Raw genomic sequence first — 56,000 nt, forward strand, 5'->3', positions numbered from 1 at the left:
GCAGAATGGTTGGGAAAACGGCGAAATCCAGCGGGCGCAGCGCGTAGATCGCCACCAGCAGAACTACAATCGACAGAGCAATACTGAAAGTGAACAACACATCCAGCAGGAACGGCGGGATAGGCAGCATGACCATGCCGAGCATGACCAGCAGCAACAGTGGGATGCCCAGATTGCCCTGCTTCAACCCCGAAAGGTTACTGCGCGCATCATTGAGCACTTGCGAGCGATTTATTGCCACATCCCTACCCCAGCCAATTCAATCTTTTGACGCTTAGCACGCCTTTGGGGAGGGTTTTGCAAGAAGCTGTCCAACTTTCCCAGGTTGCAGCAAAACCTCTCCGGACGCGCCGCAACAACAGAGAAAATTACTCGTCGCGGCGTAAATCCGGCGGGATAGGCAGCTCTGGCAGCGGCGCCGGGCGTTTGCCTTTGCCGGCCTGGTACTGACGCAACTGGTAGACGTAGGCGAGCACCTGCGCGATGGCCAGGTACAGACCAGCGGGGATTTCCTGATCCAGCTCAGTGGAATAGAACACCGCCCGCGCCAGCGCCGGCGACTCCAGCACCATGACCTTGTGCTCATTGGCGATTTCACGAATCTTCAAGGCCGTAAAATCACCGCCCTTGGCCAGCAAGACCGGCGCACTACCCTTGGCTGGGTCATATTTCAGGGCCACGGCAAAGTGCGTCGGGTTGGTGATCACCACATCGGCGTCCGGTACCGCCTGCATCATGCGTCGCTCGGCCATCTCGCGCTGCAACTGACGAATACGCTGCTTGACCTCGGGCTTGCCCTCGCTGTCCTTGTATTCGTCGCGCACTTCCTGCTTGGTCATCATCAGTTTCTGCTTGCTGCTCCAGAGCTGAAACGGCACATCCACCGCAGCAATCAGAATCAATCCGCAGGACATCCACAACGCACTCCAGCCCACCACCTTCGCCGAGTGCAAAATAGCCGCTTCTATCGGCTCATGAACAATCGCCAACAGATCGCCCTGCCAGGCCGCCAGCACGGCAATGCCTACCAACAGGATCAGGGTAAATTTGGCCAAGGCCTTGAGCAGTTCCACCAGTGCATCAGTGGAGAACATGCGCTTGAGCCCTGACAAAGGATTCATGCGGCTGAGCTTAGGCGCCATTGCCTCGGCCGAAAACAGCCAGCCACCGAGGGAAATCGGCCCAACAATCGACACGATCAACAGCAGCACAAACAGCGGAAACAACGCTTCCAGGGCAATCTGCCCGGACGCGGCGAGCCACAATGCCATGCTGCGCTCGTCCATGATCACCTCGCGCGACAGGGAAAAATTGCCACGCATGATGTCCAGCATGGCGTTGCCCATACTGCCGCCGAAGGCCAGCATGCCGCCGAAGCCACCGAGGGTCACCGCCAGGGTATTGAGCTCTTTGGAACGGGCAATCTGGCCCTTCTCACGGGATTCGCGCAGGCGTTTCTCCGTGGGTTCCTCGCTCTTATCGGCGCCGCTTTCCGATTCAGCCATCAGCTCGCCCCGGCCATTTCACGCAGGAACTGCAAGGCCTCGGTGGCGAACACCTGATACTGCGCGAGGATATCGGCCATACCGATCCAGACGATCACCAGGCCCAGCACCAGGGTCAACGGAAAACCGATAGAGAAAATGTTCAGCTGCGGCGCGGCGCGGGTCATGACCCCAAATGCCAGGTTGACCACCAGCAGCGCAGTAACTGCCGGCAACACCAGCAACAGGGCTGCGCCCATCACCCAGCTCAGCTTGTTGGCAATTTCCCAGTAATTTTCCACCAGAAAACCGCTACCCACCGGCAGGGTGAAGAAACTTTCAGTCAGCACCTCGAACACCACCAGATGGGCATTCATGGCGAGGAACAGCAAGGTGACCAGGATCATGAACACCTGCCCGATCACCGGCACCGATATGCCGTTGGCCGGGTCGATCATGGAGGCAAAGCCAAGGCCCATCTGCATGGCAACGATTTGCCCGGCAATCACGAAAACCTGAAAAAACAGCTGCAGGACAAAGCCCAGCATCATGCCAATCAGAATTTCCTGTGCGATCCAGAGAAAGGCCTGCAGGTTGATCGCATCAATCACCGGCATCGGTGGCAGAGTCGGCATGATCACCACGCAGATGGCCAGCGACAGATACAGACGCACCCGCGCCGACACCAGCTGGGTGCCGATGATTGGCATAAACATCAGCAGCGCAGCAATACGAAACAGTGGCAGCAGAAAACTGCCTACCCACGCGCCGATCTGCTCGTTGCTTAACTCGAGCATGTCAGCCGATCAGCAACGGAATGTTCATGATCAGGTTCTCGGTGTACTCCATCAGCTCGCGCACCAGCCAGGGCCCGGCGAAGATCAACACCAGAAGAATTACCAATAAGCGCGGCAGAAAGCTCAGGGTCTGTTCGTTGATCTGAGTTGCTGCCTGGAACATTGCCACCAGCAATCCGACCACCAGACTCGGCACCACCAGGATGCCGACGATCATCGCGGTCAGCCACAAGGCTCCGCGTACCAGATCAACCGCCACTTCAGGGGTCATGGCTAAGTGCCTCCGAAACTGGCAGCCAGGGTGCCCATGATCAGCGCCCAGCCATCAATCAGTACAAACAGCATGATCTTGAACGGCAGCGAGATGATCAACGGCGACAGCATCATCATGCCCATCGCCATCAGAATACTGGCCACCACCATGTCGATGATCAGAAAAGGGATAAAGATCATGAAACCGATCTGGAAGGCGGTTTTCAGCTCTGAGGTCACGAAGGCCGGAATCAGAATGGTCAGCGGTGTGGCTTCCGGGCTGACGATATCGGTGCGCTTGGACAGGCGTACAAACAGCTCCAGGTCGCTCTCGCGGGTCTGCGCCAACATGAAGTTCTTGATCGGCACTTCCGCCTTGAGAATCGCTTCCTGCGCCGGCAGTTGCTCGTTCAGGTAAGGCTGCAAGGCGTCGCGGTTAATCTGATCGAACACCGGCGCCATGATGAACATGGTCAAAAACAGCGCCAGGCCCACCAGAATCTGGTTGGATGGCGTTTGCTGCAGACCCAGAGCCTGCCGCAGGATCGAGAAGACGATGATGATCCGGGTAAAGCTGGTCATCAGCATGACGAACGCTGGAATAAAGCTCAGCGCGGTCATGATCAGCAGGATCTGCAGGCTGACCGAATACTCCTGCTGACCACCGGCATCGGTGCTCAAGGTAATGGCCGGGATCGACAGCGGGTTACTGCCCGACTGAATCAAAGTACTGGCAGTTGGCGGATCAGCGGCGAACGCCAGCGAAGCCCCCAGGCTGAAAAACACAACCAGCAACAAACGCAGCATCAGGATTTGTCCTTCTGATCCTTGCCCAACAGCTCCATCAGGCGCTGGGCAAACTCGCCCGTGGCCGGCTCCGCATCGGGTAGATGCACAGGTTCCTTGAGTACATGCAAGGCGCTGATGGTGCCGGGCGTCAGCCCCAACAGCACCTGTTCGCCGCCCACCTGTACCAGCACCAGGCGATCCCGTGGACCCAGCGGCTGAGTGGCCAAAACTTTGATCACCTGCCCGCCACGCGGCACGATCTGCTGCACCCGACGCATCAACCAGGCCAACAGGAAGATCAAGCCGATAACCAGCAGCAGCCCCAGCAGCAATTGCACCACCTGCCCACCCATACCACTGCTGGCCAGCGGTGCAGCAGTCTGCGCAGCAGGCTCGGCGGCCCAGGCAACAACGGGTAGGAACAGGCCCAGCAACAGGGATTTATGCATGGTCAGCGCAGCTTCTTGATACGTTCGCTGGGGCTGATCACGTCAGTCAGGCGGATGCCGAACTTTTCGTTCACCACCACCACTTCACCGTGTGCGATCAGTGTGCCGTTAACCAGCACATCCAGCGGCTCACCCGCCAGACGATCCAGTTCGATAACCGACCCCTGGTTGAGCTGCAACAGGTTGCGGATGGTGATATCGGTATTGCCCACTTCCATGGAAATCGACACCGGAATATCCAGAATCACATCCAGGTTCGGGCCGTCCATATTCACCGGCAGGTTGACCTTGGGGGTGCTGTTGAACTCCTCCATCGGCGCACGTGGAGCCGCTGGCACAGGGTCGCTGGCGGCAAGCATGGCATCGATATCATCCTGGCCGGCGTCGCCCGCTTCGGACAATGCCGCCGCCCACTCATCGGCAAGCGCCTGCTCCTCGGGGGAAGTGGCTTCGTTTTCGTTTTCGTCTGCCATCGTTTTTCCTCGGCTGGCGTTGAATGGGGTTTAACGGTTAGCGCTGGCGCTCGATCGGCTCAAGCACCTGCAAAGCCAGATTGCCTTTGTGTGCGCCTAATTTGACCTTGAACGCCGGCACGCCATTGGCACACAGCACCACGTTTTCCGGCAGCTCCACCGGAATCACGTCACCGGGCTGCATATGCAGAATGTCGCGCAGCTTGAGCTGACGACGGGCGACAGTTGCCCCCAGCGGCACGCTGACGCCCAGAATGTCTTCACGCAGGGCCTTGATCCAGCGCTCGTCCTGGTCATCCACATCGGACTGGAAGCCGGCATCGAGCATCTCGCGGATTGGCTCAATCATCGAATACGGCATGGTGATATGCAGATCGCCACCACCGCCATCGAGTTCGATGTGGAAAGTCGAGACCACGATCACTTCGCTGGGGCTGACGATGTTGGCTAGAGCCGGGTTCACTTCCGAGTTGACGTACTCGAAGTTGATATCCATCACCGCATGCCAGGCTTCCTTGAGGTCGATAAACGCCTGATCAAGCACCATGCGCACCACGCGCAGTTCGGTTGGGGTGAACTCACGCCCTTCGATCTTGGCATGACGGCCATCACCGCCAAAGAAGTTGTCCACCAGCTTGAACACCAGTTTGGCATCCAGGATGAACAGCCCGGTGCCACGCAGCGGCTTCATCTTCACCAAGTTGAGGCTGGTGGGCACATACAGCGAATGCACGTATTCGCCGAACTTCATCACCTGCACCCCCCCCACCGCGACATCGGCAGAGCGGCGCAGCAGGTTGAACATGCTGATGCGGGTGTAACGGGCGAACCGCTCGTTGATCATTTCCAGCGTCGGCATGCGCCCACGGACAATGCGGTCCTGGCTGGTCAGGTCATATTGTTTGACGCTTCCCGGTTCGGCTTCGTCCTCGGTTTCCACCAAGCCGTCATCGACGCCATGCAGCAGGGCATCGATTTCATCCTGGGAAAGCAGGTCTTGCACAGCCATATACGGCTCCTGGTTACTGCAACACGAGGTTGGTGAACAACACTTGCTCGACCGTAACTTTACCGGTCTCCTTCTGCGCCAGTTCCTGCACGCTGGCGGTTGCCTGCTGACGCAGCATTTCCTTGCCGACCGGAGTGATCAGCGAGGCAAAATCCTGGCTGGAAAACAGCATGACCAGGCGATTACGCAGTACCGGCATATGCACTTTGAGGGCATCCAGAGCGGCCTGATCGCGGGTCATCAGGGCCACGCTGACCTGCATGTAACGGGCCCGGCCCTGATGATTGAAATTCACCACAAAAGCCGGGGCAAGCTCTTCGTAGATCGCTGCCTGCTTGACTGGCACCGCCGGTTCGGCTGCCGCAGCTGCCTTGGCTTCCTCGGCAGCACCATCATTCTTTTTGCTCAGAAAGAACCAGGTTCCGCCAACGGAAAGGCCCACAGCCAGCAACACAGCAATAACGATGATGATGATCAGCTTCATTTTGCCGGCTGGTTTCGCCTCGGCGCCCGCCGCTGCGGGTGCTGCTTCTTTCTTAGCCATGCCAATAATCCGTCGTTATTCGGAGTTTTATCCGTTTTCAAAGGGTTAAGAGCAAGTGTTATGCCAGTCTATCAACAAACCTGCTCAATCTCGGTGGCCTACCCCGCAGGGCGATACGGCCAAGGCACACGCCAGCAGCGGGCCCAAACAAAATCGCCCGGCTCCCACAATCGGGGAGCCGGGCGAAATGCAGTTTAGATCAGTGAGCCTGGCAACTACAGCGGCAAGCGCTCTAGGCGTAATAATCCACCAGGCCACGGGCACTGACCGTGCTTGTACGAGCGGGCTCAACACCCCCCGGATGCAGTTCCTCATCAGCGCCCAACAGCTCGCTGGAAGCACCGCCACGGCCACGCCCGCCATCACCTTCCTGGCCTTGCCAGCCGCGACTGAGCGATTGGTCAGAGACATTGACGTCCAACTGGTTCATGCCCTGCTGGGCAAACAGCTCACGCAGGCGATGCATCTGCGAATCCAGCGCCTCACGCACCCCGGCATGGGGACTGGCAAAGGTCACCTGGCTTTGCTCCTGATTGACGCTGATACGCACTTCCAGACGTCCTAGCTCAGCCGGATCCAGTTGAATCTCGGCAGATTTTAGGTTCTGGCTGGACATCACCATGACCCGATCCACCACGGCTTCACTCCAGCCGCCCTGATGCATCGGTACTGGCTGCCCGACCACCACCGGCGCCCGAGCCGACAACGGTGTCTGTTGACCAATAGCCTGGCTCAGCGCATTGAGCTTGCTGACAAAGTTTTCCGGTGTGGTGTTTGCCGTACCCTCTTTCAACGCCTCAAGGCCCTTGCCTGTCAGCGCCTCCAGCTGCAACTCGGGCAGTTCGAGGGCGTCACCCTCTACCGGCACCTCATCCTGCACAACCTGACTGGCCAGCAGACTCTGGCTGATACTTTGCGCCTGCGCCGAAGGTGTTGCTGCCTGGTCGGCCTGCAGCTTGTCCTTCGCCCCCATTTCCAGGGCCATGCGCACGGCCGGCAACTGGTTGAGCGCGTCCAGTTCAGGATCAAAACTGGCGTCGGTCATGCTCGCCGGACCGGAGCTGGTCAGGCTGGTCGTGGCCACGGGTAACGCGTCGCTGACGGTTGTCAGCTCTTCGCTGTCCTCGGGGGGCAACTCACCGGTAATGCCCAACAGCAATAGCGGATCAAGCACGGCACCCTCGACTGCCGGATCACTCGGCAAAGGCTTGCCGCTATCGGCAATCTCGCTCTGTCCGGCGGTGGCAACTGCCTGCGTGTCTTCGTCTTTCTTTTCCGCAGGTTTGCTGTCGCGCGCAGGCTTGGCGGAAGCCTCGCTACGCTCGGAAGCCTTGGCCTGACGCGCCTTGGCATACTCCTGAGAGAAGCTGGAAGCCTCATTTCTGCTGGGCTCTGCGGGTTTGGCCGGCGCTTTTGCTGCAGCAGCCCGGGTCTTAACTTCAGGGGCCGATTTGAGCAGCAGATCGGGGGCAACGGACATGGATACTCTCCGCTCTGGGTTGGTCGTACGGAGAGTTTTGCAAGGGACGGGCCAACTTGTTGGCCACAGGATAAACAGCAGAGCAATGCAGCAAAATCAGGCTCAGCGCAGCAAGACTAATGCCGATAACGCTGGCGCTCGGACTTGAGCAGGATGCGTACGATGGCAAATTCCCGTTCGATCTGCTCGACCAGATCGGGTGCCAGCTCAAGCTGCTCACGCCGCCCGACCTCTTCCAGCTGTTTGCACAGCCCCGCCAGCATCAGCGCGCCCATGTTGCTGCAACTGCCTTTGAAGCTGTGCGCAGACAACCGCAGGTTCTGTGCATCGGCAGCCTGCTCAGCTTGGCGCAGCACCAGCAGACGCTCTTCAGAGTCAGCCAGAAAAGTGTCCAGCAACACCGGATACTCATCTTCCATGACATCCTGCAACGCCGCCAATACGGCACTATCAAGGTGAATATCGGACAACGGCTCGCTCCCCTCGCGTGTTGCCCCGGATTATGCCCCAGGCAACCAGGAAAACTCCACGCGCACCCCCGGTTCGCCGTCGCCCCAGCTGCAACGTTCACTCAGTTGCCTGACCAGGGCCAGCCCGCGACCACTCAGGCTGTGGCTGTTGCAGGGCTCAGCCGGCACATGCTGCGCATCGAACCCTGAACCGCTGTCCTCCACACGGATAATCAAACGCCCACCGGCGCCTTCCGGTAGCAATTGCAGGTGAAAACGCACAAAACCGTCGGTCAACGCGGCCAGACGCACGCCGCGCTGACGGTAATACTCGGCAAACCCTTCGGCATCGGCCTTTAGCGCCGAGTCTAGGCCCAGCACACCGTGTTCCAGAGCATTGGAATAGAGCTCGGCCAGCACACTGAACAGCGCGCCACCTTGCGGGCGCAGACCTTGCACCTCCAGGAGCAGCTGCAGCAGAAACGGCAGCGGGTTGAAGTGGCGAAGGGTTTCCCCGCGAAACTCGAAACTGGCGGACCAATCCAGCGAATGGCTCTGGCCATTGTCGGCAAAGGCCAGTGGCGGCCGGCTCAGTTGACCATCGGCGACCAGACTGACTTCCAGCAGGCTGACATCATCCTGCTGCTCCCCACTGAAACGCAGTAACGCCTGCTGAATCTCGGCAAACAACGCCTGGGGTTCACGGTTGGCGGCAAACACCTCAAGCAGCCGCCCTTCACCAAACAGCTCGCCCTGTTTGTTACAGGCTTCCAGCACACCATCGGAGAGGAGGATTACCCGATCCCCGGGCGCCAATGGGTAGACCTCGTACTTATCGTTGAAGGCGCCGGGCTCCAGAACGCCCAGGGGCAGGTGCCGCGATACCAGCGGCAAGCGCTGGCCGTTGGCGTGGAGCAGGTAACCGTCAGGCAGACCACCGTTCCACACCTCGACCACCTGACGCTGAAAGCTGATATTCAGCACGCTGGCGCAGCAGAACACTCCGCGCGGCAGGATGCGCTTGAGCTTGGCATTGATCTCGCGCAGCACCTCGGCCAGGGAATAGCCCTTGGCGGTCATGCCATAAAACACTTCAGCCAGCGGCATCGCACCAATCGCGGCGGGCAGACCATGCCCGGTGAAATCACCGAGCAGCACATGCATGCCACCAGAAGGTTTAAAAGCCGCCAGCAGCAGGTCGCCATTGAAGACCGCATAGGGTGATTGCAGGTAGCGGATATTCGGTGCATCCAGGCAGCCGGAATGCGCCACCTTGTCGAACACGGCTTTGGCTACACGCTGTTCATTGAGCAGGTGCTCGTTGTGCCGGGAGATCAGGTCGCGCTGCTGCAGCACGGTTTCCTGCAGGCGCCGCAGGCGATCCATGGCCTTGATCTTGGCTTCGAGAATGACCCGGTTATAGGGTTTGGCGAGAAAGTCGTCGCCGCCGGCCTCCAGGCACCGCACCAAGGCTTCGCCTTCGGTCAGCGAGGTGAGGAAAATAATCGGCACCAGCTCTTCGCCGGCCGCCTGCTTGATCCGTCGCGCGGCTTCAAAACCGTCCATGACCGGCATCAGGGCATCCATCAGCACCAGCTGCGGGCGCTCCTGCTCAAACAGCGCCACGGCCTCCAGGCCATTACTAGCCGTCAGCACGCGATGCCCCTGACGGCTGACAATGGTCGACAGCAACATGCGGTCAGCCGCGTTGTCCTCGGCAATCAGGATGGACAAGCGCTCGGACATGACACGTGCTCCGTGTCAGGCGATCTTGAACAGCTGCTCGAAATTCGAGATGGCGAGAATCTTGCGCACATCCGGGTTGCAGTTGAGCAAGCGGATCTGCGCACTGTCACCACCCGCGTGGTCACGCAGCAGCAACAGCATGCCGAGCGCCGAACTGTCCAGGTAGGTGGTGTCTTTGAGGTCTACAACGTAGCGTTGTGGGGTGCTGTTGACGCGCTCGTAGGCATTGCGAAATTCCTGATGAGCACCGAAGTCAAAGCGTCCCTGAATCAGAATGGTCAGCTCTTGCCCATCAGATGAGGGCAGCGAGGTGATGGCCATGAATTACTCCTATCAACGAAAAGACCGGGCCGCACGTTCAGGTGGGCCAGACTGCAGGTTATGCATGATCAAGATGTAGCATCGCTACGCCCAGGCGGCAACTGTTTAGGGTGAGCTGATGTTGCCATTCATGCGCCGCGACCTGACGGCAATTCGGCCTAGTACTGCGAATTGCGTGCACTCAGGCGTTGCGACAGCTCATCAAGCAGTTTCTGCTCGCGCTTGTCTTCGGCCATGCGGGCTTCGTCCTGGTAGCGCTTGACCAGTTTGCGCAGCCCCTCCAGACGGGCATAACGCTGCTGCCACACGTCACGCACCTTGTGCATATTGGCGCGGTGCCAGTCCACGCTATTGCGCTGCTGACCAATCGCTGTTTCCAGTTGCGAAAGAAAGCGCTGGTAGTTCATCAGCCACTGCCCGGAAACGCCGCGCTGGCCCTCGCTGATCCACTGCTGCTGATAATCGCCGCGATAGCGCTCCAGATCGCCCAGCTGCACTTCAGCCTGACGCAACAGGCCTTGGGCGTGGCCGAGCTGCAAGGCAGCTTCGCGCTCGGCCCGCTCGGCCATGTCCACCACCGGTGCCAGCCGTGCGGCGCGGCTTTGTGCCATGGATTAGGCCCCTGCTGCCGCGGGGTTGAAGGTGGCCGCCAGCTGGGTGCGACTGCTTTCCAGGCTCTCGTTATCTTGCAGGCTCTGGCGCAGGTACTTGACCATGGCGGGCTGGCGGGCAATTGCCAGATCAGTGTCGGCATCGCCACCAGCAACATAAGCGCCCACACTGATCAGATCGCGACTCTGCTGGTAACGCGACCACAACTGCTTGAAGCGCTGCGACAGGCGCAGGTGCTCTTCGCTGACCACTTGCGGCATCACCCGACTGATCGACGCTTCGATATCAATGGCCGGGTAATGCCCCTCCTCCGCCAGGCGGCGGGACAACACGATATGCCCGTCGAGCACGCCACGGGCGGCATCGGCAATCGGATCCTGCTGATCATCGCCTTCGCTGAGTACGGTATAGAACGCGGTAATCGAACCGCCACCCTCTTCGGCATTGCCGGCACGCTCCACCAGCTTCGGCAGGCGGGCAAACACTGACGGCGGATAGCCTTTGGTGGCAGGTGGCTCGCCAATGGCCAGAGCGATTTCGCGCTGGGCCTGGGCAAAACGGGTCAGCGAGTCCATCAACAGCAGCACGTTCTTGCCCTTGTCGCGGAAATACTCGGCAATCCGCGTGCAATACATCGCCGCGCGTAAACGCATCAGCGGCGCATCGTCGGCTGGCGAGGCTACCACTACTGAGCGCTTGAGCCCCTCGTGACCGAGGATCTCATCAATAAACTCTTTTACCTCACGGCCCCGCTCACCTATCAGCCCGACCACGATGATGTCGGCCTCGGTAAAGCGCGTCATCATGCCCAGCAATACCGATTTACCCACACCGGTACCGGCAAACAGGCCGAGGCGCTGGCCACGGCCGACAGTGAGCAAGCCGTTGATCGAACGGATGCCGACATCCAGCGGTTCGCTGATCGGGTGGCGATTGAGCGGGTTGATCGTCGGGCCATCCATCGGCACCCAGTCCTCGGCCTTCATGCCACCCTTGCCGTCGAGGGCGCGACCGGTGCCATCGAGCACTCGGCCAAGCATCGACATGCCCATCGGCAATCGTCCGGTATCCGGCAATGGCACCACGCGGGCACCGGGAGCGATACCGGCCAGACTGCCGACCGGCATCAGAAAGATCTTGCCATTGGCAAAGCCCATAACCTCGGCTTCAACCTGCACGGGATGGTAGCTGTCGTCGTTGATCACCAGACAACGGCTGCCCAGGGCAGCACGCAGGCCCTCGGCCTCCAGCGTAAGCCCCACCATGCGCAGCAGGCGCCCTTCCACCAGGGGTTGAGTGGGCAACTGCACGGCATCGGCATAACCGCCCAAACGCTTGGCGAAACTCACCCGTTCAAGGCGCATCGACGTTCGCCTGCTTGTCTATCGGCGCGGTATCCAGGTCGATATGCAGATCCGCTTCCTGCGGATGCGCGGCCTGTTCACGCTGCTGCTCGAACAGTTGCTTGAGGGCCTGATTGAGGCGGGTTTCCACGGTGGCATCAATGCGGCTGAGTTCACTTTCCACCCGGCAGCCTCCGGGCAGCAGCGAAGCATCTTCGAGAATGCGCCAGTTTTCTTCGTGGCGTTCACGCAAGGCCTTGATCATCTCGAAATCTTGCGGATTGACGTGAATGCGGATGTTACTGGTGCCCATGGGCAGCAGTTTGAGCGCTTCGCTCAAGACCTGACGGATCTGGCTGGAATCGCTGACCAGCTCGCGCTGAATCACCTGGCGCACCATCTGCCCGAGCAGCGTCACCATCGCCTCTTCCAGTTGCTGATCCTGCGCAGCGATGGGCTCGAACAGCTGCGCCATCAGTTGCTCAAGGCCGACCATTTTCGCCGCCAGGGCCATGTCGGACTCCTGCTTGGCTTTCAGCTGACCGGCATGGAAGCCGTCTTTCTCACCCGTGGCAAAACCTTCGTTGTAGGCATCCTGGCGAATGGCTTCCAGCTCATCCAGCGTCAAGGGTTTGACGTCTTCCAGTGCCACTTCTTCGCTTTCGGCCGGCACCTGCTCGCTGACCTCGACCACCGACTCGGCCGCCTGCTCCTCTTCACTGGGCTCAGGCGTTTCCACTTCCGGGTCAAAGCTGGGTAGCGCCCATAGGTCAACGCTCTTGAGATCCTTGGCGCGAATCAGCTCGCTGGGCGGCTCTTTGCTGGACATTGTTTAGACCATTTCCTCGCCACCCTTACCGCCCAGGACAATCTCCCCGGCTTCGGCCATGCGGCGGGCAATGGTAAGGATTTCCTTCTGCGCAGTTTCCACGTCGCTGACACGTACCGGGCCTTTGGCTTCAAGGTCATCACGCAGCAGCTCGGCAGCGCGTTTGGACATGTTCTTGAAGACTTTTTCCTTGATCGCCTCGTCCGCGCCCTTGAGCGCCAGCACCAGCACGTCCGAGGACACTTCACGCAGCAACGCCTGAATGCCACGGTCGTCGACATCGGCCAGGTTGTCGAAGACGAACATCAGGTCTTCGATCTGACTGGAAAGGTCTTCGTCGACTTCGCGGATCGAATCCATCAATTGACCCTCAACCGAACTGTCGAGGAAGTTCATGATGTCCGCCGCACGCTTCACCCCACCCAACGCAGCACGGGATGTGTTGGCACTGCCAGAGAACTGCCGTTCAAGAATATCGTTGAGCTCTTTCAGCGCTGCAGGCTGCACGGTTTCCAGCGAGGACACCCGCAAGACGATATCCAGACGCACCTTATGGTCGAAGTGGCCCAGCACTTCACCGGCCTGATCAGGGTCAAGATAGGCCACCACGATGGCCTGAATCTGCGGGTGCTCATAGCGGATCACATCCGCCACGGCGCGCGGCTCCATCCACTTCAGGCTGTCAAGGCCGCTGGTGCTGCCGCCCAGCAGAATGCGGTCGATCAGGTTGCCCGCCTTGTCCTCGCCCAAGGCTGCGGTGAGCATCTTACGGATATAACCATCGGCGCCGACGCCCAAGCTGGTCTGATCACCGACGATCTCGACGAACTCGCCCATTACCTGCTCAACCTGCTCGCGCTGGATATTGCGCATACCGGCCATGGCCACGCCAACGCGCTGCACTTCCTTCGGCCCCAGGTGGCGCAGCACCTGGGCAGCGTCGGTTTCACCCAGCGACAGCAGCAGAATCGCGGCCTTGTCGACCTTGCTCAACTTAGTGGCGGTTCGATTCTCACTCATCGGCGTTAATCCACTCTTTGACGACCTGGGCTACGCGGCCCGGGTCTTCGGCAACCAGGCTCTTGATCGCGTTCAGTTGTGCATCATACCCCTCACTCGGGCTGGGCAGGAGGATGCTTTGCGGGCCGCCCAGGCTGACCCGATCTTCGGCCAACTCGCCACCTAGCGCGCCCATTTCGCCCAGTTCAACGTCGCCATCGCGACCATCGCCCTGCGCCTTGCCGCCATTGGTGATGTTGTTGAGCACTGGACGCAGCACGCCGAACACCAGAATCAGGATAAACAGCACACCGAGCACTTGCTTGACGATGTCCCAGAACCACGGCTGGGTGTAGAACGGAATATCGATCAGCTCCTCGCCCAGTTCGGCGGAGAACGGCGTATTGATCACGCTGACGCTGTCGCCACGGCTGGCATCGAACCCCACTGAGTCCTGCACCAGGCGAGTAAAGCGTGCCAGGTCATCACTGCTCCATGGCACCCGGGTGGTTTCGCCCGTGGCTGCATCGACCTTGACCTGATCATCCACCACCACGGCCACCGACAGACGACGCAAGCGCCCCTGCTGCTGCTTGGTGTAGCTGATCGAACGATCCAGTTCGAAGTTGCGTGTGGACTGCTCGCGCTTGTCTGCCGGGTATGGCGCCAACATCGGCAGGCCGGTGGCCGGGTCGATGATCTGCGCACCATTGGCATCCAGCAGTGGTTGCCCGGCCGCAATCGGCCCCGGCACCGCAGCCGCACCCGCGCCGGCCTGCTGTGGCGCCGCGCCGGCAGCCGGAGGCTGGTTACTCAGCGCACCCGGAACACCCTGTGGCGGCTGACTGCTGGTTCGTTGCTCGTTGACTGACTGCTCACTGCGCAGCGCTGGTTGGTCCGGGTTGAACATTTCCGAGGTGGACTCCACCGCACTGAAGTCCACATCCGCCGACACTTCGGCCTTGTAGCGACCCGAGCCGAGCACCGGCTGCAGGATGTTATGCACGCGCTGGGTGAACAGGCTTTCCATGCGGCGGCTGTAGTCGAATTGCTTGCCGGCCATCGTCAGCTCGGACATTTCCTGAATATCCGAGAGCAGGTTGCCCTTCTGGTCGACCACGGTAACTTGCGACTTGTCCATTTCCGGCACGCTGCTGGCGACCAGATTGACAATGGCCATCACCTGACTGGGCTCCAGGCCACGACCGGAATACAGCTCGACCAGCACCGAGGCGCTGGGCTTGCGCTCATCACGCACGAACACCGAACTCTTCGGGATGGCCAGGTGTACGCGGGCAGCCTTGACGTTGTTCAGACTGGAAACCGTGCGGGCCAACTCGCCTTCCAGACCACGGCGATAGCGGGTGGCCTCCATAAACTGGCTGGTACCCAGCCCCTGTTCCTTGTCGAGGATTTCAAAACCGACGCTATTGTCCTTCGGCGCAACGCCAGCTGCCGCCAGACGCATACGCGCGCGAGCCAGGTCGTCAGATTTGACCAGCAAGGCGCCGGAATTCGGCTCCACGGTGTATTTGATATCAGCGGCAGACAGCGTCTCCATTACCTGGGACGCGTCCATGCCATCGAGGCTGCCGTACAGCGGGCGGTAATCCGGCTGCTGCGACCACAGCACCACGGCAAAACCGATCGCCACACTGGCCGCCAGGCCAACCAGCAGACCGATCTGCCGCAACATCGACATATCGGAGAGGTTTTCCAGAAAGGTCAGGCCGAACAACGGTTTTTTCGGCTCATCGCCACCGGTGGTGGCAGGTACGTTTGCAGCGACGGCTTCAGCCATGATTCAGCCCTACCCTTAAACCGGCATCTGCATAATGTCTTGATAGGCCTGAACCAGCTTGTTGCGCACCTGGGTCATGGCCTGAAAGGAAACGCTGGCTTTCTGCGAAGCGATCATCACGTCCGTCAAATCTACGCCACTGGTGCCCATTTCAAAGGCTGTGGCCAGCTTATTGGAGGCTTGCTGGGTTTCGTTGACCTTGCCCACCGCCTGCCCGAGCATCTCGGAAAAGCTCGGCGCGCCGGGTTCAGGCGTGCTGGCGACAGGCTTCTGACGCGCCATAGCATCGGCCTGCATGGAACGCATCTCCAGCATCAAGCGATTGAATTCAACACCCTGGCTCATCACTACCTCCACTGGCCGCGGTTTTTTGACGCTTCGCGGCGTTTGCAGAGGTATTGCAACAAGGGTGCCAGATTTCCGGAGTGTTCTTCAGCGCCTACTGGCGTGCTTGCGAGCGAATATACAGGGCCTCAACTTTTTCCCGCGCCCAGGGCGTCTTGCGCAGAAAGGTCAGGCTGGACTTGATACTCGGGTCGCTCTTGAAACAGCGAATATCGATACGCTGCGCCAGGCCATCCCAGCCATAGCGTGCCACCAGAGCATTGAGAATGGCTTCAAGGGTTACGCCGTGCAGCGGATTGTTCGGTGATTGAGTCATGCAGAACCTGTTTGAGGGGCAATTCGAGTGGCAACACCCGCCACCTTAGCCAAGCGCGCCACGGAGGCAAAGCGCAAAAGGATCGCGGGGATTTTTACGGTGCCATAAAAAAGCCGGCCCAACACCTAAGGTGTGGGCCGGCGAAGCACTATCGGGTCACACGCACACAACCGCGGAAAGCTCCGCGAGGCAACTGAGCGACCAGTCAATTGCCCTACATCAGCGGTACTCAGACCGACTGGTATTCTTTCTCAGCTTCGTCGAAACGCTTGATCATGCTGGCGGACGGACCATTGCCGACCTTGCTGAAGACCAGGATGGCGACGGTGGCGAAGATAAAGCCTGGGATGATTTCATACAGCCCCAGGTGACCCAGGAAGTTCTTCCACAGGATCACGGTCAGGGCACCGACCAGCATGCCCGCCAATGCGCCGTTACGCGTCATCTGCTTCCAGACCAGGGACAGGATCACCACCGGACCGAAGGCAGCACCAAAGCCTGCCCAGGCGTAGGACACCAGACCCAGTACACGGTTTTCCGGATTGGCGGCCAGCATGATGGCGACGACCGCGATCAGCAGCACCATGCCACGACCGACCCAGACCAGCTCAGTCTGCGAGGCACCCTTGCGCAGGAAGGCCTTGTAGAAGTCTTCGGTCAGGGCACTGGAGCACACCAGCAACTGGCAGCTCAGGGTACTCATCACCGCAGCCAGAATGGCGGACAGCAGAATGCCGGCAATCCACGGGTTGAACAGCAGTTTGGCCAGCTCGATAAATACGCGCTCCGGGTTCTCGGTTACCGGGCCAGCGAGGTCCGGGTTGGCAGAGAAGTACGCGATACCGAAGAAGCCCACAGCCACTGCACCGCCCAGGGTCAGGATCATCCAGGTCATGGAGATGCGACGGGCTGCCGGGATCGACTTCACCGAGTCAGCCGCCATGAAGCGCGCCAGGATGTGCGGCTGGCCGAAGTAGCCCAGGCCCCAGGCCATCAGCGAGATCACACCAACAAAGGTGGCACCTTTGAGCATGTCGAAGCTGGTGGCATCTTTCAGTTCGATCGCCGCAAAGGTCGCATCGGCACCGCCAGTGGCAATCAGCACCACAATCGGGGTTAGGATCAAGGCGAAGATCATCAGCGTGGCCTGCACGGTGTCAGTCCAGCTCACCGCCAGGAAGCCACCGATAAAGGTGTAGGCGATGGTCGCGGCAGCACCGGCCCACAGCGCCGTCTCGTAGGACATGCCGAAGGTGCTTTCAAACAGACGGGCACCGGCGACAACGCCCGAAGCGCAGTAGATGGTGAAGAACACCAGAATCACCAGCGCCGAGAAGATGCGCAGCACGCGGCTGCTGTCTTCAAAACGGTGAGTGAAGTAATCCGGTAGGGTCAGCGCGTTGCCGTTGTGCTCGGTCTGCACACGCAGACGACCAGCCACGAACAACCAGTTGAGGTAGGCACCAACGATCAGACCAATGGCAATCCAGCCTTCGGACAGACCCGACAGGTACACGGCGCCAGGCAGGCCCATCAGCAGCCAACCACTCATGTCTGAGGCACCGGCCGACAGCGCGGTGACGAAACTGCCCAGGCTGCGGCCGCCCAGGATGTAGTCGGAAAGGTTCTTGGTGCGCATGTAGGCGAACAGGCCGATCAGCACCATGAGCGCGATGTACACCACGAAGGTGACAAGCATCGGAGTATTTGCAGTCATTGGGGGGCTCCCCTCTTGATTGTTGTTATTTCGGCAACAGGGGGTAGCCCCATTGCCCACGTGGCAGTCCACACCCGCGGTAACGGGCGTCTGTAGCGGCAAATCGGTTCAGGCAACGGACAGCGGCAACTGCAAACCCCATGCAGCGCTCACCACCGCCCAACCGCTTGCCTCTGTCGAGGCAACTGAAGCCCCAATACAACAACGGGCGCATGCCATATGAGACAGTCGCCCGTAAAAATCCATTTAGGCACCGGCCAGCGATATTCATACCGCTAGCTGACGTCACCCACTCCACCACAGACACGCCGAAACGGGTCAAGCACACCCCGTTAAAGCCCTTGAATAAACACTGTCTGTATATAGGTGTAGCCCAACTGCACCAGCCTGCAGTGACATCCGCCCCGCAGAAAACTGTGCATGGCATAAGCAAGGAACGGAATTTAGTGGCAGAGGCATGGCCGCTTCTTACAAAAAACTCTGGAGTTTTTACGAAAACCTCCAGGCCCGGGAACTTCCCACAAACGATTGTTTTATGCCGATGTCGCGAAAGCTGGCAGCGCCACCCATCGCCGGCACTGATAACCATCACATGGCGACCTAGACTGCATGCAGGGCAGCCAGGAGGTGTGTGTTGCTGAGCGAAGCATCCGATTACTCAATCTACCGGCGTGTCGTCTCGCAGTTGATGCAGGGCGAAGAGCAATTGCCCAGCCTGCCGACCATCACCCTGGATATCCGCCGTGCCCTGGGTGACCCGACTATCTCGTTAAATGCCCTGGTGCGTTTGATCAGCCGCGACCCGGCCCTCAGTGCCCTGCTGATGAAACATGCCTCCAGCGCGCTGTATCGCCACACCCTGGCGCCCAAGACGCTGCACGAAGTAGTCGGCCTGCTCGGCATGCTGGAAGTCGATCGAATCACCATGGTGCACAGCATCAGAAGCCTGTTCACCCTGCACAGCGCCGCGCACAAACGCCTGTTTGTCGAGACCTGGGAGCGCCTGGTGATCAAGGCCAGCACCTGTGCCATGCTTGCCCGTCTGCTCGGCCATGTCACGGCTGAACATGCACTGCTGGCCAGCCTGCTCAGTGAAGTGGGCAATCTGGTCGTGCTGTCAGCCTTCAAGAACGACAGCCAGGCACCCTCAAGTGCGTTGTACGACAAGCTGTGCCGCGAATACGGCAAATCGCTGGGAGTGATCGTGCTGAAAAAGTGGTCGGTGGATAGCCACTACATCGAAGTAATCCGCGACGCCGGCAACTGGCAACGCAGCCCAGGGCGTAGCCTGCAGTTGCTGGATTTGGTCAATCTAGCGCTCTACCACGCCACCAAGCAGCACAGCCCAAGCGCCGAACTGCCGCCGCTGGAAGAGCTGGCGGCCTATCAGAAATTATTGCCACCGCAAAATTTCATCAGTGAGAACGGCGAGCTTGAGGTGGTCGTCTGCCATCATGATGAAATCCAGGCGATTGCCCAGACCCTGCGCTAGCTAACGATCCAGCACCTGACCCCGCTGCGGTGCCAGGCGCGCCAGCAACCGATTCTGGGCTGTAATGGCCACGCCCTCAGCGGTCATGGCCTTCTGCAGGTTCTCCACCAATGCATTGAAGTCACTGGGTGTCAGCCCCAGCCCCTTATGGCTTTCCTCCAGGCTGTCACCGGTATAGGTGCACGGGCCTCCGGCGTCCACGCAGAAATGCTCGACCAGCTTGTCACGCAACCGCTCGATATCGATGTTCTCGAAGTGCCGCACAATGCGCGGGTCTCCGGCAACGTTGAGCAGCATCCCCTCGACAATCCGGGTAATCCCCGCCAGTTCGCCCAGCTCACGGTACAGGCTGTCGTCTTTGACCGACGGCTGGGCACAGGCCGTCAAGGTCAGAACAGCAGCCAACAACAGACTACGCATACTTAAAAACTCCCCTGCACAGACAGGTAGACGCCATCCTGATGCTCCAGCGTGGCGATTTCGCCAAGCCGGGCATAAGCCAGCACCACGGCCAGGTGCTTGTTGGGAAAGTAGCCGAGAAACAGATCCGCCCAGTCACTTTCCCCGGCAAAATTCAGGTTGTCCGGTTTTTCGCGGTACTCCACGCCCAACGCCCAACGCGGGTTGAACAGCACGGCGACGGAGCCCTCTTTGAGCACGGAATGGCGGTCACGGCGATCGCCACCAAAGCCCAGCAAGCCCAGTTCATTGGCCCGGCTATAGCGAATGCCACCATTGAGCAGCAGGTTGTAGCCAAAAGCGCCACCCAGGATCAGCCGGCTGGCGGTGATATAGCCTTCGGTGTCTTCGCTGCGCTGCGCGCCCACCAGACTGGGGATCAGAAAATCCTTCTGCCGCTTGTGCTGGAGGCCCAGCGACACCTGCGGCAGCTGGTCATAAATCAGGTCACCGAACAGGCGCATCTTGAGGCCGAAGATGTCCTGGCTCAGGCTGTTCTCCGGCAGGTTCAGGCCGCGCGCCAGGTTGCCCAGATCAAACCGCTGGCGGGCGTAGGACAGCTCGACGCGGTTATCAAAGGCAACGCCAACGCCGGCCACATCCAGACGGTAGTCACCGGTTTCCACCCGCGTGGCAAACACATCCGCGCCCCACTCTCCGCGCTCGCCATAGCCTGACAGCACCGCCCAGGGCGTGATGCCACCACCGGCAGCGCCCTCAATACTGCTGGCACCACCGGTGGCCAGCAGTCGACCATCAGCCCAGGCCAGCTGGCTCAGCAGACCAAGAAACAGCACAACACAAGAAAAACGTTTATTCATGCTCAATGCACCAGGCTTGAGGTGGCGTGCGCGTGTTGCGCCATCCAGGTTTCAAAGGCTTTGGCCGCCAGGGGCCGACTGATCAGGTAACCCTGGGCGATGTCGCACTGCCAACGCCCGAGCAGTTGCAGGCTGCGCTCGAACTCGACCCCTTCGGCCACCACCTTGAGCCCCAGGCTATGGCTCATTTCGATGGTCGAGCGAACGATCACCGCGTCTTCGCAGGCATCGTCGAGATCACGGATAAACGACTGGTCGATCTTCAGCTCCTGCACCGGCATGCGCTTGAGCTGCGCCAGGGACGAATAGCCCGTGCCAAAGTCATCCACCGACAGACTGACACCACACTCGCGCAACCCATGCAGCACTTGCAGGGCCACCTCGGGATTGAGCATCACCCCGCTTTCGGTGATTTCAAAAATCAGCTGTTGCGCAGGCACCTGGTAAGTTTCCAGCAACTGGCGGACGCGAGCCGGCAGCTGCGGGTCAAGCAGATCCTCAGTCGAGATATTCAACGACACCTGCACACGCAACCCGCGGCCAGTCCACTCACGCAACTGACGGATGACTTCTTCGATCACCCAGGCAGTCAGCAACTGGATACTGCCGGTACGTTCGGCCATCGGGATGAATTCGCCGGGCGAGACCATCCCCAGCGCCGGATGCTGCCAACGCAGCAGGGCCTCAGCTTGCCGCACCAGGCCGGCGGCGATATCCAGTTTCGGTTGATAGTGCAACCGCAGTTCGCCCTTGCTGGCGGCATGGCGCAGGTCACGGATCAGCCGGATCTGTCGTTGCTGGGCATCATCACGGCCACGCTGATACACCTGCAGATGGCTGGCCAGCCCAGCGGCATCCTGCATGGCAATCGCCGCGCGGCGCAGCAGGTCCTCTGGGGCGTTGCCATCGACCGGATAACTGGCTATGCCGATACGGCAATCCAGGGTGACGTCATGACTGCCAACGCGCAGGGGCTTGAGCAATAACTGCTGCACCTTGTCGGCGATGCCTACCGCGCTGTCGCTATCGGTGTTTTCCAGCAACAGCAGAAACTCGTCGCCAATGATCCGCGCCACGCTGTCGCCGGGGCGCAGAGTCGCCTGCAGACGCCGGCTCATCTGCTGCAGGGCCAGATCGCCGCCTTCCGGCCCGAGGCTTTCATTGACTGCACGAAAGTTGCCAATCCCCAGGTAGAGCAGCGCCGTGCTGCGCTGCGCAGTTATCGCACTGCCCAGCCGTTCCAGGGCCAGGGTACGGTTGGGTAAACCCGTCAGGGGGTCATGCAAGGCATTGTGCGCAAGCTGCCGCTCACGCTCGGCAATTCCGTGTTGCATGGCCTTGAACGCCTTGGCCAACTGCCCCAGCTCATCGCTGCGCTGCAGATCCAGCTCCGCCTCGTAATCCCCCTGACGCACCCGCTCGGCGACCCCGGCCAACTGCTGCACAGGTTGGGAAACCGTACGCGCCAGCAATAGCGCACCAGCCAGCGAGGCCGTCAGGGCCGCCAGCGCAATCAACAGAATCTTCTGATCCAGCGGGGCAAACGCCAGCTGCGCCTGACTGAGGGATTTATGCAGCAATACTCGCACCTCAAAGCCATCCCCCACGGCCAGCACCAGATTCTGGTTGAGGTACTGCTGGCTGCCCAGTACACGAATGGCATCACCGTTCATCCCCCCTACGGCAACACGCAGCTGCTCGCGCTCGGCCGGCATCAGGGTGCTGATCCAGATATCCGCGGCACCCTCTTGAGTCGCCAGCAGCGTCAGATCCAGGTGGGTCAACTCACGCAGTTCAGCCGCAAATGCAGTGTCCACCTGAAAGCCCATCATTACCCGGGCAATCGGCAATGGCGCGGTCACGGTGGCTTGCACCAGCAGGTAGATCTTGTCGGCAATCGGCATCAGGAAGATCTGCACGCCTTCGCGCTGACGCTGCACCACCTGGGCACTCAGGCGTTTGGCTGTCTGCTCACTGACCTGCTGATCGGTACTGACTTCCAGACGACCATCCAGGCTCAGCATCATCACCACGCTGGCATTAATCCGTGCACCATGATTGGCCAGCGCCGAGCGAATGGTTTCCGCGTCGCCACTGGCCACCGCATCCTTAAAGCCAAAATCCGCCGCCAGCACCTGCACCGCGTCGTGCAACTGGCTGCCGCGCATCTCCAGCAAGCGCTGAAACACCAGACTGCCGACTTCCAGTTGCTCATTAGCCTGACTGCGTACCGCTGCGTTAGTAGCCGCCTGGACTGCCACATACAGCGCCCCCACCACGACCAGAAGCAGCAGCACCAGTACGCCGGCAATACGCGCCTGAAAACTATTGCGCAGCATCACGAGCTTTCTTGAAGGCCTCACCAAAGGCGCTGGTCGGCGCACGAGGTGCTAGCGGATTGGCGGGAGCCTGCATGGCCAGGGTGAAACGTTGCTGACTGCCTGCCGCACTCACCTGCACCTCCCCCGCAGCCTGCGGCAACATATCGGGCGCCTGCGGGTGCCAGAGGCTGACGCTGTAGCTGCCAGCGGGCAACTGATCAATATTCAGCCGCCCCTGCTCATCACTAACGGCAAACCAGGGATCATCCGTGACATAGACATAGCCCACCATCCAGTCATGGATATTGCAGCCGAGCACCACCACACCCGGTTTGTCGAAGATCACCGGTTCACTCGGCGTACCCTGATAGAGGCGCAGCTCGAAGCGCTTGGCCAGCGAAAAGGAATAGACGTGATGGCGAATATTGTCGCTATTGGGGAACGACACCGCGGTGCCGGTACGCACCGCCAGCACATTCGGGGCGAACTGCTGTGAGCGCTGGTCCATGATGGACTGACCTGCAGCTGCGGACGTGCCCGTCGTACCGCGCAGAGTAAGCACGGCATTGGCCAATGGCTGCCCCTGACTGTCCACCAGCTCAGCCGCGAGATTGGCCGCCTGCAACGACAACGCACTCAGCAACCCGCCTAACAGCAGCGGCCAACGCAATAACGGATGCTTACTCATCAAGACTACTCGCACGTTCAGGGCACACTTGAATATGAACAGCATCCTTGCCCTTGCACAGCTTTATCTGTGTCCAGTTCAGCTTAGCCGGCCCTCCGCAAAAGAGCACGCTTCTCCAGCGATCTGAGTCATGCAAGGGTATTTAGAGAGTCAGCGCAGCAACCTAGTTAGCGCCGCGCAAACGCTTGGGCGTCAACCCGAGGTAGCGCCGCATCGCCGTGGTCAACGCGCTCTGGCTGGAAAAGCCACATTCCTCGGCTATCCGGATCAGCGGCAAGCCACTTTCGCGCAGCAACCGCGCCGCGCGATCAAGCCGGGTTTTCAGCAGATACTGGTGCGGCGTCAGGCCGACAGCGTCTTTGAACTGGGCGTGAAAATGACTGGGGCTCAGGCAAGCCACCTGAGCCAATTCGGCAACACTGATGCGCCGCACCAGGTGCTCGACGATATAACTGTCGAGCCGCTCCAGATTCAGCGGCCCCAACGTCCGTGCCTGCGGCTCGCCAAACAGACGCAGGTGCAACGCCCGCAGCAGCACCCCGCCCAGCGCCCGCGCCAGCAGCGGATCGGAGCCGTACCGCTCGAGTTCGGCGCCGGCATAGCTCAGCAGGTTCTGAAAGTCAGCATCCAGCTGCGGGTAGCGCGGCGTCTCGAACAGGCCCGTCAGCAGCTGCAGGTCTTCACTGGAGATGCCCTGCTCGTCGAGATCGATGATCAGCATGCGGTTGTCACCGATACCGGCGAACTGGTGATCAGCATCCCCCGGCACCAGGCAGGCACGCATGCGGCACACTTCACCACCGCGGCCATTCACTTCGAACTCGGCACGCCCAGCCAGCGACAGCACCAGTTGATGATGGTCGTGGGTGTGTTCGTGGGCCTGGTCATCAAGACGCATCAAACGCGCGTTGAACATGAAAAGTGCAACCCTGAAAAACAGAGGTGCAACTTTAACCCTTTGCCCGGTAAAACTGCAGCCCGCACGACAAATGGGCAGCAGTCGCACCAACAACTCACCACAGCCTTAGAAACGCCCAATTACAGGGCACAGAGTTGCTCGCTGACACATGCGAAACACCTGAAAACGGGCCTTTAACATCGCCTGGCAAGGGATTTGCTCGAGCACAGTACCGTTTGGTTTAAGGGAAAACCGCTTATGGTCCTCAGCATTGCTCTCGCCCTGGCATTGGCGCTGTTACTCACCGGCCATTTCCTCAGCCAACTCGCCGAAAAACGCCACCAGCAGCATCTCAACGAGCTGCAGGCTGCGTTGCTGCAACGCAGCATCGACCTGCTGCAGAGCCTGCAGAAACACCGAGGACTAGGCGCTCAACAGGACCTCCCCAGCACCAGCCAGCGCAATGCCCTGGCCCGCCAGCTCGACCAGCTCTGGCTGAACTGGCCCGGCCCCAGCCTGGGGCTTGCACCACTGCAGCAGGACTGGCCACGCCTGCGGCGCAACCCGGCGGACTTTGCCGCGCACTGCCAGGTTATCGATGGCTTGCTGGCGGTGATCGCAACACTCGAAGCCCGCCTGTACCAGGCTGGCAACCAACACATAGAGGGCATCGCCCAGGCCTGCCATGGCCTGGAAAACCTTGCCCGCCTGCGCGGTCTGAGCGTGCGGGCGGCCAACTACAGTCAATGCCCGCCAAACCTGAAGCAGCAGATTCAGCAGCTCTGCCAGGAGCTGGAACAATCGCCCGTCGGCACGTCTTTACAACAGGTACTGCAGCGCCTGGAGCACGAACTGATCGACAGCCGCGGAATACGCCTGGCACCGCACGAATGCTTTGCCCTGCTCACACCGCTGATCGACGAGTATGCCCAGCACTTGCGCGCGCCACTGCGGGCGACGTTCGCTGCACAGGCTCCCGCGCAGCAGCCCTAACAGCTATGCTGGCAGCCTCGACATTCGCCAGGAGCTCACCATGCTTGCCCTCCGCCTGACAGTGGTATTCAGCCTTGCACTGCTCGCTGCCTGTGCACAAACGCCCAGCAGCGTGACCCTGGAGCAGAAACAGCAAAGCAAATGCCCGCTGTCGCTGCAGGTCGGCCAGCAATTCAACCTGCGCCTGCCAAGCAACCCCACCACGGGTTTCCGCTGGCTGCTGCGCGACTCCGCACCACAAGTACTGAAAAGCCTCGGCCCCGAGGTCTACAGCAACCCGGAAGACGCTGGCCTGGTCGGCAGTGCCGGGGTTTCCACCTGGCGTTTCGAGGTCGCGCAGGCCGGCGAAGGCCAATTGATCCTGACCTACGAACGCCCCTGGGAAGTCGGTGTAGTTCCGGCACAGCGCTTCAACTGCACAATCAAAGCTCGCTAGCAGGCCGTTGAAAAACCTAGGCGAGGCAGCCAGAGCCTGTTTTTAACGCAGCGATGGCAACGTAGGTAGCTTTTCAACAGCCTGCTGCCACTGGCGCGAAATGCTGACCTAAGTGGCATCCATGGCGTGGTCAGTTAATCGGCGACGCGCCATAGTGCTGGCTTTTCGAGCATCAAGGACAAGGCCATGCGTTATCTGCTGCTGGGTTTGCTGGGCGCTGCCGTATTTCTCTATGCACGGCTCAGCGGCCTGAATGAACTGGGCCTGCTCAACAAGGGCATCCCGGTCATCGCCCTGTTGCTGTGGCTGCGAACAGCCCCCAATGGCGTGTACCGACGCTGGATCAGCCTCGGCCTGCTCGCCTCACTGGCGGGCGACATTCTGCTCGACTGGCCGGGCGATCTGTTTGTTTTCGGCCTCGGCGCCTTCCTTCTCGCCCACCTGGCTTACCTGCGCGCCTACCTGAGCGACTGCAAGCAACCGGCCTGGTTGGCCCTGCTGCTGGCCCTGGTCACGGGCGGGACGATGTTCGCTATCCTCGCCAGCGCCAAGCTGGGTCCACTGCTGATCCCCGTAGCCTGTTACGCCTTGGCCATCAGCGCCATGCTCTGGCGCGCCCTCGCCCGCCTTGGTCAACCTGGGCTGCCCAGCACCTCAACACGCCTGGCCGCCGCAGGTGCCGCGCTGTTTGTGCTGTCCGATAGCCTGATCGGTATCAACCGCTTTGTCGTGCCCTTCGAGGCGGCCCCCCTGGCGATCATGCTCAGCTACTGGCTGGGGCAATGGGCGATTGCGGCGTCGGCCTTCAAACAGGTCCGCTAAGCCATCGCCACGCAGATTTGCGACCAATAACGGCAATCAAGGTTTGGCTATACCGCGCACTTGGCTAAAATGCCCGGCTTTATTGACCAGTGCGCAGCCATCGTGAGCAAACAGCCCGACCGTCTTTTCGCCCAACCCCTGGCCCAGGTGCCGGACTTCGTGTTCAACGAAGATGTGGTGCGGGTTTTCCCCGACATGATCAAACGCTCGGTGCCGGGTTACCCGACCATTGTCGAGAACATCGGCGTACTGGCCGGTCAGTTCGCCCAGCCACATAGCGTGCTGTATGACCTCGGCAGCTCCCTGGGCGCGGTGACCCAGGCGCTGCGTCGGCATGTGCAGATCGACGATTGCCGGGTGATTGCCGTGGACAACTCCAGCGCCATGGTTGAGCGCTGCCGCGAATACCTGCACGCGCAGGACTCGATGTTTCAGGAGCTGCTGCCCGTAGAGGTGATTGAGGCCGACATTCTCAGCCTCGAGTTTCAGCCTACTTCGCTGGTGGCGCTGAACTTCACCCTGCAATTTATCCGCCCCGAACAGCGTCTAGACCTGCTCACGCGGATTCGTCAGGCCCTGCTGCCCGGCGGCGCGCTGATCCTCTCGGAAAAACTGCAATTCGAAGATGCCGAACAGCACGCCCTGCTCGGCGATCTGCATATCGCCTTCAAGCGGGCCAATGGCTACAGCGAGCTGGAAATCGCCCAGAAACGCAGTGCCATCGAGAAAGTCATGCTCCCAGACAGCCTGGAGCAGCACCGCGAACGCTTACTGGCTGCGGGCTTCAGCCAGGTCGTGCCGTGGTTCCAGTGCCTTAATTTCGCCTCGATGATTGCCCTGCCATGATCAGCCGCCTCGACCTCGACGCCCTGCAAGCCACCCTTGCCGGCACCCCACTGCAAGACTGGGCAGCCGACCTGCCTGGGCAGATCGACGCCAAACTGGCCATCGGCCATGGCGACCTGCCGCGCTGGTATGGCGCGGTACAGGCCCTGCCGGAGCTGAACGTCGAACAGCTGGAACTGCTGCACAGCTTCAGCTTCGACGGTGCCTGCGATGAAGCAACCCGTAGCGCGCTGAAAACCGCCCTACAGGGCCTGATCCCCTGGCGCAAAGGGCCATTTCACCTGTTTGGTGTGCATGTCGACACCGAATGGCGCTCGGACTGGAAGTGGCACCGCGTCGCCCCCTACCTCGACCTCAAGGGCAAACGGGTACTGGATGTCGGCTGCGGTAACGGTTACTACATGTGGCGCATGCTCGGCGCCGGCGCGGACAGCGTGATCGGCATCGACCCCAACTGGCTGTTTCTCTGCCAGTTTCTGGCGATGAAGAACTACCTGCCCGACCTGCCCGCCTGGCACCTGCCGCTGGCATTCGAGGAACTGCCGAGCAAGCTGCAAGGCTTCGACACGGTGTTTTCCATGGGTGTGCTGTATCACCGTCGCTCGCCCATCGATCACTTGATCGACCTCAAGGATTGCTTGGTCAAGGATGGCGAACTGGTGCTGGAAACCCTGGTGGTGGAAGGCGACGCGCAGCAAGTGCTGGTACCCGAAGACCGCTATGCGCAGATGCGTAACGTCTGGTTCCTGCCCTCAGTGCCGGCGTTGGAGCTGTGGCTTCGCCGCGCCGGTTTTGTTGATGTGCGCTGCGTAGATGTCAGCACCACCAGCGTGGACGAACAGCGTTCAACCGACTGGATGCGCTTCCAGTCGCTACCGGAATTCCTCGACCCGACCGACCATAGCCGCACCGTGGAAGGCCTGCCGGCGCCAAACCGCGCGGTGCTGATCGCACGCAAACCGTAACGGGTGGATGGCTGCAGCCATCCACCCGGCATCATCAACCGCGATTGGCGGCCGCGACGATCAGCGCCTTCATCTCCGCCACCGCCTGCTTGAAACCGACGAACAGCGCATGTGCCACCAGGGCGTGGCCAATATTCAGCTCATTGATCCCGGCGATCGCCGCCACCGGCTCGACGTTGTGGTAGTGCAGGCCATGGCCGGCATTCACGATCAACCCGTGTTGCAAGCCACAGGCTACGCCGTCGCGAATCCGCGCCAGCTCGTGCGCCGCCTCTTCCGGGGTATGGGCGTCGGCATAACGGCCGGTGTGCAGCTCGATAGCCGGGGCGCCGACGCGCTTGGACGCCTCGATCTGCTGTGGGTCCGGATCGATAAACAGCGACACTTCACAACCGATCTTGCTCAGACGCTCGACCGCTGCGCGAATCCGCGCTTCCTGCCCGGCCACATCCAGACCACCCTCGGTGGTCAGCTCCTGACGGGTTTCCGGCACCAGGCAGACGTGCTCAGGGCGAATGCTTTCGGCGAAGGCGAGCATTTCCTCGGTCACGCCCATTTCGAAGTTCATGCGTGTCTGCATGACCTCCTTGAGCAGGCGCACATCACGCTCCTGGATATGCCGACGGTCTTCACGCAGGTGCACGGTAATGCCATCGGCACCGGCCTCCTCAGCGTCCAGCGCGGCCTTGACCGGATCGGGATAGCGAGTTCCACGGGCCTGGCGCAGGGTGGCCACATGGTCGATGTTCACACCCAGCAGAATACGATTGGCATCAGTCACGGCTTGGCTCCTTGAGCGTCATAAACAGTTCGCGGCTGACCAGTGGTCGACCACCTAAATGGGGGGCCAGGGCCTGGCGCATCAGGCGCTTGGCGGCCGCCAGGGCACCCGGCGCGGTCCAATCGGCCTCGGCCATGGCCAATAGTTCTGCGCCCTGAAACACGCCGGGCTGTACATGCCCGACCGGCACCAGGCCAGTTTCAGTGTGCAAACGGTACAGGCCAGTCGCAATGATGGGCAGGCCCTCAGAGTCCAGATCCAGGGCGAAACCATAGCCCAGCTCATCCAACAAACGCCATTCAAACGAGCGCAGCAACGGCTCCAGCGCACGCCCTTCGGCCAGCGCCAAAACTGTCATGGCGTAGTGCTGAAAAATCGCCGGATGCGGGTCTTCGGCAGGCAGCAAGCGGATCAACAGCTCATTGAGGTAAAGGCCGCTGAACAGCGCCTCGCCCACCAGCAGATTGGGAATACCGGCAGGCTCCAGGCGGCCAACATTTTTCAGCTCACCGCGCCCGCGAAATTCGGCTTCCAGGGGAATAAAAGGCCGCGCCAGGCTACCCGCCTTGCCCCGGGCACCGCGCAATACTGCGCGCAGTCGGCCTTGCGGAGTAAGAAAATCCACCAGCGCGCTGCTTTCACGGTAAGCACGGCTGTGCAACACATAAGCGGGCTGACTGAGGGCGAGCATGGGTCTTACTCGAAGGAGCGGGTGCACAAGGCGCCCGCAGACGGATCAGATATCGTCGTAACCCAGGGAACGCAGGGCGCGTTCGTCATCGGACCAGCCGCCCTTGACCTTGACCCAGAGGTTGAGCATGACCTTGGAGTCGAACATCACCTCCATGTCCTTGCGCGCCTCCTGACCGATGCGTTTGATCCGCTCGCCCTTGTCACCAATGATGATCTTCTTCTGCCCGTCACGCTCGACCAGAATCAGCGCGTGGATATGCAGGATGCGCCCGTCACGCTTGAATTCTTCGATCTCCACAGTGATCTGGTACGGCAACTCGGCACCGAGCTGACGCATGATCTTCTCGCGCACCAGTTCGGCAGCGAAGAAACGACTGGAGCGGTCGGTGACCTGATCTTCCGGGAAGAAGTGCACCCCCTCCGGTAAACGTTCGCCCACCAGTTTTTCCAAGGTGTCGAGGTTATGCCCCTGCTGGGCGGATACTGGCACGATTTCGGCCTTCGGCAGCTGCTGAGCCAGCCACTCCAGGTGCGGCATCAGCTCGGCCTTGTCTTCCAGGCGATCAGTCTTGTTGATCGCCAGAATCACCGGGCCTTCGACATATTGAACACGCTCAAGCACCATCTGGTCTTCATCCGTCCAGCGGGTGCGATCGACCACGAAAATCACCACGTCGACGTCTTTCAGCGCCGACGAGGCGTTCTTGTTCATGTAACGGTTGAGTGCTTTCTCGTTGTTCTTGTGCAGACCAGGGGTGTCGACATAGATCGCCTGCACCTCACCCTCGGTCTTGATTCCGAGCATGTTGTGCCGTGTGGTTTGCGGTTTGCGCGAGGTGATCGCGAGCTTCTGGCCAAGAATGTGGTTGAGCAACGTCGACTTGCCCACGTTGGGCCGGCCAACGATGGCGACATAGCCACAGCGTGTAACAGGTGAATCAGTCATTGCCATTCTCCACACCCAGAGCAATCAGCGCGGCCGCAGCGGCCACCTGCTCGGCAATACGCCGGCTGGCACCCTGCCCCAGGGTTTTATCATTGAGTAGGGTCACCTGGCATTCCACGACAAATGTCCGGCAATGCGGTTCACCCTGAATATCCACCACTTCATAGCGCGGCAGCTCACAACCACGCGATTGCAGAAACTCCTGCAGGCGGGTTTTCGGATCCTTATTGGTGTCGACCAAGGTCAGGCTGTCCAGTTCGTTGGTCAACCAGGCCAGCACGCGCTCGCGAGCCGCCTCCATGCCCGAATCCAGATAAATCGCCCCGATCAGGGCTTCCAGGGCGTCAGCAAGAATCGACTCACGGCGAAAACCACCGCTTTTCAGCTCACCGGAGCCCAGACGCAGGTATTCACCCAAGTCAAAGCCGCGAGCCAGTACAGCAAGGGTTTCGCCTTTTACCAAGCGCGCACGCAAACGTGACAGCTGGCCTTCGCGCGCCTGGGGAAAGCGCTCGAATAGCGCTTCGCCGGCAACGAAGTTGAGGATGGCATCACCGAGAAACTCCAGGCGCTCATTATTGCGCCCGGCAAAACTGCGGTGGGTCAGTGCCAGGATCATCAACTCCTGGTCCTTGAAGGTATAACCGAGCTGACGCTCAAGGCGGGCTAACGAAGCACTCACGGCATGCGCACACGAAATTCTTTGTCGAAGCGCACGACCAGATCGATGTTCTGGATCAATGGCTCCCGTTTCTCGTACTTCAGGTGAGCCTTGAACTCATTGTTTTCCACTTTAATCTTCAAGGCATCCTGAAGGTTCAGATCACGAATGCTGTTGACCTGCATGCCTTTGCTGACATGGCCATAGAACTCATTGATGCTGCGAATGTTGGCAGCCTTGTCGGTTTCAACCGAAGTAATCAATTTTTCCATCGACATATAGTCGAAGTAATGTGGCAACACCTTGAAAGCCGCACTGGCAAAAAACGCAACCAAGGCCAAAACCATCAGCCAACTTAAAATCGACATCCCTTTTTGCGAATGCGCAGATTTCATACTTGTCCCCAAATTCGAGTTATGTAGAAGCCGTTACGGCTGCAGGCAAGACTATATATAGCCTGCGACGCTGTATTTAACAGCGTCGCAAAGTCATCAACAGATCAGTGAATAAGGCCTACGCGGGAGAAGTTCGGCAGGTTGCGCGACTTCGGATCCGGCCAGCTCATCCAGATGGCGAAGGCTTTACCAACAATGTTCTGGTCCGGCACCATGCCCAGCAAGGGTTTGGGGATAGCTGGATCATTCCAGTAACGGCTGTCGTTGGAGTTGTCGCGGTTGTCGCCCATCATGAAGTAGTAACCGTTCGGTACCACCCATTCACGCCCTGGTTCAACCCGATAACGCTGCATTTCCTTACGGATCTGGTGCTCTGCCTCGCCCAGTTTTTCGTTGTACAGCGTCGCACTGCCCAAACTGCCGGGTTCATCACCGATGAGTTTTTGAGCAACCAATTCACCGTTGATGGTCAAACGCTTGTCGCTGCTGTAGGCAATCCGGTCACCTGCCAGGCCGACCACGCGCTTGATGTAGTTGATGTTCGGATCGCTGGGGTAGCGGAACACCATCACATCACCGCGCTGCGGATCGCCCACCTCAATCACCTTGGTGTCCAGCACCGGCAGGCGAATGCCATAGGCGAATTTGTTGACCAGAATAAAATCACCCACTTCCAGGGTCGGTTTCATCGACCCCGACGGAATCTGGAACGGCTCGACCAGAAACGAGCGCAGCACCAGCACAATCGCCAGCACCGGGAAGAACGATTTACCGTACTCCACCAGCAGCGGCTCCTTGTTCAGGCGCTCCACCACTTTCTCGTCAGGCTCGCTGACTTGCCCATGGTAGGTGGCAATAGCCGCCCGCCGCCGTGGCGCCAGAAAGACCAGATCGAACAACGCCAGCACACCACAAACGGCGACGGCGATAACCAGCAACAGCGGGAAATTTAGCGACATAGGACCTAACTATCCAACCTGAGCACTGCAAGGAAGGCTTCCTGTGGGATTTCCACGTTGCCGACCTGCTTCATGCGTTTTTTACCGGCCTTCTGCTTTTCCAGCAGCTTGCGTTTACGGCTGACGTCACCACCATAGCACTTGGCCAATACGTTCTTGCGCAGCGCCTTGACCGTAGTCCGTGCGACGATCTGGCCACCGATGGCCGCCTGAATCGCCACATCGAACATCTGCCGAGGAATCAGCTCTTTCATCTTCTCGGTCAACTGCCGGCCTTTGTAATGGGCGTTGTCCTTGTGCACGATCAGCGCCAACGCATCGACCTTGTCACCGTTGATCAACACATCCAGCTTGACCAGATTGGCCGACTGGTAGCGATCAAAATGGTAATCCAGCGACGCATAGCCGCGGCTGGTGGACTTCAGGCGGTCGAAGAAATCGAGCACCACTTCGTTCATCGGCAGGTCGTAGCGAACCTGAACCTGGGAACCGAGGAACTGCATGTCACGCTGTACACCGCGTTTCTCGATACACAGGGTAATCACGTTACCCAGGTGTTCCTGCGGCACCAGAATCGTGGCCTGGACGATCGGCTCGCGGAAGTCTTCTACGGACGAAACATCCGGAAGTTTGGACGGGTTATCGACGTAGATCGTCTCGCCGTTTTTCAGCGCCACTTCGAAGATTACGCTTGGCGCCGTGGTGATCAGATCCAGGTTGTACTCGCGCTCCAGGCGTTCCTGAATGATCTCCATATGCAGCATGCCGAGGAAACCGCAACGGAAGCCAAAGCCCAGAGCATCGGAACTTTCTGGCGAATACTGCAGCGACGAATCGTTCAGCGTGAGTTTCTGCAGGGCATCGCGGAAGTCTTCGAAATCATCCGAGCTGACCGGGAACAGGCCGGCGTAGACCTGCGGCTGGATACGTTTGAAACCCGGCAGCACTTCGACGTCTGGCGTCGAATTCAAGGTCAGGGTATCGCCCACCGGCGCACCATGAATGTCCTTGATGCTGGCGATGATAAAGCCCACTTCACCGGCCTTGAGATCGGCGGTAGCAGTGTGTTTCGGGTTGAACACACCAACGCTGTCGACCAAGTGCACCTTGCCGGTGGACTTGACCAGAATCTTGTCGCCCTTTTTCACCCGGCCCTGACGCACACGCACCAGGGAGACTACGCCCAGGTAGTTATCAAACCAGGAGTCAATGATCAGCGCTTGCAGCGGCGCATCAATTTCACCCGTCGGCGCGGGGATCGTCTGCACCAGCCGCTCAAGCACCTCATCCACACCCAGGCCAGTCTTGGCACTACAGGTCACGGCATCGGTGGCATCGATACCGATGATTTTTTCAATCTCTTCTTTAACCCGCTCGGGTTCGGCCTGGGGCAAATCGATTTTGTTCAGTACCGGCATGACCTCAAGGCCTTGCTCGATGGCGGTGTAGCAGTTAGCCACTGACTGCGCTTCTACGCCCTGCCCGGCATCGACCACCAGCAGTGCACCTTCACAGGCAGCCAGGGAGCGGCTGACTTCATAGGTGAAGTCGACGTGACCGGGGGTATCAATAAAGTTCAGCTGGTAGGTAACGCCGTCACGGGCCTTGTAGTACAGGGTGACGCTGTGCGCCTTGATGGTGATCCCGCGCTCGCGTTCAAGGTCCATGGAGTCCAGCACCTGGGCTTCCATCTCACGGTCAGCCAGGCCGCCACACATCTGGATAAACCGGTCAGCCAGGGTCGACTTGCCATGGTCAATGTGGGCGATGATGGAGAAATTGCGGATATGACTCAAATCACTCACGGATCAACACTCAAAAAGGTCGCAGGCGACTGCCCGCCGAAAATAGCCGCGAAGTGTACCTGAAAGCCGCCTGGCGCGTCATCAAGGCCGCGTCGCAGGATAAGGTCTGGAGGTTTCAGCGCAAGCGGTGCAACGCCAATAGCCCTAAGCAAAAGGGCGACCGAAGTCGCCCTTTACGCCACTGTGCGTATCAGTCCGCCAGCTTGAAGGTGATAAAGCTGGCACGTCCCTGACGCAAGACGCGCATCGATACCGAGCGGTTCTTCGGCAGCGCTTGCGCCACCTCGGTAAAGGTCTTGGCCGAGTTGATCGCCTGATTGTTCAGGTGAGTGATCACATCACCTGGGCGCAGACCAATCAAAGCAGCTGGACCATCCTGCACCTCGGAGATTGCCACTCCACCTTTCAGATCAAGGGTTTTCTTCTGCTCAGCAGTCAACTCAACCACCTTGACGCCAAGACGGTTGCTGCTGCGTTCCACACCCGGCGCCGCAGTGCCAGCCAATGCATCGCCCTCTACCGGCAACGCGCCAATGCTCAGTTTCAGCTTCTTGCGCGCACCGTCACGCACCACATCCAGCTCAGCCGTGGAGCCGGGCTTGAGAGCACCGACCAGGTGCGGCAAATCCGCCGACATGATGATCGGCTTACCATCCAGACTGAGGATCACATCCCCCACCTGCAGGCCGCCTTTGGCAGCAGGCCCGTCTTCCAGCACCTGAGCCACCAGCGCACCAGCCGGTTTATCCAGCCCGAACGATTCGGCCAGATCCTTGTTCACTTCCTGAATCACCACACCCAACCAGCCACGACTGACCTTGCCATCAGCCTTGAGCTGATCAGCCACATCCATCGCCACGCTCATGGGAATGGCGAACGACAGGCCCATAAAACCGCCGGAACGGGTGAAAATCTGCGAGTTGATGCCTACCACTTCACCGGCCAGGTTGAACAGCGGACCACCGGAGTTACCCGGGTTGATGGCCACGTCCGTCTGGATGAACGGCACATAGCTCTCGTTTGGCAGGCTACGACCCTTGGCGCTGACGATACCGGCGGTCACCGAATGATCGAAGCCAAACGGCGACCCGATGGCCAGCACCCACTCACCTACTTTGAGGTCTTCCGACTTGCCCAGCTTGACGGTTGGCAAGCCCTGACCTTCGACCTTGAGCAAGGCCACGTCACTGCGCGGATCAGTGCCCACCAGCTTGGCTTCAAGCTCACTGCGATCCGACAGACGCACGATGATTTCATCGGCATCGGCAATCACGTGATTGTTGGTTAGTACGTAGCCATCAGCGGAAATGATAAAGCCCGAGCCGAGCGACTGGGCCTCGCGCTGCCGACCACCGCCAGGCGCGCGTGGTACCTGCGGGATATTGCGCTCGAAGAACTCGCGGAACATCGGCGGCATGCCTTCCAGATCCGGCATATTGAGCTGCCCGCCCCCAGCAACCGTACGCTCCGGCATTTTCTGCCGCGTACTGATGTTCACCACCGCAGGTGAGGCCTGCTCAACCAGTTCGGTGAAATCCGGCAGGCTTGCCTGGGCGACCAGCGCCTGCCCCAAGAGCAGCATGGCAAACACTGCAGACAGTGAAGATTTCAGACCAAGCTTCGACATACAACTCCCCATCAGGCCAGCAAAAGTCTTAAAAGGTGGCAGCCCCGGCAAGCAAGGCACGCAATACCACAGGTTGCAAAGCAGGATCCGCTGCGACCTGCCGACTGCGCCAACGCACGCCAGCACAAGCCCCAACAAAACCACACAGCGCGCTAAGAATCACCCAAGGCTCACTCAGCGCCAGCTGCTCAGCCAGTACTGCCGCAGCAAACAAGCCTAACAACGGCAGCAGATAAACCAGTAACGAGCCGCGAACCAGCAGCTCTTCACGGACACCGATTACCACAGAATCACCGACATTCAGACGCAGGTCCGACAACGCACGCACATGACCGCGCTTGCCGGCCACACCCAACTGATCAAGCAGCCCCTGACCACAACCGGCCTTGACCGAGCAACTTGAGCAGGTGCTTTGACGCAGCGTTTCGACCCACACCGCACCGGTCTCAACAGCGATCACCCGCCCCTGCTCTTCAATCACGGGGCAACCTCGGCAGCAGAACGCATCGACAACGCGACCCGCTCAGCGGTACCCAGCGGAATCTCACCAACAACGGTCACCATGACATCGCCATCTGCGGTTTTCAGCCGCCGCGAAACCGCCACGGTAGGGCCCAACTGGGTACGCACATCTTCAACAGCAGCCCCGCGCAGGGGCTCCATAAATACTGAGAAACGTGCCAGACCATCGCCATACACCTGACAGGCAACCGGCTCATCCGAGGCGGGACTGCGGCGCTGAGTCACCGAACTCAAACTGAAACCGGGCGGCAGCCAATCTGAACGCCAAGCCTCAGCCACCTCGGTCTGGGCCGGTGAAAAACGTACGGGGCGGCAACCCGCACCAGGCTGCAGATTTGCATCGGCGGGTAATTCTGTTTGCAGATAAGTGAACTGGAAACGTTCGAGTAACTGCCCCTTGTCGTTAACCAGCAGGGACTTGAGCGGGAGTCCCGTCTGCTGATCAAGGTGCAGTTCAATGCCATAACGATGCTGGTCACGAGGCACCAAGGCCAGTACACGGGTAGCACGACCGGCCACGCGCGAGTCGCCCAGAACACGCAACTCGTACCACTCAGCCAGCTGCGCGGCATTCAGCTCACGGGTTGGCCACAACTGGCTATCAACCAACTGGTCGGCCAGCGCACCACTGGCACACTGCACACGACCATCTACACGCAGCACCTCCTGGGCAGAACCATCAAGCTGCAGAAGGCGTTCACGCAAAGTGCCATCACCACCAACCTGATGCCAGATGCTGTGCGTGGAAAAACTGCCATTACGCTCATAAACGAAGGTGCCGTTGAAACTTTGCGTGCGCTCGGCATCGACCAAACGCTGCAACAGCGCAGCACCATCATCAGCCACTGCAGGCAGCACCAGGCAGCTGCCCAACAGTAGAACGCTTAAAGGAATAAAGCGCATGCGACTCCTTAACCGAAGAGCAGTTAACGATTTTCCAGGCTAGCCGCACGCGCGTAGGGCAGCGCGCCTTCGTTAGTGCCCATCGCGGCCTGCTGCGCATGCTGACGCAGATAGGCGGGTAGACGCTGCTCATGCCAACCCGGCTGGCCTTCGCCCACTGCACTGGCAGCCGGAGCGGCCTGTTCTTCAGAGGTATTAAAGCCTGCCAGCATGGCCGGGCCACTGACTTGCGGAATATTCAGCACAGGCTGAGACGCCTGTTGAGCCAACTGTGCACCGGTGATGTCGTCCTGATTATAGAAACGCACACCTGCCAGAACAGCGACCGTGACCGACGCCGCAACCGCCAGACGCCCAACAGTGCGCCAAGGGCCACGCGGCACCTGGCTTACCGCAGGCACTGGCTCATCCGCCAGAGCTGCCGAGACAGCAGCCGCAATATCCAGGCGCGGCTCGAGCAGTTCTTTGTGCATCACGGCGCGAGCAATCTGGTAACGCGACCAGGTGGCACGCAGTTCAGGGTCATCGCTGGCTGCCAGCACGCGCCTCAGCTCCAGTTCGTCCGCTTGGTTATCCATTACCGCGGACAGCGATTCCTGCAGGGTTTCACGACTCATGGCGGTTCCTCTCTTGGCTGACGCCGCTGTCTTTAGGCTTACTGCAACAAAGGTTGCAGGGATTTATCAATGGCCTCACGCGCCCGGAAAATTCGCGAACGCACGGTACCAACCGGACACTGCATGACGCTGGCAATGTCTTCGTAACTCAGACCATCAAATTCACGCAAGGTTAGCGCTGTGCGTAAATCTTCTGGCAATTGCTCGATGCTGCGATGCACCGTGGCCTCGATCTCATCGCGCAACAGTGCACGTTCCGGCGACTCGATGTCCTTGAGGGCATGATCACCATCATAGAACTCGGCATCCTCTGCACTCACATCACTGTCTGGCGGCCGCCGACCACGGGAAACCAGGTGGTTCTTCGCCGTGTTGATGGCGATACGGTACAGCCAGGTATAGAACGCACTGTCACCGCGAAAGTTACCCAACGCTCGGTATGCTTTAACGAAGGCTTCCTGCGCCACATCCTGTGCCTCATGGGTGTCATGCACAAAACGCACGATCAACCCGAGAATCTTGTGCTGATACTTCAGCACCAACAGATCGAACGCCCGCTTATCGCCACGCTGCACGCGCTCGACCAGCTGCTGATCTTCTTCCTGGGTTAGCATGAAAACTCCTCATTAGGTTCGAAGGAGTACAACGCCAACCCTTGAATCGGCCTGCCAAAGTAGACTTGGGCATTGCGCAAAAGTTCTCTCCTTCAAACAAGCTTCCTGCAGAACACTGTAAATCCTGCACGGAACAGCGCAGCAAAGGGACTCCACTGCTGCGTCGGTAGTCTGGATCACCCGCGTTCAGGCAACAAAACCGCGAGCCCGTTTTAAAACGCCCGATAGGCGAATTTCCACCAAAACAACCGCCTATGGAACCCAGAACACTTAAAAAGTTCCTGAGTAACGTACTTGGTCATAAGCCGGCTATTGTGCCGCTCACCCCCTCGATATACTAGAGACCGCTTTTCGCGGAATTCGGACATGAGCCAACATTATCAACACGACGTTCTGGTTATCGGTAGCGGCGCAGCCGGCCTGACATTGGCCCTGACGCTGCCAGAGCACCTGCGCATTGCCGTATTGAGCAAGGGCAACCTGTCCAATGGCTCCACCTACTGGGCCCAAGGTGGCGTGGCTGCAGTACTGGACGACACCGACACTGTCGAATCGCATGTTGCCGACACACTCAATGCCGGTGGCGGCCTGTGCCGCGAGGACGCGGTACGCTTCACCGTGGAACACAGCCGTGAAGCTATTCAGTGGTTGATCGACCAGGGCGTGCCCTTTACCCGCGATGACCAGACTGCCCGCGAGGATGGCGGCTTCGAGTTCCATCTGACCCGCGAAGGCGGCCACAGCCACCGGCGCATCATCCATGCGGCCGACGCCACCGGCGCGGCGATCTTCAATACCCTGCTGGAACAGACCAAACAGCGCAGCAATATCGAATTGCTGGAGCAGCGCGTCGCCGTCGACCTGATCACCGAACGCAAGCTTGGCCTGGACGGCCAGCGCTGCCTGGGCGCCTATGTGCTCAACCGTGCCAGCGGCGAGGTCGACACCTACAGTGCGCGCTTCGTGATTCTGGCCACCGGCGGCGCCGCCAAGGTTTACCTCTACACCAGCAACCCTGACGGCGCCTGCGGCGATGGCATCGCCATGGCCTGGCGCGCTGGTTGCCGGGTCGGCAACCTGGAGTTCAACCAGTTCCACCCCACCTGCCTTTACCACCCACAGGCGAAGAGCTTCCTGATCACCGAGGCACTGCGCGGTGAAGGCGCACTGCTCAAACTGCCCAATGGCGAACGCTTTATGCCGCGCTTCGATGAGCGCGCCGAACTGGCCCCACGCGACATCGTTGCCCGTGCCATCGACCATGAGATGAAACGCCTGGGGATCGACTGCGTATTTCTGGATATCAGCCACAAACCGGCTGACTTTGTGAAAACGCACTTCCCCACCGTGTACGAGCGCTGCCTGGACTTCGGCATCGACATCACCAAAGAACCGATCCCAGTAGTGCCTGCTGCGCACTACACCTGCGGTGGTGTACTGGTCGGCGAGAACGGCCAAACCGACGTCCCCGGCCTGTATGCCATCGGCGAGACCAGCTTCACCGGCCTGCACGGGGCCAATCGCATGGCCAGCAACTCGCTGCTTGAATGTTTCGTCTATGCCCGCTCGGCAGCGGCTGACATCGTCGCCCAGCTGGATCAGGTGAAAGCCCCGGCAGCGCTGCCCGACTGGGACGCCAGCCAGGTGACCGACTCAGACGAGGACGTGATCATTGCGCACAACTGGGACGAGCTGCGCCGCTTTATGTGGGACTACGTTGGCATCGTGCGCACCAACAAGCGCCTGCAACGGGCCGAGCACCGCGTGCGCCTGCTGCTAGATGAAATCGACGAGTTTTACAGCAACTACAAGGTCAGCCGTGACCTGATCGAGCTGCGCAACCTGGCCCAGGTTGCCGAATTGATGATTCGCTCAGCCATGCAGCGCCACGAAAGCCGAGGCCTGCATTACACCCTGGACTATCCACAGCAGTTGGCTGAAGCCCAAGACACTATCCTGCTGCCGCCCACCTATGGCGACTGAATTTCAGGCGCACTCGCAGGCGCCGATGCTGATCGCGACTCAGACTGTCGCGGGCAATGCACAGTGAACGCACGCGGCGCTGCCCAGCCAGACGAAAGCGCAACAACACAATAAGGGGTAACGCCAGGCTATCGGGATGCAACTCGATGGCCTGCCAGCCCCGCGCAGCGCTGTACACCTGCCAGCCATCACTGTTGCAACGTAACGACCGGTAAGCCGAGGGTCGATTAAGCAGCACATGCCGCGGCAATACCCACACCACATGAGCCAAACAGAACAGCGCACCCAACAGGTGCGCCCACAGAGGCATGACCACCAAAACCAGACTGAGCAGCGCCAGCCCCTGGATCAGGGCATACGCGATCAGCAGCTGGCGCGACGGCAGCCACTGACACTCAAACCCGTCATTTGGGCTGGACACGATCCAGGATCATCCGAACCATACGTTTGAGGTCAGCATCTTCCGGCTCGCCGCGCTGCATAAACCAGCCGAACATGTCCTGATCCTCGCACTCGAGGAGCTTGCGATAGCGCTCGCGATCCGCCTCATCAAGATGCGGATAAACTTCACGAACAAAAGGCACCAGCAGTACATCCAGCTCCAGCATGCCGCGGCGGCTGTGCCAGAAAAGACGATTGAGTTCTACTTCATCAACCACGGATCAGCTCCTTGGAAAATGGCATTACGCCATTTTTAGCGTCGTTCAGCGACGGCCAGAGGCATGGCCGGCAAAGATGGCAGGCCATAAAAATTGTCTGGAACAATTTTTAACGTCGCGCAGCGACGGCCTGCAAGGTGGCCGCCACGGATGGCAGGCCATAAACAAGGCGCGCAGTATACGGGGAAAAGCCCTGCTGTTGACCGCGCTCGTCAGCCGGACGGTTATTCCTGCAACGAGTCAAGCGCAAGCGCTGACAAGGCGCGAGGCGCACTCTATGATGAGCCCCCTAACTTTTATCCAGCGATACCCAATCCACCATGGCCGATACCGCGTTCTATTGCATCCTCAGCCACGAAGGCATTCTCGCCGTGCGCGGCCCGGATGCCAGCAAGTTTCTTCAGGGCCAAGTCACCTGCAACCTCAACTACCTCAGCGACAGCCACTCCAGCCTAGGCGCACGCTGCACACCCAAAGGCCGCATGCAGTCGAGCTTTCGCATTGTCAGCGTCGCCGACGGCTACCTGCTGGCGATGGCCAGCGAGCTGCTCGAAGCGCAACTGGCTGACCTGAAGAAGTATGCCGTTTTCAGCAAGTCCAAACTCGGCGACGAAAGCCCAGACTGGCTGCGTATCGGCCTGAGTGGCGGCGATGACATCCTGCACAGCCTCGGCCTGCCGCTGGCCGCAGAGGCCGACAGCGTGGTGCACCACAACGAGTTACTGGCCCTGCGCCTGAGCGATGGCCGCGCCGAACTCTGGGTTCCCGCCAGCCAGGCCGCAGCCGTGCAGACGCAACTGGATAATCAACTGCCGCAAGCGCCGCTCAATGACTGGTTACTGGCGCAAGTGCGTGCGGGTGTCGGCCAGGTCATGGGCAGCACCCGCGAGCTGTTCATTCCACAGATGATCAACCTGCAAGCCCTGGGCGGCGTCAGCTTCAAGAAGGGCTGCTACACCGGCCAGGAAATCGTCGCGCGCATGCAGTACCTGGGCAAGCTCAAACGCCGCCTGTACCGCCTATCACTCGCAGACCCGCAAATCCCCGAACCGGGCACCCCGCTGTTCTCCCCGGTGCACAACTCCAGCGTCGGTGAAGTGGTGCTGGCCGCGCGCAGTGCAGAGGCGGTCGAGCTGCTTGCAGTGCTGCAGGACGATGCCGCGCAGGATGGCCGCATCCACCTCGGTTCTGCCGAGGGCAGCACACTGAGCGTGCTCGATTTGCCGTATACACTGGATTCAGATCGCGAAATACAGCGCTGATGACCGCGCGCTGCTGACTACACTCATTAAGCCGAACGTCCACAGAGAATTGCCCATGAGCAAGCTTGCCGAAAAAGTGCAAAAGGAACTGATCCAGGCCATCGACAGCGATGAACTGGTCCTGCCGACCCTGCCAGAGGTCGCCCTGAAAGTCCGCGAAGCGGCAGAAGATCCGGACATCGGCATTCCGCAACTGAGCAAGGTCATCGGCAACGACGCAGCCCTCACCGCGCGCATCATCAAGGTGGTGAATAGCCCGCTGCTGCGCACCAACAAGGAAATCACCGACCTGCAGATGGCCGTCGGCCGCCTCGGCATCAATTACACCTGCAACCTGGCCACGGGCCTGGCCATGGAGCAGATGTTCCAGGCTACCAGCGATGTCGTTGACCGTAAAATGCGCGAAGTGTGGAACAAAAGCACAGAAATTGCCGGCATCTGCCACGTTCTATGCAAACACTACACTCGCCTGCTGCCAGACCAGGCCACCCTGGCCGGCCTGGTTCATCAGATCGGTGTACTGCCCATCCTCACCTACGCCGAAGAACACAGCGAACTGCTGGCCGACTCAATCAGCCTCAACCACGTGATCGAGCAGATCCACCCGATCATCGGCGACAAGATTCTGCGTACCTGGGAGTTCCCGGAACTGATAGCAGCAGTGCCCAGCCAATACCTGGACTTCACCCGCGACAGCGCCAAAGTCGATTACGTCGATATCGTTCAGGTCGCCACCCTGCAGAGCTACCTGGGCAGCGAGCATCCCTACACCCAGCTGGACTGGAGTCAGATCCCAGCCTTCCGCAAGCTGGGCCTGGACCCGAACCAGAACCTGAATGATGACGAAGACCTCTCTGCCGCAATGGAAGCAGCAATGAGCATGCTTCAGTAACTCCGTCATACGCATGCAGCCGAATGCAACTAGACTGAATCCAGTCTCCAGCATCGGCCATGACTCATGCGCACTCTGCTGTTATCTGCCCTGTTCAGCCTGCTCAGCTGTGGCCTTGCCACAGCTGACTCAGTGCGCCTGACCAACGGCGAATGGCCGCCCTACCTGGGTGAACAACTGCCGCACAAAGGCGTCGCCTCACGTATCGTCGCTGAAGCTTTTGCCCTGCAAGGGATTGAGGTGGCCTGGGAATTCCACCCCTGGGCGCGCTCACTGCAACTGGCCGAGCGCGGCAAGCGTGCCGGTAGTGCAGTCTGGCTGCACAGCAGTGAACGGGAAGAAAAGTTCTTTATCAGCGACCCAGTGGTAGAAAGCGGTTACTACCTGTTCCACCGCAAGGGCTACAACTTTGACTGGCAACAGGTCAGCGACCTGCAAGGCCGGCGCCTGGCCGGTACCCGTGGCTATGATTACGGCGCCAACTTTCAGCAGGCCGAGGCCGCTGGTCAGCTACAGGTCAACCGGGTCACCAACGATGAAACCGCTTTTCGCCAGTTACTCGCCGGCCGGGTAGACCTGTTCCCGATGGATAAAGTGGTTGGCTTCGACATGCTGCACCAGCATTTCAGCGCGAGCGAACGCGCCCAACTGAGTTTTCATCCCAAGCCGCTGCGCAGCGACAGCCTGCACCTGCTGCTCTCGCGTGAAGTGCCTGGCAATGCCGAGCTGATCGCCCGCTTCAATCAGGGCTTGGCGCAACTGCGCGACAGCGGCAAGGTCGCTCAATACCTGCTGGAGGTCCAGCAACCGCTGAGCCTCGCCCCTTGAGCTAAACCTCTACGCTGGCGAACTCGACCCGCACCAGCAAGCCATGCGGCTGCGCCTGATACAGGCTGATTTCGGCCTGATGCGCCCGACAGATCTCGCCGACAATCGCCAGGCCCAACCCAGCCCCCGCGCCCTTGCTGCTACGCCGGTAAAAACGCGCAAACACCCGCTGATACTCTTGTGGCGGAATGCCGGGACCATCATCCTCGACCTCCAACACCCCATGCGGCAGCACGCGCAGGATTACATTGCCACCTGCAGCAGTGTGGGCCAGGGCATTATCCAGCAGGTTGCACAGCAGCTCGTTGAGCAGCGTCGGCTCGCCACTGACCCACACTGCCAGCTCAGCCTCCAATGCCAGGGCGATACCACGGGAATGGGCCAGCGGCGCCAGGGCCATGCCCAGTTCGCGCGCCAGTTGGCTGAGGTCCAGACGCTGTGCGCCGCCTTCGGCAATCGCTCGCGCACCGCTTTCGATACGTGCCAGCGAAAGCAGCTGATTGGCCAGATGGGTCAGTTTGTCGGTGTTCAGCGCGGCCTCTTCCAGGGTGCTGCGCCAGATCGAAGGTTCCTGCGCACGCAAGCCCAACTCGACCCGCGCCTTGAGCGCTGCCAAAGGCGTACGCAGCTCGTGGGAGGCATCGGCAATAAATTGCGACTGGCGCTCGAACAGGTTGCGCAGCCGATCATTGAACTGGTTCAGCGCATCGATCAGCGGGCGCAGCTCACGCGGCATGCCGAGATCCGACAGTGGCTGCAGGTCATCACTGGTCCGCGCCGCCACGCTGCGGCGCAAGGCTTCCAACGGACGCAGCGCAGCGCTCACCGCCAGCCACACCAAGAGCAAGGCACTGAGCGACAGCACGCCCATACGCAGCAAGGTGCCGAGCAGCAGCTCGCGGGCCATGCGCTCACGCGCGCCCTGGGTTTCCGCCACGCGGATTTCCGCCACCCCATTGACCCCTGGTTCACTGACCGGCTGCAGCAAACTGACCACGCGCACGCCCTGATTGCGGTATTGGGCATCATAGAAATGTGCCAACGCCGGATAGTCCTCAGTGCGTTTGGTGCCCGTCGGTGGTGGCGGCAGGTCTTCATAGCCCGACACCAGCGCGCCCTGCACATCCAGCACCTGGTAGTAGATGCGCCCAGCACTGTCATAGGCGAAGGTGTCCAGCGCCACATAAGGCACGTTGGCATTCAGCCGTTCGGCGGTGGCGTACAGGCCATCGGCAATCGCCCGCGCCGAGGCCAGCAAGGTGCGGTCGTAGGCGGTATCGGCGGCATGCCGAGCGCTCCAGTAAGCACTCAGGCTGCTGACCAGCAAAATCAACGCCAGCAGTACCGCCAAGCGGCGGATCAGCCGTCCGCGCAGGCTGCCCGGCTTACCGGTCAAGGGCTGCCAATGGTCAGTCACCCACAGCCTCCAATAAGTAGCCCAGACCACGGAAGGTGACGATGCGCACCCCGCCGCCTTCGAGTTTTTTGCGCAGGCGATGTACATAAATTTCGATGGCGTCGCTGCTGGCCTCCTCATCCAGGCCAAACACCTGAGCAGCCAGCTGCTCCTTGCTCATCACCCGTCCGGGCCGGGCAATCATCGCTTCCAGTACCGCCTGTTCGCGGGAGGTCAACGTCAGCAGCGCATCGGCCAGGGTAAAGCGCCGGGTATCCAGGTCATACAGCAGGTTGCCGCAGCGTTGCTGGCGCTCGCCTCCGAGCACGGTGCGACGCAGCAGCGCCTTGACCCGCGCCTCCAGCTCACTCACTTCAAAGGGTTTGGCCAGGTAATCGTCGGCACCAAGGTTAAGGCCATGCACGCGATCCTTGACCTCACCACGGGCGGTGAGCATCAGCACCGGCAGGGTCTTGCCACGCTCACGCAAACGCGCCAGTACCTGAAAACCGTCAAGCCGTGGCAGGCCGATATCGAGAATCGCCAAGGCGTAATCCTCGCTGCTCAGGGCCAGATCGGCCGCCACGCCGTCATGCAGCATGTCTACGTTAAGCCCGATGCCACGCAGGGCTTGGGCCACGCTTTCAGCCAGGGGCAGATGGTCCTCGACCAGTAGGACTCGCACGGTAATGGCACTCCACGAACTTGTTGTTATGTGCCCAGTGTAACGGCGCAGAAGCCGCTGCGAATGCCCCTGCGACTTTCTTTAAAACTGAAAGCCTGGTGAAAGCTTGACCCCCTAGCATCGGTTTCAGGTGGCTCGATCCACCGGCCAGAACGGCTGACGCAGTGGTGCGCAGCCGTGACAAAAACAACAATGGAGACCACAGGATGCCGACTGCATCTCATCAGGTGCTTGCGCCTGCTCACCTGCTTAGCCTGGCAATCGCTACTGCCTTGCTCGCCCCTGCTGCACACGCCGACTTTGTGGCCGACAGCAAAGCCAGCCTGACCACCAGCAATATCTACCTCAATCGCGATTTCCGCGAAGGCACCGGCACCCAGCAGAACAAGCGTGAAGAGTGGGGCCAGGGTTTCTGGCTCGACGTTCAGTCCGGCTACACCGAAGGCACCGTCGGCTTCGGCCTTGATGCCCTGGGCCTGGTTGGGGTCAAACTGGATTCCGGCGGCGGCCGCACCGGCACAGACCTGCTCCCCGTACAAGACGATGGCGGCACCCCGGACCAATTCGGTCGCCTGGGCTTGACCGCCAAGATCAAGGTCTCCAATACCGAACTGCGCTATGGCTCGCACGTGCCAGAGCTGCCTGTGGTCAAGGCCAGCGACAGCCGCCTGCTGCCGCAGGTATTTGAAGGCGGCCTGCTGACCTCCAGCGAACTCGATGGTCTGACCTTTACCGGCGGACGCCTGGACAAGGTGATCGACCGCGCTTCGACCAACTCCGAGGAGCTGATCCTCAACAGCAAAAACCGCCGCTTCGCTGCCGGCATCACGGCGGACCATCTGGACCTGATGGGCCTCGATTATCAGTTCGCCAAGGGCCTGACCGGGCGTTATTACTTCGCCGATCTCGACGATATCTACCGCCAGCACTTCTTCGGCCTGCTCGCCAGCCAACCGCTGGGCAGCGGCACCCTCAGCGCCGATGTACGCCTGATGCTGAGCAAGGACAGCGGCGCCTCCAATGCCGGCAAGATCGACAACCGCGCCTTTAACGCCATGCTCACCTACGCCATCAACGGCCACAAACTGGGCCTGGGCTTTCAGGACATGAGCGGCGACACCGGTTACGCCTACATCGATGGCAGCGACCCCTTCCTGGTCAACTTCGTGCAGATCAACGACTTCGCCAACGCCGACGAGCGTTCCTGGCAGGCCCGTTATGACTATGACTTCGGCAAGCTCGGCGTTCCCGGCCTGAGCTTTATGACCCGCTACATCAAAGGCAGCGATGCGCAAATCGCTGGTACGGATGACACCGGTGGCGAGTGGGAACGCGACATCGAGGTCAAGTACGTGGTGCAAAGCGGGCCCCTGAAAGATGTCTACGTGCGCCTGCGCAACGCCAGCTTCAAATCCGACTTCGCCCGCGATGCGGACGAGAACCGCGTCATCGTCGGCTACACGCTGCCGATCTGGTAATCCACAATAAGAGCTCAGAGGAATACCCCATGAAAACTGCCTTCACCCGCATCGCCCTGGCCACCGCCTGCATGGCCTTCGCCGGCCAACTGCTGGCTGCCGAACCCAAGCGCCCGGAATGCATCGCCCCGGCCAAGCCCGGCGGCGGCTTCGACCTGACCTGCAAACTGGCGCAGAGCGGCCTAAAAGACGCAGGCCTGCTGAAAGCACCGATGCGCGTCACCTACATGCCTGGCGGCGTTGGTGCCGTGGCTTACAACGCGGTGATCGCTCAGCGCGCCGCTGACCCAGGCACTATCACCGCGTTCTCCAGCGGCTCGCTACTCAACCTGGCACAAGGCAAGTTCGGCCGCTACGACGAGACCGGCGTGCGCTGGCTGGCCGCAGTGGGCACCGACTACGGTGCGATCACCGTGCGTGCCGACTCGCCTTACCAGAATCTGGATGATCTGGTCCAAGCGCTGAAGAAAGACCCGACCAGCATCGTCTTCGGTGCCGGCGCCACCATCGGCGGCCAGGATTGGATGCAAACCGCGCTGATCGCCCGCCTGGCCGGCATCGACCCGAAAAACCTGCGCTATGTGGCCTTTGAAGGCGGCGGCGAAACGCTCACGGCCATGCTTGGCGGCCATGTACAGGTCACATCCAGCGGCCTTGGCGAAGTCACCCCGCAACTGGCGGCGAAGAAAGTGCGCATCCTCGCCGTACTCTCTGAAGACCGTCTGCCGGGCAAACTGGCCGATCTCCCTACGGCCAAGGAGCAGGGCTACGACATCGTCTGGCCGGTGATCCGCGGCTTCTATATGGGCCCAGAGGTGACCGACGAGCAGTACAACTGGTGGAAACAGCAGTTCGACACCCTGCTCCCCCGTGAAGACTTCGCCACCCTGCGTGAACAGCGTGACCTGCTGCCGTTGTCAGTCACTGGCGACGAGCTGAAAGCCTTGGTCTTCAAGCAAGTTGAGGAATACAAGGCGCTGGCTGGCGAGTTCGGCCTGATGCAGTAACACGCAAGCCGCCCTCTCCCCACTGGGGAGAGGGCCGGGGTGAGGGGTGGCGGTTATAAACCACGCTGCTCAAGCCCCTCTCCCGAACCCTCTCCTTCAAGGGGAGAGGGGGATTAGACGCCCAAGTTCTGAGGTAATCCTCTATGTACGTTCGCCTGTTCGCCGCGAGCTGGCTGCTGTTTTGCGCCGTTCTCGCCGTCATCGCCTGGGGCTTCCAGGCACCCTTTGCCTACGACCCGGTCGGGCCGCGCGCCTACCCTCTGTTGCTGCTCGGCCTGATGGCTGCCGGCAGCCTGTGGCTGGTATTCAAACCCGGCCTGCTGGAGCAGACACTGAATACCCGCGCCGCCCTGCGTGCAGTGCTGTGCGTGCTGGCCCTGCTCGGTTATGCCGCGCTGTTCGAAATCCTCGGCTTTGTCATCAGCACCGCCTTGGCAGCCTTTGCCCTGGGCCTGCTGTTCACCGGACGCCTGCTGCCCTGCGCCATCAGCGGTGTGCTGATGGCCGTGCTGCTGTACGTGCTGTTCGACTACCTGCTGGATGTGCCGCTGCCCCTCGGCCTGTTCGAAGCCTTTGTGGAGAGCTGAAATGGAAACCCTGAATTTTTTGATGCAAGGCTTTGATGTAGCCACCCGCCCCACCAACCTGCTGGTGGCGCTGTTCGGTGCCTTTGTCGGCACCATCGTCGGTCTGCTGCCGGGGCTGGGACCGATCAACGGTGTGGCCCTGCTGCTGCCGTTGGCGTTTGCCCTCGGCCTGCCACCGGAAACCGCGCTTATCCTGCTGGCAGCGGTGTACCTGGGCTGTGAGTACGGCGGCCGTATCTCGGCGATTCTGCTCAACGTACCGGGGGATGCCGCTGCGGTGATGACCACCCTCGACGGCTACCCGCTGGCACGCCAGGGCAAAGCCGGTATCGCGTTATCACTGTCGGCCGTCAGCTCGTTTATCGGCAGCATGATCGCCACCTGTGGCGTGGTGCTGTTCGCGCCGATCCTGGCCAACTGGGCGGTGGCCTTTGGCCCGGCCGAATACTTTGTGCTGATGATTTTCGCCATCGCCTGCCTGGGCGGCATGGTCGGCGACAAGCCGGTAAAAACCCTGATGGCGGCCCTGATCGGTCTGGCCCTGGCTACAGTCGGGGTGGATTCAACCACCGGGGTGTACCGCTTCACCTTCGACAGCGTCAGCCTGTCGGACGGCATCCAGTTTGTCATCGTGGTGATCGGTTTCTTCAGCGTCAGTGAAGTGCTGCTGATGCTGGAAAAAACCCACAACGGCCAGAAAGCCGTGAAGGCTAGCGGCCGCCTGCTATTCAACCTCAAAGAGTTCTGTTTCAGCTTCTGGACCATGGTGCGCAGTTCGGTGGCAGGCTTTGTTATCGGCGTTCTGCCGGGTGCCGGCGCCACCATTGCCAGCGCCATGACCTACATGACGGAAAAGCGCATGGCCGGCCCGAACGGCAAGTTCGGCGACGGCGACCTGCGTGGTCTGGCGGCGCCGGAAGCAGCCAACAACGCCTCGGCCTGCGGCTCGCTGATTCCCATGCTGACCCTCGGCGTACCCGGCTCTGGCACCACGGCGGTGATGATTGGCGCCCTGACTCTGTACAACATCACCCCCGGCCCGCTGCTGTTCGAACAGCAACCGGACGTGGTCTGGGGCCTGATCGCCTCGCTGTTTATCGGCAACGTGATCCTGCTGGTGATGAACATCCCGATGGTTGGTCTGTTCTCGCGCATGCTCAGCGTACCGAACTGGGTACTGGTTCCGGCCATCACCGTGGTCAGCATGGTCGGTGTCTACGCCGTACACAGCACCACCTTTGACCTGGTGTTGATGGTCGGCCTGGGAGTATTCGGCTATATCCTGCGCAAGCTGGATTTCCCGCTGTCAGCCCTGATCCTCGGCTTCGTCCTCGGTGAACTGATGGAAGACAACCTGCGCCGCGCCCTGTCGATCTCTGCCGGTGAGCTGAGCATCCTCTGGAGCAGCCCGATCAGCCTGTGCCTGTGGGCACTCACCGCGCTGATGCTGGCCCTGCCGGGCATCCGCTGGTGGCGTGCACGCCGCTCAGCGCAGCTGGCCAATGCCTAAGTTGCCTGTGCTCAGTGGCTGGCACCGCTGGTGGGCAACCCCGCTGGTGGGGCTGGCCGGCGGTGCGCTGGCCAGTCTGATCGGCTGGCCACTGCCCTGGATCATCGGCTCGTTGCTCGCGGTGATTGCGGCACGCTGCAGCGGCTGGCTGATCAGCGAAGTACCGGGCGGTCGCAAGACCGGCCAGTGGCTGGTGGCCAGCGCCATCGGCCTGCACTTCACCACGGATGTGATGAGCCAGCTGCTCAACCACTTCGGCGTGATTCTGCTCGGTGCCCTGCTCACCCTGCTGCTCAGCCTGATTGGCATTGTCCTGCTGCGCCGCGCCGGCCTTGATCGCGCCACCGCGTTCTTTGCCAGCATGCCAGGCGGGGCCAGCGAGATGGTCAACCTGGCCCAACGCCACAACGCCGAAGCCGCCAAAGTGGCGGCTGCCCATAGCCTGCGACTGCTGTTGGTGGTGCTGCTGATTCCAGCGATCTTCACCTGGAGCCTGCCGCCCATTGCGCCCCCCGTACCGGCAGCGGTGAGCTGGCCCTGGCTGGCGGTGCTGCTGCCCGGCGGCGCACTGCTGGCTTGGCTGTGGGGACGGTTAGGCCAACCCAATCCGTGGATGCTCGGCCCACTGACCGTCTGCGCCGTAGCCAGCGTGGTATTTGACCTGCACCTGGGGCTGCCCAATGGCCTGGGCCAGGTTGGCCAATGGCTGATCGGCTGCGCCCTCGGTTGTCACTTTGACCGTCACTTCTTTCGCAGCGCACCGGGTTTTCTCGCCCGCATCTTGCTGTTCAGTGTGCTCGCCATGCTTGCCGCCGCCTTGCTAGGGCAAGGCCTGGGCTGGCTGGCCGGAGAAAACCAGAATGCGCTGATGCTCGGCATGATGCCTGGCGGCATCACCGAACTGTGCCTGACGGCCGAAGCCCTGCAGCTGTCGGTAGCACTGGTTACCGCCCTGCAGGTGCTACGGCTGTTTCTGGTGATGTTTCTCGCCGAGCCGTTATTCAGGCTTTGGCAACGCGGCGCATAACGCTGCTGACGACCACCTTGGGCCCGCCTTGTGCGGGCTCTTTTTTGCCTGCAGCACCGCAGTTTTTCTTTAACAGATATGTCCGCCACCCCGCAGATGACCGCGCCTGGCGTACCCTCGGGCCTTCAGCATTGAGGCACCCCGATATGAGCGTACTGCGCCGTCCTGCCGTGAAATCCCTGCTGCTATTGCTCTGCCTGAGCCTGCTGGTAACTGCCTGCAGCCGACTGGGGCTGGCCTACCGTAATCTTGACTGGCTGGTGCCCTGGCGGCTGAACGACTACCTGAGCCTCGACCGGCAGCAACAGGCCTGGCTCAAACCACGCCTGCAGACGCACCTGCAATGGCACTGCAGCAACGAGTTGCCGCGCTATATCGACTGGCTGCAGACCACCGAAATCATCCTCGCCGCGCCAACGCCTGATAGCGAACAACTGCTGGAGCAGTTCATCGAGTTCGATGCCGCGCTCAAACGTATCAGCATCGAGATCACCCCCACTGCCATCGAATTGCTAAAGGGGCTGAGCGAACGTCAGGTCAACGAGTTCTACGCGGCACTCGACGAAGACAACCTGGAAGACCGTCAGGACTTCCTCGACCCGCCCCTGGCCACCCAGATCAGCGAACGGCAGAACCGCATGCAGGAGCGTCTACACGCCTGGTTGGGCCGCCTGAACTCTGCCCAGATAGAGCATGTGCAAGCCTGGGCCAATACGCTCGGCGAGCAGAACCGCCTGTGGCTGGAGAATCGTCAACACTGGCAAGTCGAACTGCGCAGTGCACTCGCCGAACGCAGCAAAGCCGACTTTGCCGAACGCCTGACACGCCTGCTGCAAGAACGCGAAAGTTTCTACAGCGACGCGTACCGCGTGCGGTATGCCGCGTCACGTCGGGCGCTGGCCAACCTGTTCAGCCAGCTGTTAAGCAGCAGTGACGCGGCCCAGCGCGAACGCCTTGGCCACCGCCTGCGCGACCTGCGTCGGGACCTGGCTGAACAACAGTGCAGCGCCTAAACAGACTCGGGCAAACGCCAGTCAATCGGGCTCAGCCCATGCTGCTCGAGGAACTTGTTACAACGGCTGAAATGCCCATTACCGATAAAGCCACGGTGCGCCGACAGCGGCGAAGGGTGCACCGACTTCAGCACCAGATGCTTGCTGGTATCGATCAGCTTTTCCTTGCTCTGCGCATGGCTGCCCCAGAGCAGAAACACCAGACGCTCCTGCTGCTGACTGACCACCTCGATCACCTTGTCGGTAAACGTCTGCCAGCCGACCTTGGCATGGGAGCCGGCGATGCCGTGCTCCACGGTCAATGAAGTGTTGAGCAACAGCACGCCCTGCTCGGCCCAGTGTTGCAGGTAGCCATGGCTGGGAATGTCGATATTCAGATCGCGCTTGAGCTCTTTATAGATATTCACCAGCGACGGCGGGGTTTTCACCCCAGGCTGCACGGAGAAACACAGACCGTGAGCCTGACCCGGCCCGTGATAAGGGTCCTGACCGATCACCACCACCTTGGTCTGCGCCAACGGCGTGGAATTGAGCGCATTGAAAATCAGCGCACCTGGCGGATAAATCTGCTTGCCCGCCGCCTTCTCCGCCCGCAGAAAGTCCCCCAGCTCACGCATATAGGCTTTCTCGAACTCTTCATGCAGCGCAGCTTTCCAGCCAGCTTCGAGTTTGACGTTATCGGCGGCGCTCATGCGTGAATCCTGCTTAATACCAACGGAAGCGGCACGCTAAGGAAGGTGCAGGGGCAAGTCAAGGCTGGCAGCGCGTGGCCGCGTAGGTTGTGGTTGAGCGCAGCGAAACCCAACAACGGGGTTTTACGGACTTGTGAAGAGAATAGGAGGCAGGCCACTATTAATGCTCCCGAAAATTGGTGACTGTTCTCTATTATTTTTCTTGATAATTGTATGTCTAAGCAGAAAATTATCTCTGCCAGCTAATCTAGGTTCTGCATTTCAACATCTAGTATTTATAGGGCGTAACATGCAAATAGATATCGGGGATGTCGGCGAAGATCTGTTTCAGAAATGGTGCAGCTCTGCCGGTCTAAATGCACATAAGGCTCATCGCGATAGATATGGATGGGACTACTACGTAGAAATGGCGGTATCGCGAGCTACTGGTAGCGCACATGACCTCCATAAAGGGAATGGCGCATTCAAGATCCAGGTAAAATCCACGAGAAGTAAATCTGCTTCAGTTCAGGTTGAGCTGTCCAACTTATTGGCGCTGGCTACTGACCCTTTGCCAACATTCTATTTACTGCTCCAATTTGACTCAGTATTAGAGGATGAGCCACAAGCCGCCTATTTGGTATGTTTAGACAATCGCTGGGTAGAGAAAATTCTCAGACGGGTACGAGAGGTCACGATTCAAGACACTAATGCGAAACTCAATAAAAAGAAGATTTCCGTTCCATTTGGTAAGTGCGACTTAATTTCCCCATTAAACCCTCATGGTTTCATGACGAAGATTTTAGAGCTAGTTGATGGGGATTTTTCTGCGTTCTCTAAGCAGAAGCAAGACTACTTATCGACGGTTGGCTTTGAAGACGGCTCAACAGAAATACTTATACAGCTTGAAACAAAAGAGCAGCAAGAGCAGTTTATTCTTGGCACCCTTGGGTATCGTGAGCCAATAAGCGTGACCTCTTTTCAAGCATGGGAGAAAAGATTCGGCATACGCGACCTCATGCCTAGTATAGAGTCTACTCAAGGGACGATTAAACTGGTGGTTGAGAATCAGCGGACAGTTCGTGTAATGCTGGCGGGACCGAAAATGGACCCACTGTTCTTTGACATGCAACTGTACGTCTCCACAATTCCCAGCCCTAGTCAGTATCTGCCATTTCGTCTTAACGGGCGTTATTTTGATGTATTAATTGATATTGCTAAGAAAAACATAAAAATAACACCCGAAATTGAGCCTGACGAAATATACCCCTTTCAGGAGTTTCAGTCGGCGATCTGTTTCTTGAATCATGTTCATACATCAGGGGCTAATGTCGAATTAGCAATTGAACATGACGATGACTTCTTACCCATAGCCTCTTTGAACTGCATGTTAATGGAAAAAGTTTTCACTTGGGAGGAAGAGACTCTTACAGGGCTACGTACGATTTTAAAGGCTAGCAGCACTGATCCTAATGTAAAAATCACTCACCGCTGGCTGTATCAGAACACGGAGCACATAAAGAAATCGGCATTGCTAATGAAAGAAGGTATCGTATTAAGGTCTGAGAGCCCTGAATTTTATAAATTTTTAGATTTCTCAATTATTAAGTGCGTCTTCGCAACGACTCTAGCCTTCCCCAATCAATGTTTGATTCTTTTTTTCTCAGCAGATGGCGAATTCAGAATTGAAGACAAGAAGTACTTTTACAGCAACAATGTGCAATTGGATCACGCGGTTTCAGGACCGCGCTCCGATACTTGGTACAAGATGATGATAAACAGCCAGCGAAGTGTCTATGAAGCCTTGGATGATGATGTTCTTATTATAGATAATCTGCCGAGGTGGAATGATCTTGTTTGAAGCCGCATAATCCGAACTAGGCTTCAGCAACCACAGCAACAGTTTCTTCGTACCCTCCACAATGGTGTGTGTGGGGGGGGAGTTTTATTTAGTGGCCTGACTGACCTTTTTTGACCAAAAAG

General features: G+C 59.7%; 60 protein-coding genes (1 of these 60 only partly in view). 17 read left to right on the forward strand and 43 right to left on the reverse strand.

The window, feature by feature from the left end; genetic code table 11:
* The 21 genes from flhA to putP form a co-directional block, all read right to left on the reverse strand.
* Nucleotides 1-235 carry the beginning of a flagellar biosynthesis protein FlhA gene (gene flhA / locus IOD17_RS16750; protein ID WP_233686241.1) on the reverse strand. It extends 1,889 nt beyond the left edge of the window, so the window shows 235 of its 2,124 coding nt (coding positions 1-235); its start codon is at nucleotides 233-235; its stop codon lies beyond the left edge, outside the window.
* 133 nt (nucleotides 236-368) lie between these two features.
* Nucleotides 369-1,505, reverse strand: coding sequence for a flagellar biosynthesis protein FlhB (gene flhB, locus IOD17_RS16755; RefSeq protein ID WP_233686164.1), 1,137 nt, complete (start codon nucleotides 1,503-1,505; stop codon nucleotides 369-371).
* Entirely contained in the window at nucleotides 1,505-2,281 is a 777-nt protein-coding gene (gene fliR, locus IOD17_RS16760; protein ID WP_233686165.1) for a flagellar biosynthetic protein FliR, read from the reverse strand. The genes flhB and fliR overlap by 1 nt, the downstream gene beginning before the upstream one ends.
* A 1-nt stretch (nucleotide 2,282) precedes the next feature.
* Nucleotides 2,283-2,552, reverse strand: coding sequence for a flagellar biosynthesis protein FliQ (gene fliQ / locus IOD17_RS16765; RefSeq protein WP_233686166.1), 270 nt, complete (start codon nucleotides 2,550-2,552; stop codon nucleotides 2,283-2,285).
* A 2-nt stretch (nucleotides 2,553-2,554) separates the two neighbouring features.
* Complete coding sequence (gene fliP, locus IOD17_RS16770; RefSeq protein ID WP_233686167.1) at nucleotides 2,555-3,340, reverse strand: flagellar type III secretion system pore protein FliP; 786 nt, start codon at nucleotides 3,338-3,340, stop codon at nucleotides 2,555-2,557.
* Nucleotides 3,340-3,771 carry a flagellar biosynthetic protein FliO gene (gene fliO, locus IOD17_RS16775; RefSeq protein WP_233686168.1) on the reverse strand — a complete coding sequence of 144 codons (432 nt, stop codon included), beginning with the start codon at nucleotides 3,769-3,771 and terminating at the stop codon, nucleotides 3,340-3,342. Before fliO ends, fliP begins: the two co-directional genes overlap by 1 nt.
* Nucleotides 3,772-3,773: 2 nt before the next feature.
* Nucleotides 3,774-4,244, reverse strand: a complete 471-nt coding sequence (gene fliN / locus IOD17_RS16780; RefSeq protein ID WP_233686169.1) for a flagellar motor switch protein FliN — start codon at nucleotides 4,242-4,244, stop codon at nucleotides 3,774-3,776.
* Between the two features lie 37 nt (nucleotides 4,245-4,281).
* Nucleotides 4,282-5,253, reverse strand: a complete 972-nt coding sequence (gene fliM, locus IOD17_RS16785; protein WP_108490484.1) for a flagellar motor switch protein FliM — start codon at nucleotides 5,251-5,253, stop codon at nucleotides 4,282-4,284.
* Nucleotides 5,254-5,266: 13 nt separating this feature from the next.
* Nucleotides 5,267-5,797 carry a flagellar basal body-associated protein FliL gene (gene fliL / locus IOD17_RS16790; RefSeq protein WP_233686170.1) on the reverse strand — a complete coding sequence of 177 codons (531 nt, stop codon included), beginning with the start codon at nucleotides 5,795-5,797 and terminating at the stop codon, nucleotides 5,267-5,269.
* A gap of 232 nt (nucleotides 5,798-6,029) precedes the next feature.
* Nucleotides 6,030-7,277, reverse strand: a complete 1,248-nt coding sequence (locus tag IOD17_RS16795; RefSeq protein ID WP_233686171.1) for a flagellar hook-length control protein FliK — start codon at nucleotides 7,275-7,277, stop codon at nucleotides 6,030-6,032.
* 116 nt (nucleotides 7,278-7,393) lie between these two features.
* Nucleotides 7,394-7,747, reverse strand: a complete 354-nt coding sequence (locus IOD17_RS16800) for an Hpt domain-containing protein (RefSeq protein WP_233686172.1) — start codon at nucleotides 7,745-7,747, stop codon at nucleotides 7,394-7,396.
* Nucleotides 7,748-7,777: 30 nt separating this feature from the next.
* Entirely contained in the window at nucleotides 7,778-9,472 is a 1,695-nt protein-coding gene (locus IOD17_RS16805) for a fused response regulator/phosphatase (protein WP_233686173.1), read from the reverse strand.
* Nucleotides 9,473-9,487: 15 nt separating this feature from the next.
* A complete protein-coding gene (locus IOD17_RS16810; RefSeq protein WP_090252075.1) occupies nucleotides 9,488-9,793 on the reverse strand; it encodes an STAS domain-containing protein in 306 nt (101 codons plus the stop codon).
* 158 nt (nucleotides 9,794-9,951) lie between these two features.
* Nucleotides 9,952-10,404: a flagellar export protein FliJ gene (gene fliJ, locus IOD17_RS16815; protein ID WP_233686174.1), complete on the reverse strand. Its 453-nt coding sequence runs from the start codon at nucleotides 10,402-10,404 to the stop codon at nucleotides 9,952-9,954.
* 3 nt (nucleotides 10,405-10,407) lie between these two features.
* Nucleotides 10,408-11,769, reverse strand: a complete 1,362-nt coding sequence (fliI, locus tag IOD17_RS16820) for a flagellar protein export ATPase FliI (protein ID WP_233686175.1) — start codon at nucleotides 11,767-11,769, stop codon at nucleotides 10,408-10,410.
* Nucleotides 11,759-12,577 (reverse strand): flagellar assembly protein FliH, encoded by an 819-nt coding sequence (fliH, locus tag IOD17_RS16825; RefSeq protein WP_233686176.1) that lies wholly within the window; start codon nucleotides 12,575-12,577, stop codon nucleotides 11,759-11,761. Before fliH ends, fliI begins: the two co-directional genes overlap by 11 nt.
* Before the next feature lie 3 nt (nucleotides 12,578-12,580).
* Nucleotides 12,581-13,597, reverse strand: a complete 1,017-nt coding sequence (fliG, locus tag IOD17_RS16830) for a flagellar motor switch protein FliG (protein WP_233686177.1) — start codon at nucleotides 13,595-13,597, stop codon at nucleotides 12,581-12,583.
* Nucleotides 13,590-15,377 (reverse strand): flagellar basal-body MS-ring/collar protein FliF, encoded by a 1,788-nt coding sequence (fliF, locus tag IOD17_RS16835; protein WP_233686178.1) that lies wholly within the window; start codon nucleotides 15,375-15,377, stop codon nucleotides 13,590-13,592. Before fliF ends, fliG begins: the two co-directional genes overlap by 8 nt.
* 15 nt (nucleotides 15,378-15,392) lie before the next feature.
* Nucleotides 15,393-15,722, reverse strand: coding sequence for a flagellar hook-basal body complex protein FliE (fliE, locus tag IOD17_RS16840; RefSeq protein ID WP_090252062.1), 330 nt, complete (start codon nucleotides 15,720-15,722; stop codon nucleotides 15,393-15,395).
* Nucleotides 15,723-15,816: 94 nt separating this feature from the next.
* On the reverse strand, nucleotides 15,817-16,038 hold the full coding sequence (locus IOD17_RS16845; RefSeq protein ID WP_233686179.1) for a VF530 family DNA-binding protein: 222 nt from the start codon (nucleotides 16,036-16,038) through the stop codon (nucleotides 15,817-15,819).
* Nucleotides 16,039-16,267: 229 nt separating this feature from the next.
* Nucleotides 16,268-17,755 (reverse strand): sodium/proline symporter PutP, encoded by a 1,488-nt coding sequence (gene putP / locus IOD17_RS16850; protein WP_233686180.1) that lies wholly within the window; start codon nucleotides 17,753-17,755, stop codon nucleotides 16,268-16,270.
* A 631-nt stretch (nucleotides 17,756-18,386) separates the two neighbouring features.
* On the opposite strand from putP, the gene IOD17_RS16855 reads away from it, so the two are divergent.
* Nucleotides 18,387-19,247 carry an HDOD domain-containing protein gene (locus IOD17_RS16855; protein WP_418904287.1) on the forward strand — a complete coding sequence of 287 codons (861 nt, stop codon included), beginning with the start codon at nucleotides 18,387-18,389 and terminating at the stop codon, nucleotides 19,245-19,247.
* Here the strand turns inward: IOD17_RS16855 and IOD17_RS16860 are convergent, their stop codons facing one another.
* The 5 genes from IOD17_RS16860 to IOD17_RS16880 all read right to left on the reverse strand — a co-directional run bounded on the left by IOD17_RS16860 (nucleotide 19,248) and on the right by IOD17_RS16880 (nucleotide 24,452).
* Entirely contained in the window at nucleotides 19,248-19,667 is a 420-nt protein-coding gene (locus IOD17_RS16860; protein WP_233686182.1) for a group I truncated hemoglobin, read from the reverse strand. It lies immediately after the preceding gene.
* Between the two features lie 2 nt (nucleotides 19,668-19,669).
* Nucleotides 19,670-20,527, reverse strand: coding sequence for a DUF3034 family protein (locus IOD17_RS16865; RefSeq protein ID WP_233686183.1), 858 nt, complete (start codon nucleotides 20,525-20,527; stop codon nucleotides 19,670-19,672).
* 2 nt (nucleotides 20,528-20,529) lie between these two features.
* Nucleotides 20,530-22,869, reverse strand: a complete 2,340-nt coding sequence (locus IOD17_RS16870; RefSeq protein ID WP_233686184.1) for a putative bifunctional diguanylate cyclase/phosphodiesterase — start codon at nucleotides 22,867-22,869, stop codon at nucleotides 20,530-20,532.
* Nucleotides 22,853-23,536: a methylamine utilization protein gene (locus IOD17_RS16875; protein WP_233686185.1), complete on the reverse strand. Its 684-nt coding sequence runs from the start codon at nucleotides 23,534-23,536 to the stop codon at nucleotides 22,853-22,855. Before IOD17_RS16875 ends, IOD17_RS16870 begins: the two co-directional genes overlap by 17 nt.
* 163 nt (nucleotides 23,537-23,699) lie before the next feature.
* Nucleotides 23,700-24,452, reverse strand: a complete 753-nt coding sequence (locus tag IOD17_RS16880) for a helix-turn-helix transcriptional regulator (RefSeq protein ID WP_233686186.1) — start codon at nucleotides 24,450-24,452, stop codon at nucleotides 23,700-23,702.
* Nucleotides 24,453-24,692: 240 nt separating this feature from the next.
* On the opposite strand from IOD17_RS16880, the gene IOD17_RS16885 reads away from it, so the two are divergent.
* The 5 genes from IOD17_RS16885 (at nucleotide 24,693) to cmoB (ending at nucleotide 28,496) form a co-directional block, all read left to right on the forward strand.
* Nucleotides 24,693-25,427, forward strand: coding sequence for a hypothetical protein (locus IOD17_RS16885; protein WP_233686187.1), 735 nt, complete (start codon nucleotides 24,693-24,695; stop codon nucleotides 25,425-25,427).
* Nucleotides 25,428-25,467: 40 nt separating this feature from the next.
* A complete protein-coding gene (locus IOD17_RS16890; protein WP_233686188.1) occupies nucleotides 25,468-25,863 on the forward strand; it encodes a protease inhibitor I42 family protein in 396 nt (131 codons plus the stop codon).
* A gap of 186 nt (nucleotides 25,864-26,049) precedes the next feature.
* Nucleotides 26,050-26,685, forward strand: coding sequence for a lysoplasmalogenase (locus IOD17_RS16895; protein ID WP_233686189.1), 636 nt, complete (start codon nucleotides 26,050-26,052; stop codon nucleotides 26,683-26,685).
* 69 nt (nucleotides 26,686-26,754) lie between these two features.
* Nucleotides 26,755-27,531, forward strand: a complete 777-nt coding sequence (cmoA, locus tag IOD17_RS16900) for a carboxy-S-adenosyl-L-methionine synthase CmoA (protein WP_233686190.1) — start codon at nucleotides 26,755-26,757, stop codon at nucleotides 27,529-27,531.
* Nucleotides 27,528-28,496, forward strand: a complete 969-nt coding sequence (gene cmoB, locus IOD17_RS16905) for a tRNA 5-methoxyuridine(34)/uridine 5-oxyacetic acid(34) synthase CmoB (RefSeq protein ID WP_233686191.1) — start codon at nucleotides 27,528-27,530, stop codon at nucleotides 28,494-28,496. The genes cmoA and cmoB overlap by 4 nt, the downstream gene beginning before the upstream one ends.
* A 34-nt stretch (nucleotides 28,497-28,530) precedes the next feature.
* Here the strand turns inward: cmoB and pdxJ are convergent, their stop codons facing one another.
* The 12 genes from pdxJ to rpoE form a co-directional block, all read right to left on the reverse strand.
* Nucleotides 28,531-29,277, reverse strand: a complete 747-nt coding sequence (gene pdxJ / locus IOD17_RS16910) for a pyridoxine 5'-phosphate synthase (protein WP_233686192.1) — start codon at nucleotides 29,275-29,277, stop codon at nucleotides 28,531-28,533.
* The gene (gene recO, locus IOD17_RS16915) at nucleotides 29,270-29,968 is read right to left on the reverse strand and encodes a DNA repair protein RecO (RefSeq protein ID WP_233686193.1); all 699 of its coding nucleotides are present in this window, start codon (nucleotides 29,966-29,968) and stop codon (nucleotides 29,270-29,272) included. Before recO ends, pdxJ begins: the two co-directional genes overlap by 8 nt.
* Before the next feature lie 45 nt (nucleotides 29,969-30,013).
* On the reverse strand, nucleotides 30,014-30,916 hold the full coding sequence (era, locus tag IOD17_RS16920; RefSeq protein WP_233686194.1) for a GTPase Era: 903 nt from the start codon (nucleotides 30,914-30,916) through the stop codon (nucleotides 30,014-30,016).
* Nucleotides 30,909-31,598: a ribonuclease III gene (gene rnc, locus IOD17_RS16925; protein ID WP_233686195.1), complete on the reverse strand. Its 690-nt coding sequence runs from the start codon at nucleotides 31,596-31,598 to the stop codon at nucleotides 30,909-30,911. Before rnc ends, era begins: the two co-directional genes overlap by 8 nt.
* Nucleotides 31,595-31,972 carry a DUF4845 domain-containing protein gene (locus tag IOD17_RS16930; protein WP_233686196.1) on the reverse strand — a complete coding sequence of 126 codons (378 nt, stop codon included), beginning with the start codon at nucleotides 31,970-31,972 and terminating at the stop codon, nucleotides 31,595-31,597. The genes rnc and IOD17_RS16930 overlap by 4 nt, the downstream gene beginning before the upstream one ends.
* Before the next feature lie 104 nt (nucleotides 31,973-32,076).
* On the reverse strand, nucleotides 32,077-32,931 hold the full coding sequence (gene lepB / locus IOD17_RS16935) for a signal peptidase I (protein WP_233686197.1): 855 nt from the start codon (nucleotides 32,929-32,931) through the stop codon (nucleotides 32,077-32,079).
* Between the two features lie 5 nt (nucleotides 32,932-32,936).
* The gene (lepA, locus tag IOD17_RS16940) at nucleotides 32,937-34,736 is read right to left on the reverse strand and encodes a translation elongation factor 4 (protein WP_233686198.1); all 1,800 of its coding nucleotides are present in this window, start codon (nucleotides 34,734-34,736) and stop codon (nucleotides 32,937-32,939) included.
* 190 nt (nucleotides 34,737-34,926) lie between these two features.
* Nucleotides 34,927-36,363: a DegQ family serine endoprotease gene (locus IOD17_RS16945; RefSeq protein WP_233686199.1), complete on the reverse strand. Its 1,437-nt coding sequence runs from the start codon at nucleotides 36,361-36,363 to the stop codon at nucleotides 34,927-34,929.
* A gap of 28 nt (nucleotides 36,364-36,391) precedes the next feature.
* Nucleotides 36,392-36,844: a SoxR reducing system RseC family protein gene (locus tag IOD17_RS16950; RefSeq protein ID WP_233686200.1), complete on the reverse strand. Its 453-nt coding sequence runs from the start codon at nucleotides 36,842-36,844 to the stop codon at nucleotides 36,392-36,394.
* Nucleotides 36,841-37,788, reverse strand: coding sequence for a MucB/RseB C-terminal domain-containing protein (locus tag IOD17_RS16955; RefSeq protein WP_233686201.1), 948 nt, complete (start codon nucleotides 37,786-37,788; stop codon nucleotides 36,841-36,843). Before IOD17_RS16955 ends, IOD17_RS16950 begins: the two co-directional genes overlap by 4 nt.
* Nucleotides 37,789-37,811: 23 nt before the next feature.
* Nucleotides 37,812-38,405: a sigma-E factor negative regulatory protein gene (locus IOD17_RS16960; protein WP_233686202.1), complete on the reverse strand. Its 594-nt coding sequence runs from the start codon at nucleotides 38,403-38,405 to the stop codon at nucleotides 37,812-37,814.
* Between the two features lie 38 nt (nucleotides 38,406-38,443).
* Entirely contained in the window at nucleotides 38,444-39,019 is a 576-nt protein-coding gene (gene rpoE, locus IOD17_RS16965; RefSeq protein WP_233686203.1) for an RNA polymerase sigma factor RpoE, read from the reverse strand.
* A 366-nt stretch (nucleotides 39,020-39,385) separates the two neighbouring features.
* On the opposite strand from rpoE, the gene nadB reads away from it, so the two are divergent.
* Nucleotides 39,386-41,002 (forward strand): L-aspartate oxidase, encoded by a 1,617-nt coding sequence (gene nadB, locus IOD17_RS16970; protein ID WP_233686204.1) that lies wholly within the window; start codon nucleotides 39,386-39,388, stop codon nucleotides 41,000-41,002.
* Here the strand turns inward: nadB and IOD17_RS16975 are convergent.
* Both IOD17_RS16975 and IOD17_RS16980 read right to left on the reverse strand, forming a co-directional pair.
* Entirely contained in the window at nucleotides 40,971-41,423 is a 453-nt protein-coding gene (locus IOD17_RS16975; RefSeq protein WP_233686205.1) for a protein YgfX, read from the reverse strand. The genes nadB and IOD17_RS16975 overlap by 32 nt on opposite strands.
* Nucleotides 41,407-41,661, reverse strand: coding sequence for a succinate dehydrogenase assembly factor 2 (locus IOD17_RS16980; RefSeq protein ID WP_233686206.1), 255 nt, complete (start codon nucleotides 41,659-41,661; stop codon nucleotides 41,407-41,409). Before IOD17_RS16980 ends, IOD17_RS16975 begins: the two co-directional genes overlap by 17 nt.
* A gap of 320 nt (nucleotides 41,662-41,981) precedes the next feature.
* Between IOD17_RS16980 and IOD17_RS16985 the strand changes: the two genes are divergently transcribed.
* The 3 genes from IOD17_RS16985 to IOD17_RS16995 all read left to right on the forward strand — a co-directional run bounded on the left by IOD17_RS16985 (nucleotide 41,982) and on the right by IOD17_RS16995 (nucleotide 44,643).
* Nucleotides 41,982-42,923, forward strand: a complete 942-nt coding sequence (locus IOD17_RS16985; RefSeq protein WP_233686207.1) for a YgfZ/GcvT domain-containing protein — start codon at nucleotides 41,982-41,984, stop codon at nucleotides 42,921-42,923.
* A gap of 55 nt (nucleotides 42,924-42,978) precedes the next feature.
* Entirely contained in the window at nucleotides 42,979-43,815 is an 837-nt protein-coding gene (locus tag IOD17_RS16990) for an HDOD domain-containing protein (protein ID WP_233686208.1), read from the forward strand.
* A gap of 66 nt (nucleotides 43,816-43,881) precedes the next feature.
* Nucleotides 43,882-44,643 (forward strand): substrate-binding periplasmic protein, encoded by a 762-nt coding sequence (locus IOD17_RS16995; protein ID WP_233686209.1) that lies wholly within the window; start codon nucleotides 43,882-43,884, stop codon nucleotides 44,641-44,643.
* A 1-nt stretch (nucleotide 44,644) separates the two neighbouring features.
* Here the strand turns inward: IOD17_RS16995 and IOD17_RS17000 are convergent, their stop codons facing one another.
* The gene (locus IOD17_RS17000) at nucleotides 44,645-46,060 is read right to left on the reverse strand and encodes a sensor histidine kinase (protein WP_233686210.1); all 1,416 of its coding nucleotides are present in this window, start codon (nucleotides 46,058-46,060) and stop codon (nucleotides 44,645-44,647) included.
* Entirely contained in the window at nucleotides 46,053-46,724 is a 672-nt protein-coding gene (locus IOD17_RS17005; RefSeq protein ID WP_233686211.1) for a response regulator, read from the reverse strand. Before IOD17_RS17005 ends, IOD17_RS17000 begins: the two co-directional genes overlap by 8 nt.
* Before the next feature lie 206 nt (nucleotides 46,725-46,930).
* Here IOD17_RS17005 and IOD17_RS17010 point away from each other — a divergent pair, with 206 nt between their 5' ends.
* The 6 genes from IOD17_RS17010 to IOD17_RS17035 all read left to right on the forward strand — a co-directional run bounded on the left by IOD17_RS17010 (nucleotide 46,931) and on the right by IOD17_RS17035 (nucleotide 53,346).
* Complete coding sequence (locus tag IOD17_RS17010) at nucleotides 46,931-48,202, forward strand: OprD family porin (RefSeq protein WP_233686212.1); 1,272 nt, start codon at nucleotides 46,931-46,933, stop codon at nucleotides 48,200-48,202.
* A gap of 29 nt (nucleotides 48,203-48,231) precedes the next feature.
* Nucleotides 48,232-49,209, forward strand: a complete 978-nt coding sequence (locus tag IOD17_RS17015; RefSeq protein WP_233686213.1) for a Bug family tripartite tricarboxylate transporter substrate binding protein — start codon at nucleotides 48,232-48,234, stop codon at nucleotides 49,207-49,209.
* 143 nt (nucleotides 49,210-49,352) lie between these two features.
* Nucleotides 49,353-49,796, forward strand: a complete 444-nt coding sequence (locus IOD17_RS17020) for a tripartite tricarboxylate transporter TctB family protein (protein WP_233686214.1) — start codon at nucleotides 49,353-49,355, stop codon at nucleotides 49,794-49,796.
* Between the two features lies 1 nt (nucleotide 49,797).
* Nucleotides 49,798-51,306, forward strand: a complete 1,509-nt coding sequence (locus tag IOD17_RS17025) for a tripartite tricarboxylate transporter permease (protein ID WP_233686215.1) — start codon at nucleotides 49,798-49,800, stop codon at nucleotides 51,304-51,306.
* Nucleotides 51,299-52,333 carry an AbrB family transcriptional regulator gene (locus IOD17_RS17030; protein ID WP_233686216.1) on the forward strand — a complete coding sequence of 345 codons (1,035 nt, stop codon included), beginning with the start codon at nucleotides 51,299-51,301 and terminating at the stop codon, nucleotides 52,331-52,333. The genes IOD17_RS17025 and IOD17_RS17030 overlap by 8 nt, the downstream gene beginning before the upstream one ends.
* A 146-nt stretch (nucleotides 52,334-52,479) precedes the next feature.
* Nucleotides 52,480-53,346 (forward strand): DUF6279 family lipoprotein, encoded by an 867-nt coding sequence (locus IOD17_RS17035; protein ID WP_233686217.1) that lies wholly within the window; start codon nucleotides 52,480-52,482, stop codon nucleotides 53,344-53,346.
* On the opposite strand, the gene ung is transcribed toward IOD17_RS17035, so the two are convergent.
* Nucleotides 53,343-54,038, reverse strand: coding sequence for a uracil-DNA glycosylase (ung, locus tag IOD17_RS17040; protein WP_233686218.1), 696 nt, complete (start codon nucleotides 54,036-54,038; stop codon nucleotides 53,343-53,345). The genes IOD17_RS17035 and ung overlap by 4 nt on opposite strands.
* A 289-nt stretch (nucleotides 54,039-54,327) precedes the next feature.
* Here ung and IOD17_RS17045 point away from each other — a divergent pair, with 289 nt between their 5' ends.
* Nucleotides 54,328-55,878 (forward strand): DUF4365 domain-containing protein, encoded by a 1,551-nt coding sequence (locus tag IOD17_RS17045; protein WP_233686219.1) that lies wholly within the window; start codon nucleotides 54,328-54,330, stop codon nucleotides 55,876-55,878.
* The last annotated feature ends 122 nt before the right edge of the window (nucleotides 55,879-56,000 follow it).

Origin of the sequence: Pseudomonas anguilliseptica (assembly GCF_021375795.1) — a bacterium.
Lineage (GTDB): Bacteria > Pseudomonadota > Gammaproteobacteria > Pseudomonadales > Pseudomonadaceae > Aquipseudomonas > Aquipseudomonas anguilliseptica_A.

Bases quoted from the DNA above. Each gene is read 5' to 3' on its own strand.
- flhB (WP_233686164.1), bottom strand. From the start codon at position 1,505: ATGGCTGAATCGGAAAGCGGCGCCGATAAGAGCGAGGAACCCACGGAG.
- fliR (WP_233686165.1), bottom strand. From the start codon at position 2,281: ATGCTCGAGTTAAGCAACGAGCAGATCGGCGCGTGGGTAGGCAGTTTT.
- fliQ (WP_233686166.1), bottom strand. From the start codon at position 2,552: ATGACCCCTGAAGTGGCGGTTGATCTGGTACGCGGAGCCTTGTGGCTG.
- fliP (WP_233686167.1), bottom strand. From the start codon at position 3,340: ATGCTGCGTTTGTTGCTGGTTGTGTTTTTCAGCCTGGGGGCTTCGCTG.
- fliO (WP_233686168.1), bottom strand. From the start codon at position 3,771: ATGCATAAATCCCTGTTGCTGGGCCTGTTCCTACCCGTTGTTGCCTGG.
- fliN (WP_233686169.1), bottom strand. From the start codon at position 4,244: ATGGCAGACGAAAACGAAAACGAAGCCACTTCCCCCGAGGAGCAGGCG.
- fliM (WP_108490484.1), bottom strand. From the start codon at position 5,253: ATGGCTGTGCAAGACCTGCTTTCCCAGGATGAAATCGATGCCCTGCTG.
- fliL (WP_233686170.1), bottom strand. From the start codon at position 5,797: ATGGCTAAGAAAGAAGCAGCACCCGCAGCGGCGGGCGCCGAGGCGAAA.
- IOD17_RS16795 (WP_233686171.1), bottom strand. From the start codon at position 7,277: ATGTCCGTTGCCCCCGATCTGCTGCTCAAATCGGCCCCTGAAGTTAAG.
- IOD17_RS16805 (WP_233686173.1), bottom strand. From the start codon at position 9,472: ATGTCCGAGCGCTTGTCCATCCTGATTGCCGAGGACAACGCGGCTGAC.
- IOD17_RS16810 (WP_090252075.1), bottom strand. From the start codon at position 9,793: ATGGCCATCACCTCGCTGCCCTCATCTGATGGGCAAGAGCTGACCATT.
- fliJ (WP_233686174.1), bottom strand. From the start codon at position 10,404: ATGGCACAAAGCCGCGCCGCACGGCTGGCACCGGTGGTGGACATGGCC.
- fliI (WP_233686175.1), bottom strand. From the start codon at position 11,769: ATGCGCCTTGAACGGGTGAGTTTCGCCAAGCGTTTGGGCGGTTATGCC.
- fliH (WP_233686176.1), bottom strand. From the start codon at position 12,577: ATGTCCAGCAAAGAGCCGCCCAGCGAGCTGATTCGCGCCAAGGATCTC.
- fliG (WP_233686177.1), bottom strand. From the start codon at position 13,597: ATGAGTGAGAATCGAACCGCCACTAAGTTGAGCAAGGTCGACAAGGCC.
- fliF (WP_233686178.1), bottom strand. From the start codon at position 15,377: ATGGCTGAAGCCGTCGCTGCAAACGTACCTGCCACCACCGGTGGCGAT.
- fliE (WP_090252062.1), bottom strand. From the start codon at position 15,722: ATGAGCCAGGGTGTTGAATTCAATCGCTTGATGCTGGAGATGCGTTCC.
- IOD17_RS16845 (WP_233686179.1), bottom strand. From the start codon at position 16,038: ATGACTCAATCACCGAACAATCCGCTGCACGGCGTAACCCTTGAAGCC.
- putP (WP_233686180.1), bottom strand. From the start codon at position 17,755: ATGACTGCAAATACTCCGATGCTTGTCACCTTCGTGGTGTACATCGCG.
- IOD17_RS16860 (WP_233686182.1), bottom strand. From the start codon at position 19,667: ATGCGTAGTCTGTTGTTGGCTGCTGTTCTGACCTTGACGGCCTGTGCC.
- IOD17_RS16865 (WP_233686183.1), bottom strand. From the start codon at position 20,527: ATGAATAAACGTTTTTCTTGTGTTGTGCTGTTTCTTGGTCTGCTGAGC.
- IOD17_RS16875 (WP_233686185.1), bottom strand. From the start codon at position 23,536: ATGAGTAAGCATCCGTTATTGCGTTGGCCGCTGCTGTTAGGCGGGTTG.
- IOD17_RS16880 (WP_233686186.1), bottom strand. From the start codon at position 24,452: ATGTTCAACGCGCGTTTGATGCGTCTTGATGACCAGGCCCACGAACAC.
- IOD17_RS16885 (WP_233686187.1), top strand. From the start codon at position 24,693: ATGGTCCTCAGCATTGCTCTCGCCCTGGCATTGGCGCTGTTACTCACC.
- IOD17_RS16890 (WP_233686188.1), top strand. From the start codon at position 25,468: ATGCTTGCCCTCCGCCTGACAGTGGTATTCAGCCTTGCACTGCTCGCT.
- IOD17_RS16895 (WP_233686189.1), top strand. From the start codon at position 26,050: ATGCGTTATCTGCTGCTGGGTTTGCTGGGCGCTGCCGTATTTCTCTAT.
- cmoA (WP_233686190.1), top strand. From the start codon at position 26,755: ATGCCCGGCTTTATTGACCAGTGCGCAGCCATCGTGAGCAAACAGCCC.
- cmoB (WP_233686191.1), top strand. From the start codon at position 27,528: ATGATCAGCCGCCTCGACCTCGACGCCCTGCAAGCCACCCTTGCCGGC.
- recO (WP_233686193.1), bottom strand. From the start codon at position 29,968: ATGCTCGCCCTCAGTCAGCCCGCTTATGTGTTGCACAGCCGTGCTTAC.
- era (WP_233686194.1), bottom strand. From the start codon at position 30,916: ATGACTGATTCACCTGTTACACGCTGTGGCTATGTCGCCATCGTTGGC.
- IOD17_RS16930 (WP_233686196.1), bottom strand. From the start codon at position 31,972: ATGAAATCTGCGCATTCGCAAAAAGGGATGTCGATTTTAAGTTGGCTG.
- lepB (WP_233686197.1), bottom strand. From the start codon at position 32,931: ATGTCGCTAAATTTCCCGCTGTTGCTGGTTATCGCCGTCGCCGTTTGT.
- IOD17_RS16945 (WP_233686199.1), bottom strand. From the start codon at position 36,363: ATGTCGAAGCTTGGTCTGAAATCTTCACTGTCTGCAGTGTTTGCCATG.
- IOD17_RS16955 (WP_233686201.1), bottom strand. From the start codon at position 37,788: ATGCGCTTTATTCCTTTAAGCGTTCTACTGTTGGGCAGCTGCCTGGTG.
- IOD17_RS16960 (WP_233686202.1), bottom strand. From the start codon at position 38,405: ATGAGTCGTGAAACCCTGCAGGAATCGCTGTCCGCGGTAATGGATAAC.
- rpoE (WP_233686203.1), bottom strand. From the start codon at position 39,019: ATGCTAACCCAGGAAGAAGATCAGCAGCTGGTCGAGCGCGTGCAGCGT.
- nadB (WP_233686204.1), top strand. From the start codon at position 39,386: ATGAGCCAACATTATCAACACGACGTTCTGGTTATCGGTAGCGGCGCA.
- IOD17_RS16985 (WP_233686207.1), top strand. From the start codon at position 41,982: ATGGCCGATACCGCGTTCTATTGCATCCTCAGCCACGAAGGCATTCTC.
- IOD17_RS16990 (WP_233686208.1), top strand. From the start codon at position 42,979: ATGAGCAAGCTTGCCGAAAAAGTGCAAAAGGAACTGATCCAGGCCATC.
- IOD17_RS16995 (WP_233686209.1), top strand. From the start codon at position 43,882: ATGCGCACTCTGCTGTTATCTGCCCTGTTCAGCCTGCTCAGCTGTGGC.
- IOD17_RS17010 (WP_233686212.1), top strand. From the start codon at position 46,931: ATGCCGACTGCATCTCATCAGGTGCTTGCGCCTGCTCACCTGCTTAGC.
- IOD17_RS17015 (WP_233686213.1), top strand. From the start codon at position 48,232: ATGAAAACTGCCTTCACCCGCATCGCCCTGGCCACCGCCTGCATGGCC.
- IOD17_RS17020 (WP_233686214.1), top strand. From the start codon at position 49,353: ATGTACGTTCGCCTGTTCGCCGCGAGCTGGCTGCTGTTTTGCGCCGTT.
- IOD17_RS17025 (WP_233686215.1), top strand. From the start codon at position 49,798: ATGGAAACCCTGAATTTTTTGATGCAAGGCTTTGATGTAGCCACCCGC.
- IOD17_RS17030 (WP_233686216.1), top strand. From the start codon at position 51,299: ATGCCTAAGTTGCCTGTGCTCAGTGGCTGGCACCGCTGGTGGGCAACC.
- IOD17_RS17035 (WP_233686217.1), top strand. From the start codon at position 52,480: ATGAGCGTACTGCGCCGTCCTGCCGTGAAATCCCTGCTGCTATTGCTC.
- ung (WP_233686218.1), bottom strand. From the start codon at position 54,038: ATGAGCGCCGCCGATAACGTCAAACTCGAAGCTGGCTGGAAAGCTGCG.
- IOD17_RS17045 (WP_233686219.1), top strand. From the start codon at position 54,328: ATGCAAATAGATATCGGGGATGTCGGCGAAGATCTGTTTCAGAAATGG.